The sequence below is a fragment of the Flavobacterium sp. NPDC079362 genome (assembly GCF_050267765.1).
Lineage (GTDB): Bacteria > Bacteroidota > Bacteroidia > Flavobacteriales > Flavobacteriaceae > Flavobacterium > Flavobacterium azizsancarii.
This window is the reverse complement of the sequence record NZ_JBNNFM010000015.1, coordinates 1-57,671: the sequence shown is the minus strand read 5'-3', so window position 1 is coordinate 57,671 and position 57,671 is coordinate 1. Positions and strand designations below refer to the sequence as shown.

Genomic DNA, 57,671 nt, shown 5'->3' with positions numbered 1-57,671 from the left:
GAACTACTCCAATTTTGCAGACAACATCTCCAAATGGAATTAGGGGAACCTGGAGTTCATCAACTACTAACAATAGTGGTAATTATACCTTTACTCCTATTCCTGGTCAATGCGCAACAACAGCTTCCGTAGAAGTAACTTTTACGTCGCCCGCGTATTCAATAACAAAAGAATGTGTAAACAATCGATATCTTATAAAGGTCGAAACCACATCTTCTTCTACTAATTATAGTTATTCCTGGGTTGACGACAAAGGGAATCCGGTAGGATCAGATAATGCGACTTTTGATTTTTCAGAATACAGCGAAAATTATAACGGATTATTACAGTTTCCGTTGCAATTTAAAGTTGCTGTCAATGATGGATCTTGCGAGGTTGAAGAAGTAATCGAAGTGTCAAATAATTTATGCGGTGTTCCCAATGCAGTTTCTCCTAATGGTGATGGAGTCAATGATACTTTCGATCTTACTGATTTTAATGTAACTAACATTGAAATATACAATCGATGGGGAAGAAAGGTATATGACTATGTTGGCAAATATGACAAACAATGGTACGGACAATGGAAAGAGGGAAATATGTTGCCAACCGGAACCTATTATTATATTATTTCATCTGAAAATGGAGATCAAAAAGCGGGATGGGTATTTTTAAGTTACTAACTCACTATAGTTCTCCCAATTTAAAACACAACAAATCAGTTGAATATATAATAAAAACACACTTTATAATAGCTTATTATTTTTTTCCGTTTTATTAAGATTCTATTCAAAAATTGATCATATGAGCATGTAAAATACTATCTAAAAATTGTGATGGTATCTGTTAGATTTTCTTTGCAGATAAATGCTTTAATGAATTCCTGAACTTCATTATTAGTTTCAGATGGTGTAGCAAAAGAATTAATATGAAACTCATCATCCTGATCAAGGATGTGTATAATTTCGGTATATCCTTTGGAAATTAAACTACCTTTTAATTTAATTATATTCAACTGTTGTTGACTATCCAACTCCTTACGAACCTTTAGTTTTATAGCTTTATCCATTGTACATATTTTTAAATTAACTGACTTAGTTTCATTCTCAAATATAAATATTAATTAGTTACGAATATTCATAAAATTGCTCCATAAAATATTATTTATCAACATACTAATAAACATTAGTTTAAGAAATTGTTATTAATTTACTAAAATATCAATTTGATTTTTCAGTAATTTTAACTAGATTAATAAACCAAAATTTCAATAACTTTGAACTCTGATTATGCGAGCAAACCTTAGAGAACATATTGAAAAAATAATACCGCTTACAGATGAGGAATTTTCCTTTGTCTCTGCTCATTTTATCCCAAAAAATTTTAAAAAACATCAATTCCTTATTCAGGAAGGTGATCCTGTAAAGTATTCTTACTTTGTAATTTCGGGACTTTTAAAATTAGTTCATACTGATGCGACAGGAAAAGAACACATTGTTTCTTTTGCTATGGAAGATTGGTGGGAAAGTGATTATTATGCTTTTTATACACAAACAGAAGCTACAATGTCACTACAATGTCTTGAAGATACTGAGGTTCTTTGCTGTTCATTTGATGATTATAAAAAACTACGGGATGGATTGCAAAAAATGGAACGTTTTTTTCTCGAAAAATCTACTTTTGGTTTCCTGGGATCACAACGCCGCATAATATCGTGGCAAACTTCTAACTCAAGAGAACGTTACGAACAGCTTTTAAAACAATATCCTTCACTATTTCAGCGCGTTCCCAAAAGTCTTATCGCATCTTATCTGGGAGTTTCGCGTGAAACCCTGAGCAGATTATCTTCTTAATGTGACATTTCTCACATCATATTCGTGAGAAATATCAAGACTCTATTCCTGATGTTATTCACAATTTTACAGTACAATTTTAAACTGTAATCGTGAAAAAAACATCAAAATTTTTAGCCTTACTATTATTAACTATTACGCCGGTATTGGCGCAAACAAAAAAAGCTAAACAAATGGAAATGAGAGTAATTAATCCGTGGAAATGGCAGAATGAACGTAGTTACGTGCAAGCTGTTGAAGTAAAAAATCCAGAAGGAACGTTGTATGTTTCCGGTCAGACGGCCATAAGTGCAGATGGAATTTCAAGTGATGAAAACATGGAATCCCAAATAATTCTGGCTCTAAAAAATCTGGAAGAAGTAATCACCAAAGCCGGTTATGAATGTAAAGGAATTGTGAGACTAAACATCTACACGACTTCTACATCTGAACTTTGGCCGCACTTTGCTATCGTTCAGGATTGGGTAGCCAAACACGGCATTAAGCAAGCCACTACTCTATTGGAGGTAAAAAGCCTTTTTGAAACACTGAAGGTTGAACTGGAGGCTACGGTTGTAAAATAACTGATCCAAATTAACAAGATAAGCCGTTTTTTCTTACTTAAGAAAAAACGGCTTATTTGTATAAAAAATATTTTTGATCTCCTTTTCTAATTAGTACACTACTAATATTGTTCTTCAAAAATCCGGAAGGATCTTATTTTACAGCTGTTTTTCAAAATAAAATAGAAAACAAAAGCTATTCTATTCTACCCTTAAACAAAAGAAATTCAAACTGTTAGGTCATTAAAAAATAAGTTTCACAGGAAAATATTTAACTTTTTTGAATTATATTTCAAACTAAAAAGTCAATTATAACGTAATTATCAGAAACGATAGTCTTGTAATGAGATAAATTCAATTCACTATTACGTTTTTGGAAAAATATTGAATTTTATCTTATTCCTGATTATCGTTATTTATTAAATTTAAGAAGATTTAACTGTGGACAAAATTAATGTACAAAGATTAAAAAAGACTTTGGCTTATCTGGAAAGCAAACAACGCGAATTAAAAAGAAATCATGAAAACGATACCAGAACTATTGAATCAATGATAAAATTTCTAAAAAAAGATATGCTCGAACAATTTAAACTATCGCATTATGACATCTACATTAAGAATGAAATACACAATACCGAAACTTTTATTCAAAGTGTGCAAAGCATTATAGATAGCAATTCTCATTAAAAATTAATGAGAATTACTTTTTTTAAAATTATGCATTTTGCGTTATTTTATTAAATTCTTCCAGAGATTTATTAGGATCTGCCGTTGCATATTCGTTTTCGGGTTCCGGAATTACATGAATTTTTGAATCACTTAAAGATACAATTGCAGAACAAACGTATACTCCTATTTTGCCTTCGCTATATTTAAAATCCAATAACGTTAACTTGACTATTTCGTTGATAGAAAGCTCATAATAATTTCCGTAGCGGATAATTTTAAAATAAATTTCTTTGTTTTCTACTATCTCAAATTGATTGGTTTGAATGTTTTCAAAAACAAAATTATTCTTTACATCCTTTTCATTAAATCCCCATGCCCTAAATTGCACAAAGCCATTTACAAAATCAATTGATATATAATAGGCTGTTCCCTGCTCATCACATTCGATAACAAAACCTGTTTTTCCCATTCCTTCAACAGCCAGTGTACCTTCCCAAACAAAGTTTTCCGAAGGTTTTTCAAAACAAAAAACTTCATAACCACTTCTGCAGCCAATTCGCCATTTATTTTCATTTTCCACAACAAAATTAGCCGATGGGTTTCCCAAAATTGGAACAGGAATTGGTAAGTTTCTCTGATAAATTGTTCTTTGATAAAGCGTTCTCCAATGGTGATATGTTTTTAATAATAATCTGCCGTTACTGTCAACATCTAATTGTTTTGGTGGCGGAATAACGCGAAGTGTGTTGACATTCCCGCCAACAAAGTAAAAGTTATAAATCAAATAATAATCTCCTTCTTTTACAATTCGTGCTGCATAATTGCCTTGTGGCATTAATACATTGTTATGAAAAGCGTGGTATTCTCCTTTAAAATCCGGAGAGAACCAATAACGAACTTTTATATCTTCGCGAATCGAACCTAATAAATAGTGCATTCCTTTTATTTCGACCACACAAGGACATTCAATATCATCATAAACATAGGCTACATGCAGCGGTTTTTGAAGAACAAAACCTTTCTCTCCTCTTTTTGCCACACCAATGCAACCTCTTCTGTATGTTGGTCCTACTGCGCTGCGGGCACAAATTAATAAATAGTCTTCTCCTTCAAACTGGTATTTAAAAGGATCTCTGAAGCTGAGCCATTCCCGCGGGTTATTATCCCTGCTTTCATAATAAGGCGCATTACTTCTAAGCGGCAAACCATATTGATTATCTTTTGTCCAGTGAATTAGATCTGGAGAAACTGCACGCCCTACCTTTTGCGTAATTCCTTTGTCCTGACGTTTTAAGCCTGTATAATACATTTCGTAACCTTCTCCTTCAGAGTTTTTACTAACATGCATTGTCCAAAGCATATCATCATCCCATTCTCCGGGATCTCCCACGAACAAAGCGTTTTTTACTCTTTTCCACGAAAGACCATCTTTTGATACTGCATGTGCAATATAATCGTGATTAGGAATAATTAAATGAAACAAATGATGCACGCCGCTATCATCTATAAATACATCGACATCTCCTATTTCCCAATTACTAAAACCTGAACCTGAATACATATTCTATACTTTTATTTAATTTGCCGAGTGCAGCTGCCATTGTCATTCTTGCGAAATAAGAATCGCCATAAAAAAATCTCCAATCTTTGTTGAATATCATGTGGACAGGGCGCAAACTCAACCATATTTTATTTAATTATTTTGTAATGTTTTAATCCTTCCAAAATACCTTCAGATGCGGAACTTTTTGCCACATAAATACTTTTGGTAGTTTCATATTTGGCTAATTCTAAACTTCTGTTTCCCACGATAATTCCTTTTACAGCGCCTCTGAACATGTCAATATCGTTTCCTGAATCTCCTGCAGCAATTACATTTGTGAGTGGAATCGACCATTTGCGACATAAAAATTTAATCGCATTTCCTTTCGAAGCTCTTTTAGGAATAAAATCAAGAAACTCGCCATGACTTGGGATAATATTTACTTTGTACCATCCTGTGCCTAAAACTTCGATTAGTTGATCGTGATTGTATTTTTCTTTATCATAATAATAAGAGATTTTGTATGGATTTTGGGCTTCTGGTTCTTGTAATCGCAACCACGGAATCTCTTTTAAACGGTTTACAATATCTTCTCTTTTCCAGCGACCGGCTAAAAATTTTGCCCATCCTTTGTCCAGAATATAATCTTTACCATTTGTGTAATAAATTTCGGTCCCAACAGAACAAATAATAAAATCCGGTAAAGGAAATTGTTCTTCTTCCATTACTTTTTTTACCAGCGCCAGGTTTCTTCCGGAGGCGAGTGCAAAAGCCATCTTTTCAGTCCGGTTAATCAAATGTTCCTTTAATTCTTTTAGACCGGGATTATTTAATTTTGGTTCAATAAGTGTTCCGTCTATATCTGAAACAAATAAATGTTCTACCTTTCTTTTAAGTCTTTCGATATTTATGTTAGGATAGTGCTGTTTTTTGATTCCTGAACCGGACGACAGTGATAAATTTTCATTGACCAGTTCAACATATTGGTTAACATGACTTAACCAGCTATAATGTTTTTGAATATTAATTGCTCCGTTATTAGAGTAATATTTCCATTGACTTTCATTGGTTAAGATATTTCGTAAAGCTTTTTTGATTTCATTTTCATTCAACGGATCTACCAATTCTCCGTTCTGGCAAGTAGGAATAATTTCTGATGGTCCACCATTTTTAGTTACCACAACCGGAAGACCGGAACTAGCGGATTCAATTACAGTTAATCCGAAGTTTTCATGTAAAGCTAAATTCACAAAAACACCTCTTTTTTCGGCAGCATAACGATAAATAATCGAAACCTCATTTTCTACGTCATGTTTCTTTGGAATTGCCATTTTTCCGTACAAATCGTACTTATCCATCAAAAGCAAAAGATCTGTCAAAACATCTTTTTCAGATTCCGGCATTTGCGAAATGTCTTTTCTAATTCCGGCAAAAATGACCAAATTAGCAATACTCTGCAGTTCTTTATCCTTACCGTAAACCTCGATTAAGGTGTGAAGATTTTTATGGCGATCAGGTCTTGACAGCGCTAAAATAAATGGTTTGTGTGGATTTATTAAAAACTTCGAAATCGTTTCAGCAACCCAGTATTTCCTTTGCTCCTCTTCCATTTGTTTATCAGAATCCTGTTCTCTGTGATAATAGGGTACAAATTTACTGGTATCAATTCCGGGAGAAATAGCATGGTATTTTCCTAATTCAAAATTTACGTAGGGTTTATAGGTTTCAATTTCCTGCTCTGTAGAAGTGACAATAAATTCAGATAATTCTAATGTTTTTTCTTCTGCGGCAATTCTCTGTGTGAACTTAAATTTCTTTTCGATTTCTTCTTCACTCAAACCGCTTTCAAGTAGTTTATTCTTTTTATGAAAACCTAATGAATGCCCGGTATGAGCAAAAGGGATATTTAAGATGGTCGATAATTCACTGGCGACATATCCGGCGTCTCCGTAATGAGAATGTATCCAATTTGGGAATATATCATGAAGTTTAATATGCTGGACAATTCCATTTACAAAAGTGTCCAAACCGTCCCATAATTGCTCTTTTGGTTTGTATTTTTTTCCTAAAAAAGGAATTCTTCTTATGTCTAATTTTTCATTAATGATTTCGATAGGTACTGCATATTCCGGCGATAGATTTTTGTCATCGATTAACCTTGTAAAAATATGAACATGCTCTACATCTTCATGTTGCGATAAAAACTCGGCAAGTTCATAAACGTATTTAGTTTGTCCTCCATTATCAGCATCTCTACCAATCTCCAGACCCGAACCTTTTAAGAGTCCGTGTATGTTGATTAATGAAATTCGTAATTTTGTCTTCATTGTTTTTATTTGTTAGAATTTTTAAGATACAAAAAATCGGGCAGTCTGACCCAAACTCACAAAAAAAATAACAAGATTCTTAACATTTAAATCCTAAATTGTAAGAAACATAGTCCTCAAAAACGCTAAATGTTGTTATATTTACATTCTTAAACAAATCGATTTTTTCATCCTTTATCAATAATAATGGATGTAAATAAAAAAACTAAAAGCGATGTATTTTGATAGGACGTTTTTATATTTGTGACGTGAACATTATCAAAATAAGCAGCTTTATCTAATGTTTTTTCTTCTGCTTAAATGTCCCAAAATCAAATATTTTTTTTGCTTTGCGACAATCACGAGAATGTGTTCTGCGTAAAATTTGTTTATAGCAATCGACAATCACAATTTAACGATATTGTATTATATGATTACCAACAATATCCTCTCTGAAAATTTGCAATTAATTATCTCATAACAAACATCTTTTGTTATTAACTTTTATTATATCAAACTAAATAAACATGGAACAGGATTTATTACTAATGGGTGCTAGTGCTTTACGAAAAGCCGCCCTAAATGAGAAAGCAAAAGAGTATATTCTTTCAAATGAAATCTTATTCAAAACAATTAAAAAAGCTGCTGATCGATATATTGGCGGCGAAACATTAGAAGAAACTATTGTCAAGGTCAAGGAACAAAATAAGCAAGGTTTTAAAACTTCTATAGAGTTCATGGGCGAAAATACGCTAACTGAAAAAGAAGCGACCGAGGCATCTAATGAATTTATCAGGATAGCGCAAGAGATAAAACAACAACAATTAAACTCGACTTTTTCTCTTGATCTTTCGCATATTGGTTTAGCATTATCAAAAGATTTATGCTTAAACAATTTAGACTTAATATGCCAGGAGGCTGAAAAAGATAATATTGAAGTAACAATCAGTGCAGAAAATATTGAAATAACCGATGCTGTAATTGATGTCTACAAAACAGCTTCTCAAAAATATAAAAATGTTTCCATTACGCTTCAGGCTTATTTACATCGATCAAAAGATGATTTTGAAGATTTAATCCAGCAAAACGGAAGGATAAGAATGGTCAAAGGGGCTTTTGAAACTCCCGAGGGCTTTTCTATTCCAAGAGGAGCAGCACTTGATGAACGCTATTTATATTATGTAGATCAATTATTGTCAAGAAATTATAAATGTGCCATAGCAACGCATCATGATTTAATTCAGAAAGAAGTAGTTGCGATGCTTGAAAAATACAAACCGAGCAAAGAATTATATGAATTTGAAAGTTTATACGGCATTCAGAATGAGCAATTAGCCCAATTAAAAGAGCAAGGTCATCCAACAAAATTATACTTTGTTTATGGTAAAGAATGGTATTTGTATTTGTGCAATAGAATTGCCGAATATCCTTTGAATATTTTTCAGGCTTTGAATGACATTGTCAGTTAATATTTTGTTTCTGAAATAGTTGTATATAAAAAAACCAGTAAAGTTGGCTTTACTGGTTTTTTTATGTTTTAATGAGAATTTCTTCTCCCTGATTATATTAAAAAAAATACCGTTTTAAAAAAACTATGAAATTGTATCTGGTTTTTATACGAATCAGATGTTAATACTTTATTTGATTGGTTTTTAGAATCATAACTTTCTTTAAGATGTGATTTTAAATCCTTAATAATTGTTTTTTTCGTTTTGTAACCGCCCAATACAATCAAATCATTAATTTCTTCTATAAATGGTGTATTGCTATATAAGCGTTTATTAAATAAACATACCAGAATATTTGATCCTTTTTTTTCTAATGCCAAAAAATCGATTAATTCCAATTTATTGTAAACAACAGATATAAAACGATCAAAAGACAAAGTCTCAACTTGACTGTCAACTGCAAAAGAGTTTGTCATAAACTCAAATTCATCCGTCAGTTCTTTACTGAACATTTTTAAGAAATGTCCTTTATCATCATCTACTAAAACTTTTATCTTTTCTATTGCCATATTTTACTCCTTTATGTTATTTTTCAAAAAACCTGCTATTGAAAAACAAGCACAAAAGTATTTTTAAATAAACGCAATTAATGTCATAATAGGACATAAAAACCCCATAATAAGACTTTTATGCTTTAGTTGTTAAAGACCAGAAAAATGAAATTGTATAAATTCAGGACTCTTTCCAGCTGAATTAAAGTTTTGGACTTATTTATTAAATCGTCATTTCAACTGCTGCCCTTCTGTAAATTTTTGGCTCTTTTCTGCTATTTGATCTGTCTTCTATTAAAGTATTTGGCGCTTTTGTTCTAAATGATTCCATTTCTAAATCGCATAAGTTCTTGTCATCGAACATTTTACTGATGGCAATAATTTTTCCGTTGAATGCTTTTATATTGAAATATCTTTTATTGGTTTGAGATGTTTTTCTGTTAAATTTTGTATTGTCCTGCGAATTGTTTTTTACAGATTCAATCCCTTTTATGCACATAAATTTTCTGGTGTATTCTCCACTACTCAGAATAACTTCGTTATTATTGTTTATAAAATCAAATTGATATTCTCCATTTGCATTTATAGTAATTACAAATTTTTCCATTTTAAAAATTATTTTTTGTGTAACCTTATATTAAATTTCGATTCTAAATCGTAAAAACACTTAATCATTAAAAATGATTTTAAACGTTGTCCCTTTTCCAACCTTGCTTTCTACTGTAACGCTCCCGTTCATGGACTCAATCTGGTTTTTTGTAATGTATAAACCTATACCGTTCGATTTTTCATGATTATGAAATGTCTTGTACATCCCAAATAGCAAATGCCCGTATTTTTCGAGATCAATTCCCAGTCCGTTGTCTTTTATGGTCAATACCTTCTTTTCATTTTCCAGAAAAAAATTGAATTCAATTATCAAAAATTTTTCCGGATGCGCATATTTTATTGCATTTGTACATAAATTTTGCAAGACACTTTCGAGATAAGCCGGATTAAAATTAATAGTTGCTTCTGCAGGAATATTGTTTATAATTGTAGCATTATTTCTATGGCTATAAGCACTAACGATATTGAGAACCCTGCCTAAATAAGCATTTAGGTTCAGCGGTTCAACAATAATTTTATCATTATTCTGAATATTCACTATTTGCGATAAATCTTCTATTGTCTTGTTAAGATCATTAGAAACCGTTCTCAGGTATTTCATCGTTTCGCGCTTATCAGCGAAATTTTCTTCGAGGTCAATCATGTCCAGAAGCAATTTAAAATTTCCAGCATGCGAGTTTAAATTATGAGATACAATGTGAGAAAAATTCAAAAGCCTGTTACTTTTTTCACTGTAAAACTCCATTTTTTTCATTAGCTCCAACTCTTTCTCTTTTTGAGATGAAACCTCAGTATGAGTTCCTATTATCTTTGATGGTTTGCCATCGATATCGCGTTCTATTACTTTCCCTCTGTTTAAAATCCATTTGTATTTATTACCAGATGTAAGTATGCGATGAAAATTTTCGTAGAAAGGTGTTTTATTTTCAAAATGATTATCAAGAGCCTCGCAGTATTTTTTCAGATCATCAGGGTGAACAATTTCCTTCCATTGTTCAGGAGAATTAAAAACTTCGGCAGTATCTGATTCTAATATTTTAAAAGATTGTGGTGAATAATAAATAGTATTCGTTTTCATATTCCAATCCCAAATACCTGACACTGAAGTTTCCATAACGAACTTAAAACGTTCTTCTGAAATTTGAAACTTTAATTCCTGTTCCTTTAACTCTGTAATATCAGTTACTCTTCCGTACAGTTCAATACTTCCATCATTATTTACTTTTCTTTTTGATGTAATTTTGAACCAGCAAGAACCTTTTTCAGGCAATAATACCCTGAAAATAGTATTCCAGCTTTTCCTTTTTTTAATCGAATCAATCAATGATTGCTTGACTAAGGTCTTATCTTCATGATGAATTTGATTGCAGGCAGAAAGTATTGTATTGGTAAACATATCCTCATGCTGGATTTCAAACATATCATAAGCCGAATTGCTTATAAATGGCATATCGTAATCATTGTGCGCTGAAATCGTTAAAACAAAAAAAGCGTCCTGAATTTCGTCCAATAGTATAGATTTCAATTTATCTACTGTCTTATTTTTTTTGGTTTTATAAAAATCGAATTCCATATCCTCATCTTTTAAAAATAACATTCCTTAATTTCTAAGTATTACAGAATAAGTAAAGGAGAGATTTCTTTATTTTTTTATTAAACCTACTTTTAATAAAATCTCAATCTGGCATATATTCTCTCTCCTTTAAATCATTCTTATAATTCTATCTTTTTCTAAGCTCTAAAAATGATTATTTGTTGATCAGACGGCCACCCTCAAAAAATAAAATTGACCTGCATTGTATAAAGTCCAAAAACACAAACAAAAGCCGTCTGCGACAACAAAAAGATTATTCTTATATCAGGAAAATTTGGCATTAACAGGTAATTAAATATATCTCTTTCTTTAAATTCTTAATTGCTTATTCTTCCTGACGTTACAAAAATACTCTCAATAAAATCAATACTTTATAGAACAATGCACGGAGTTGTGTAGAATTATTTCTACAGAAAATAACTTACAATTCTAAAAATTTATGGCATAAAAAAACAGGAACCTGGCAGATTCCTGTTTTTGATAAATATTCGATAACAAACTGTGCGATAACAGTTAATGCGATAATCAGAGAGAACTATTCGTCATAATACAGCTGAAAGAACTTTATTAAATCAGCCAGATTGTCAATCTCTAACTTTTCGAAAATCCTGTTTTTATAAGTACTAACGGTTGTTTTTTTTATGTTTAAAAGTTCTAATATTTCCAGATTACCATATCCTTTAATTAATAGCTGTGCTACTTCAATTTCTCTGTTCGATAAAAGATCCAGCGGATTTGTGGGCTTTTTTGAAATATAAGAATCTAAAATTTTGTCTTTTATATTCTGGGTAATATATTTTCCTGATGCAATCATGGTATTGATTGCATTTTTCATTTCATCTTCTGTCGTTTCTTTGTTCAAATATCCCGAAGCGCCAGCATTTAAATAGCGCATCGCATAAATATTTTCATCATAGGCCGAAAATATTAATATTTTGACATCGGGCTGAATTGCTTTAATTTCTGAAATGACATTTATGCTATTACCATCAGGAAAATTCACATCCAAAATTAATAAGTTGACTTTTACCTCTTTTAGAATATCAAATGTTTCTTTAAAATTTCCTGCTTTATAAATTGTGGCATTCAAAAATAACTCTTTTATGATCAGAGAAACGCCTTGTCTTACCACGCTGTGGTCATCAGCAACTAAAAAACTATAGTTGTTGGATGTTGATTTCATTTTCATTTGCATAAATTAAAATTGTTGCGGCGCTCTTCTCTTCTTATTACTATTTGATATTGTAAAGTACAAAAATATAAACGTTCTGTTTTGAATTTTAAACCAAACTTATTATAAGATTGAACTTAATCGTTGTGCCTTTACCCTGCTGACTTTGAACACTAATTTCTCCACCAAATAACTCGACTATTTCTTTACATAAATTAAGTCCTAAACCAACTCCAAGATCATTCACTTTTCCTGAAACAGTTCCTTGATAATAGAGTTCGAATATATTCTTTAAATCATTTTCCGCAATACCAATTCCGTTGTCCTGAATTTCAACATTTAGATTAATTTTTTTACCTGAAATCTTATCAGGATCAATCGTAATTGCTATCAATCCGTCTTTTGTAAACTTATTGGCATTACCAATAATATTATAAAAAAGCTGGTGTATTTTTGTAGGATCTGAATAAACTTCAAGATCTGAAACCAAATTAGAACGAAACTCAATTTTATTGCCTTTACTTTCTACCAATGAAGTCATCGCGTAAATGATCTGATTGATTTCTTCGTTTAAATGGAAGTTTTTGTTGTTTAATTTTGGTAAATAATTTTCATCTTTAGAATATTCCAATATCTGATTTGCCAAAAGAAGCAACGAGTTTGTGGTAAACTGAATCGATTTAAAAGTATCTTTTATCTCAGGATCTTTTATCGATGAACTTATCATTTTGCTGTAAATAGAGATGATACTAAGCGGCGATCTAATTTCATGACTGACCATTCCCATAATCCTATTTTTAAAATTTAAGCTTTCGCGTATTTTAATTTGTGCAATGGTTAGTCTTTTCTCATATTGAAAAGCCATTCTGGTAAAACTAAAAAGTACAATCGATATAATAAACATCAATATTATCAGGACTGCAATAGTGTAACTTCTCACTATTTTATTAGAATTGTATTGATTCTGCAACTGTTTTTGGGTGTCGTCTTGCAGCGTGTTTAACGATTTATTATAATGAGGCATTATCTCTGCTTCTAAATTCAGCAGTTTATTATTAAGCTCCGTTAATTTTGAATCCTGATCCTTTAAACTTGCAAATGACTTTTTTAAATTCTGAAATTGATTTTCGTAGTAATTATTGGTAGTTTTAAACAAATTTGCAAATTGATCTTCGATGCTTCCGGATACCATTTTATCATTGTATTTCATGGTAACCGTAATCTTAAGCTGTTCTTTTTGCACATCCATTTTTCCGGCCAAAGCATTACCTAATCTTGTAAATAATCCTTTTTTTGACACACTGTCAACTTGTATATAAGAATCCGTTTTAATACTATCCAAAATCTTTTTATATTCAAATTTATTGAGTTTGAAAGATTTCGAAGTGTTATTTTTAGACGGATTAATCTGGGTTTCGATAATAGAATCAATATCTGCTTTTAAGGATTCAATGGTATATGCTGATCGATTCTTTTCCATCAGAATCTTCATAAATGCCTTATTATCTGTAGTAATCAAACTCAGGCTGTCTACCAAACGGCTTATTTCGTTTAATGAAACATTGTATTTGTCTAGTGAAGCCTGATCTTTTTGACTTTTATAAGCATTAAAATTCTTTTGAGAATCAATAAATGAATGATTTATTCTACCCGTATATTGCGATATTTTATTCAAAGAAGTCATAGAATCCAAAGCCTTAGACATTTCAGATTCATTTGATGTTTCATTGTACCAAATAATTACAACTATTAACTGCAACAAAATAACAAAAGCTATTAGCGAGTAATGAATTATTTTTCTGTGTTTGAATTTTAGTTTCAATAAACTAAATGTATCATTCAATAAATGCTTTCTAATCAAAATTTATATTTTTAAAATGATAAAAAAATAATGAGTAAAGAAGAAAATCAATAACTCATTCAATTGTTTTAATTAGGTATCTGAAGTATTATCATGAATGATGTACTACATTTTGAATAAATATTATTTATTGGATTTCAATCAGTATTACTGATTAAAATCTAATGCCGGTAAAAGTTGTTGTTCGCTTAAAAATAAACCTGGCTTAAATAAAAACAGCAAAGCTTATCCGGCAGCAAAATCAGCACTAATTATAACGGCAACAAATATTTAAAAGAGACTTGGGGATTCTTTTAATTCATTAAATATGCTATAAACAATTTACATATTTTCAATTATATTTTGAATATATATTTATTTTTATGCTTTTAATTAGTTGCAAAAGTAGCTTGCTCAGGATTAACATTGTGTAGAACAATATAAAACCGCATGTAGAACTTGTTCTACAAATAAAATACTCTTTTTACGATTAAAATTTTCTAAAATATAAATACAATTCAAGTGCAAAAATAGCTAAGTTCCTTTACAAAACAACCAGATAACAATTTAATATAATGATACTGCACAACGGGGCAGCATATTAATTTTGCTCTATTATTTATTTTCTCTAAATTCGGCTGTATTTACAAAAGAAAATCCTGCTCTACATTTCAGCAAAAACTAAAAAAGAACTCAAATCATTTACCTTAATACTATTATAGTTAATGTCTACTTTATATCAAAGCCCAAGAATAATTATTCGAGAATTTTTACCACACGAACAACAGACATTTTTAAATCTTTTTAAAGATGATCAGGTTACACAATACCTTCCTGAGGCTTCGCCAGAAAGATATGCTGAGATGTTTAATGAGTTGCTGGAGAATTATGAAAAGAAAAAACTTAGTCGATGGGCGATTTTCGATACTACAAATAATAATTTTATAGGAATGTGCGTTGCCCGTGTTTTTGTACCCAATACAAGCCAAATAGAAATTGGATATGTACTCAGCAGGCAATATTGGGGAAAAGGTATTGCGACAGAGGTTTGTAAAGCTCTAACTCAATATAGTTTTGCCCATACAAATACGAATGAAGTCGTAGCGATAACTGATCTCAACAATAGTGGATCACAAAATGTATTGCAAAAAGCAGGATTTGAACGATTGAATAATTTAATAAGAGATGAGGAAGAAATAGCTTATTTTAAGATAGAAAGATTGTTGTAGGTTATTCTTTTAATTTAAAATTAAGTGATTTATCTTTCCTATTAACCATTTATGATAATTTATAAAAAGTCAGGAGACTTTTATCAAGTTTACAACTGACAAGAAAACAAAAAAATTGCGCAAAGTCAGAGACATTTGCGCAGCTTTTTTATTAAAATCTTCAGGACTGGGAATTCTACCCATCTAAAGACCCCACATTTCCGGTTCTCTTTAGTACTCCCCAACTCTGGCTTTCTCCTTTTATCGCTCTTCTGATTGCTCTGAATAATATCACATACATTAACTGACGGTAGACAAATCGTTGCGGAATCAACCAAAAAAGTTTACTTAATTTTTCCTTTTCAAAAATAAAGGCAATTACGCTTACCAGCATATCTACCAACATAAATACAAGGTAATAGATTCCAATTTTATGAAGACTGTCTGTATTGTTATGATTCCAAATTAAACTGATTATTAGAATTAAATCTGCCAATGGAGCAAAAATGGGAAGCACGATCTGAAAAATTAATACGTTAGGCAATGACACCATTCCGAGTCCTTTATACTTTGGATTAAAACAGGCGTCACGATTTTTCCAGAATGCCTGCATAATACCATAACTCCAACGGAAACGCTGTTTCATGAATTCATTCAAAGTTTCAGGTGCTTCTGTAACGGCAACGGCTTCGACACAATTAACGATTCGGTAGTTGTTTCGTAGAATTCTTATCGTCAAATCACAATCTTCGGCAAGAGTATCAGTTGTAAAACCTCCTGCTGTTTCGATCGCTTCTTTTCTGAAAGCGCCAATAGCTCCCGGCACCACCGTGATTCCGTTAATCAAATCAAAAGCCCTTCTGTCAAAATTTTGAGCTGTAGTATATTCGATACTTTGCCATTTGGCAAGCATGGTATTTTCGTTTCCTACTTTTACATTTCCGGCAACGGCACCTACTACCTGATTGTTTTTAAACTGTAGGGTAAAACACTTCATTAATTGCGAAAGTGCATCTGTTTTTAATTGGGTGTCTGCATCAATACAAACTACAAAATCATTCTGAGTTATCGCAATTCCGTGGTTAAGTGCTGAGGCTTTACCTCCATTTACTTTGGTATGCACTTTTACAATATCATGATTTTTAAACGCTGTATCTACCTGACTGAATGTAGTGTCTTTTGAGCCATCATCGACAAAAATAATATCAAAGTTAGGATAATCCTGTCGTAGCAAGTTATGAAGTGTTTTTACGGCATTTACCTCTTCATTATAAGCAGGTACAATGATACTTACTTTTGGGTAACGTTCTCCTGCTATAGTATAACTTAACGGATATTTGTAATCTTTCCATTTTTTCAGGAAAACCATAATTGCCATTAATAAAATACGGATGAATCCTAAAAAAATAGCAATCCAGAAAAGGGCTGTAATAAAATTACCAAACCAATATCCAAGATCAAAAATGATGTTATCAAGGGTTACCAAATTTCCTTTTGCCTTTGGCATAATTTCATCTTTAGTCTTTCCTAATAACTTAGAAACGGTTGTAAACTGAATTCCTTTGTCTTTAAAATATTTTATGATTCTGGGCAAAGCTTCTACAGTTGCCTGTCTGTTGCCACCGGCATCATGAAGCAGAATAATTCCTTTAGTCGGATCAGCTTCATATCCTCTAATTACCCTGTTATAAATACTGTCAGCAACAACGCCTTTTTCCCAATCGTTAGGGTCGATACTTTCTCCTACAGTATAATAGTTTTGCAATTTACTTAATGCAACAGGTCGCAGCTCTGCTTCTGTTGTTGGCTCAGCATCAGCATTATAAGGCGCTCTAAAAAGTACGGTACTTCTTCCCGTAACCGCTTCGATTAATAATCGGGTCGTTTCCATTTCGGCAGAAGCTCTTTCTTTACTTACCACTGCGATATTAGGATGTGTAAAAGTATGATTTCCTATCTCATGCCCTTCTGTATAAATTCTCTGCAGAAGCGGGATATTGTTTTCTCCCTGAAGTCCGACTACAAAAAATGCGGCATGAATTTTTTCACGCTTTAATATATCTAAAATTTGTGGCGTATAAGTAGGATCAGGACCATCATCAAAAGTTAGAATAACCTCTTTATGTACATTCCCAAATTTGCTTATAACATATTTTGTAGGCAGTTCTACATATTTTTGTTCTGTAATAATTGATTCATTTGGATCTGTCTGCAGATTAATTTTTCCCGGCTGAGGATCCGTAAGCACATTCAGAATTTCTCCTTCACCGATATAATCAGGCGTCGAGAAACTCATATGCACTTTCTCTAATGTTTTAAAATCAAATGGGGTTTTGGCTATGCTTTTATTCGTCAGGCTTCTGTTATAATAATGCCATAACCTGCTGTCTTCACTACCTAATCGCCATAATGCGGTTCCGGCAGTACCATATTCATCTGCAAACCTGATGGTATTAAAATTAGTTGCGGCATCAGTAAAATAAACCTGATGTTTATTCCCTCTTCCGTCAGTATAATTAAACGAGTTATTATAACTGTTATCATTAAAGGTAATTTTCGCACCATATTGTTTGGCCAGCGATAATGCCTCGTCGTATGTAACGGTTACAGCTTCTTTATTTTTTTCCCAATCATAACCATAACCCGCAAAACAGAGAATAATTTTATTAGACGGAATCTCTTTTGCAACCTGATCCAGAATTCTTTCTGTCCATTTTTGACTGCTTATTGCTCCCGGCACACTACCGCTATAATGTTCGTCATATGCCATTAAAAACATATAATCATTATATTGAGATAATGCCTTTATATTAAAATCATCATCATTGGCCATGATATCCTGGGTAACAAGAAATCCCATGGGATGCAATTTTTCATAAAGTTCTTTTTGAAAAGCAATTATAGGCTCGTCGCTATTTTCTTTAAATTCCTCAAAATCAATATTAATTCCCTGAAGATTATATTTTTTAAGATTTTTAACGATATCGTTAATCAGCCTTTCTTTCTTTACGTTGTCATGCAATATTCTATGAACCATATCGCCGTCAAACTCTCCTTCGCCTTTAGATTCATTGATATTATTTATAAGAGGAACTATTTTTATTCCTGCTTTTTTCATGACTTTCAAAGCTGCCGTATCAATTTCTACCCGCAGTAAATCTGTTTTTGGATCTAAAAAAAACCATTCCGGAATTACCATATTGAGTTTACCAATATTCTTTTGAAGTGAAAAGAAACTTTGCGGATCCCAATCAACATAAAAAGCAGCACGAATTTCCGGAAAATCAATTCCTACGCTTTGCTTTTTTAGCTTTTCCATTTTTGATTTTGATCTCAAAAAACTATTAAAACCTTTGTATTTTATCAGTTCCTTCGCAGTAAGTTCTACTGGTGTACTTGGATTTACCAGTTTTTGTGTCGAAGTATCGTTCCCTAATATTGGCAATGAAGGTTTTAATCCTCTCTGGAGCGTAATAATAAAAACCGGAATCAACATTAAGAGGAGAAAAAAAATCAATCTGGTTGACCATTGAAAAGTTCTCCAACGCAATTTAGTTTGCGTTTGAAATACTTGTTTTTTATTGTCCATAATTTTAATTAAATACTGTATAAATTTAAGTCAAAAATCTGATTTAATTCAATTTAGACTTCTATAATGATCTGTTTATTAATCGTAGAAAAATCGCTCCTTTTTCAATTCATTGTTATTATCTTTTATAATTTGAGGTATAAACGAAATACAAGATCGTCTTCAAAAAAGTCTGAAGCTTCAATTAATCCGGTAAATATCTTACTTTTTTTTAATCTTTAATCAATAAAATTACTTTCTCTATTAATTTATATAGTATTTTTATATCAAAGCAAATAAGTGATATTACGATGACAGAAACAAAAAACACCAATAGCACTTTAAGTTTACTCAAAAAAAAAGCGCTGACTTTTTTCTCTAAAAACGGAAAATTATCAGGCCAGGTTATTTTGACATTTTTTTTTATTTTTGTCGGTATTTGGTTCATCAAAGAAGAACATAACGAGCTTTATCAAATAAAAAACAGTATTACCGAAGCCCAGCCACAATGGGTCATTATCGCTTTTCTGGTAACCTTTATATATATTTTTCTTCAAGGATTAATGTACGTCGTTTCATTTGATGCTATTGGTGCAAAAATCACCTGGAAAGATGCAAATATCTTATTCTTAAAGCGCAATTTTATAAGTGTATTTATTCCTGCCGGCGGCATTACCTCACTGTTCTTTTTTACGGATACGCTGTTAAAAAAAGGAACTACAAAAACAGATGTTCATTTAGCATCAGCGATTTACGGCTTTGTGGGTATCGTATCGGTAATCCTGCTGGCAATACCACTTTTTCTTTTTTCATTATTAGAAGGAAGTGTTAGTGCCAATGAATGGATTGTTTTGGGTCTTGTAATCGTTATTATTCCTTTACTGGTACTTTCGTTTAATTCTTTAATTCAGAAAGGAAAACTGTATAGATTACTCTTAAAAAGTTTCCCTAAAATTGAACCTTTTATAATTGATTTACAAGAACATAAAATAAACAGAACTAAATTTTTAAAGATCGTATTATGCTCTTTGATTATTGATATTATTGGTATTGTACATATTTATATTGCCATGAAAGCGCTTCAATTCGAACCATCACTTTTTGCTGCGGCAATGGCGTATGTTGTTGCTGTTATTTTTTTAATAATCTCTCCATTTTTGAGAGGTTTAGGCGCTGTCGAAGTTTCTATGGGATACCTGTTAATACAATATGGTTTTAGTAATATGGAAGCCGTTGCCATAACACTTTTTTATCGTGTTTTCGAATTTTGGCTTCCTCTGTTTGCCGGCGTTATTATATTTATTTCAAAGATTCAAAAACTGCTTCTTCGTGTTGTGCCTGCTTTGCTTCTACTGGTTCTTGGTATTATTAATATCATATCTGTTTTGACGCCTGCAATAAATAGCCGACTTATTCTCCTTAAAGATTTCCTGCCTCTTGAAGCAATACATGCATCAAATTATCTTGTATTGACCACCGGATTATTTTTATTGGTAACAGCAGCTTTTATGCTAAAAGGACTTCGAATGACTTGGTGGTTTGCCCTGATTTTATCTGTGATTTCTATAATAGGTAATCTTACCAAAGCCATAGATTTTGAAGAATCGACCGTTGCTTTTCTGGTTCTTTGTGTTCTAATCGCAACCAGAAAAGAATATTACGTCAAGACCAATCCAAGGCTTGGTATTATAGGTTTGCAAACCTCATTGTTAAGTATTCTGGCGGTTTTGATTTATGGTGTATTAGGGTTTTATTTCTTTGATAAAAAGCACTTTAATATCGATTTTAGTTTAAGTGAATCTATCCGTTATACGTTTCAGAATTATTTTCTGTTTGGGAGTGACAATCTTCATCCAACGGGAACTTTTGCCGAGCACTTTTTACTCTCTCTCAAAATTAGCGGATTCCTTTCTTTCGGTTTTCTAATTTATACACTGGTAAAGCCTTCCATAATAAAGAATACGGTTAGTCCGCAAGAAAAAGAAATTGCGACTGAATTGGTTAACAGCTACGGAAACTCAAGCCTGGATTATTTTAAAACGTATTTCGATAAATTGATTTTTATTTCTAAAAGTAAAAATGCCTTTATTTCTTATCGATTGTCCGGAAATTTTGCAGTTGTTTTAGAAAATCCTGTTGGCAGTAATACTCAGGAAACCTCCCTTTGCATCACAGAATTTGACCAGTTTTGCTATGAATTTGGATTAAGAAGCATTTATTATCGTATACCTGAAGCAAATTTAAAAACGTATACTGAATTGGGTAAAAAATATTTTTTCCTCGGGCAGGCAGCTGTTGTTGATCTGCGGGAATTTCATCTCGAGGGTCAGAATAGAAAATCACTCCGCAATTCCCTGAAAAAAATTAGTGATCTTGGTTTACAGCCCATTATTAACCAGCCCCCTATAAAGGATGGTTTACTGCAGCAAATTAAAGCTGTAAGCGACCAATGGCTTGAAGAAACTTCGAGAAAAGAGTTGCTTTTTTCTCAGGGTATTTTTTTATGGGAAGAACTAAAAAATCAAACCATTATTACTGTTCAAAATAGTGAAGGTAAAATTCTTGCTTTCTTAAATATAATTCCGGATTATGCAAAAAATGAAGGCACGTATGATTTGATCCGCAAAACAAATGATGCTCCTAATGGAATTATCGATTTTATGATGGTGGCACTTTTTGATTATCTTAAATCGAAAGATATTATTTATGCAGATCTTGGTCTGGCACCAATGAGCGGAATCGAAAACCCGCAAACCATACAGGAAAAATCAATGAAATATGCATATGAAAAAGTCAAATCATTTTCGCATTATAAGGGTCTTCGGGATTTTAAGGATAAATTCTCTACTTCCTGGCACAATCAATATATTGTTTTTACTGATGATTATGACCTAATCCAGATTCCGCGAATTTTGACAAAAGTGATAAAGCCTTAGGTTACAAAATTAGCTACTCCTATACCCTATAGCGAATAGCAAAAGTGTTTTACCCGGTTTGTCAATTTCGACAGAGGAGAAATCACACAAGAGACTCCGTCATAAAAGTCGCTAATCTTTGTCGATTATCGAGTGTGATTTCTCCCTTCGGTCGAAATGAAACTTTGCGGATAAACTTTGTTATAGACCTTTGTTGTAAACCTTTGTGACAATCTTTAGTGATATACTTTGGCGACATCCTTTGTACTATTCCGGAAGTAGATCATCTAAATCAGATGTTTTATAGAATTTAAGATCATTAAGTTTCATGTATTTACAGATGAACTCTAAGGTTTCTATTTTTGTCTGATAATTTTCGGTTACGTTTTTAACGGGTTTGTGTCCACATAAAAGCAAAATTTTATTGTGCTTTTTGGCGTAATCCAATAATTCTAAAACATACGGAATACTAAAATGAATGTGGCTGTTATCGATATCAAAGGCAAATACAATTTTTGAATTATTAAAAAAACTGTCTTGTTTCTCCGGAGCTTCACCACCAAAAGCTCTTCCTCTTATTATTTTATAATCATCAGATAAAGCTTTATCAAGGGCATCAGATCTTTCTCCGTAAGGATATGCAAAAGTACTTACATTAAATCCCAACCTTTTCATTGAAATGATCATAGGATCAATTTCCTGCTTCATATATTCGTCTATGCCATTTTTCTGAACGAACTTAACAGCATTGTAATGATGATATCCATGTGCAGCAATTTCATGGCCTTCTTTTTGCATTTCGAGCAGTTTTTTAATCTGTGGCGCTCCAATAGAATCTATTCTGCAAACATTAAAGGTAGCTTTCCATCCGTATTTTTTCAAAGCCTGATCAGCTTCATACCATTCATCGACATAAGCATCATCAAAAGATAAAATCACACCTGCTTTATATGGTTTAGGATCAGCCTTTTGCTTTTTGGTTTCACAGGAAAAAATAGTAAAGAACATTAAAAGTAATAGTACTTTAGTAAAAAATAGCTTCATAAATGTAATTAAAATAAATGTTCTCTTAAAAATTAAAATGAAAGATACATATTTCTTCATTACTACAAAGAATGAAATCGTAAATTAATTCTAATATATTTACTTACTTTTAAAAAATTCAATTAATCTGTTCGTAAACCATTTCGGATTATCCTCTCCCAAAGCGTGTCCGCTGTCCGGAACTAAATCAGTTGTTACATTATTGGCTACTTCTCTAATACAATCAAATGTTTGCTTGTAGGGTATGCCTTTTTCTCCATTAATAGCAAGAACAGGAATATTTAATTTTCCTTTAAAATTAGCTCGATTTGTTTTTCCGTCTCCAAGAATCGTTGCGTATCGCATAAATCCTGCTTTCATTGCACCTTGTCTGCTGCAGGCCCAGACCCGCAAGTAACATAATGCAATTTAATTCCGTTTACCTGCGTATACTGATCTGCGAATAAAGTATCAGTAGCAATTTTATTAGAAGCTTTATCTTTTGATTGATAATGCGTTTTGTTATTTGGTTTTTGAGCTTTTGTAATATTAAATGATAGCAGTACTATCAACAAAAACAGTATTTTGTATTTCATTTTGTTTAATTGTAAAGTTTATTATTTTAAAAAAGGATAATCTGTATAGCCTTTTTCGTCGCCGCCAGCGTACATTTTTTCAGGATCAGGTTTATTCAAATCTGCGTTTACACGAAATCTTTCCGGCAAATCAGGATTAGCCAAAAACAAAGCCCCAAACGAAACCAGTTGGGCTTTACCATCTTTAACTATTTGCTCTGCAGTATCACGCGTATAACCTGCATTTATGATCAGTGGCTTATGAATTAAATCTCCAAAAGCTTCGACGACATCTTTAGGATATTGAGCAAATTCATCTATCGGAAACATGGGCTGCATTAAATGCACATAAGCTATTGGTAATTTATTGAGTTCTTTCAGCAAATAAGCATATAATTCTACAGGATTTTCATCAAACATACCATGATAGAGAATACTTGGCGATAATTTTATGCCTGCACGATCTGGTCCTGTGATCGCAATTAATTCTTTCATTACTTCAAGTATAAAACGACTACGGTCTTCTATGCTTCCTCCATACTCATCTGTTCTTTTATTGGATGATTCTGATAAAAACTGATTGGGGAGATAACCAAAGGCTGCGTGCAATTCTACCCCATCAAAACCGGCTTCGAGTGCATTAATTGCTGATTGTTTATAATCTGCTATAACTTGTTTTACTTCTGCATGTGTTAATTCATCAGGCGTTTCAAATTCTGACCATCCAAAACCGGTATAAGCTTTCTGATTTTCTATACGAATTGCAGAAGGTGCTACAGGTCTTTCGCCATTCTTATTCGCAGAATGTGCTGCACGACCGTTATGCCATAATTGCGCGATTATTTTTCCGCCGGCTTCATGAACCGTTTTGGTAATTTCTGTCCAGCCTTTTATATGTTCATTGGTATACAATCCCGGTGTAAAAGGCATCCCAATGGCCTGTTTTGAAATATTCAGACCTTCAGATATAATTAATCCTGCCGAAGCTCTTTGTTGATAATAGAGCGACATTAATGGTACAACATTACCCTCATTATCTGCCCTGCTTCTGGTCATTGGAGCCATGACCATACGGTTTTTTAAGTATATTGCCCCTAATGTAATTGGTTCTAAAAGTTTCATTTTTTTTATAAATATTTAATTGTACGTATTTAAAAACAGCTTTTTAAAATGCTGAAAAATCTCTTTTTATTAAAAAGATCTTGCTAAATTACCTCCATTACTTTACTTTTGCAAGTAGGTACACTTTTGTACACTATAGACATAATATAAAGCAATACGATGGACACAAGGGAGACGAAGAAAAAAGAAATTGAAAAAATTTGCGATATACAAACTGCTCTTGCAATTTTGGGAGGAAAATGGACTTTTTTGATCATTTATACTTTACTCGACGGAAAAAAACGTTTTAAAGAACTCGAACGTTCTGTTACAGGAATCAATACCCGAATGTTGGTTAAGGAACTAAAAAGTCTCGAAGAACATAAAATTCTTATTCGCGAAGCTTTTGCAACAGTTCCTCCCACTGTTGAATATTCATTAACCGAAAAAGGAAAAGATTTAAAAACTACAATAAAGAATTTACATCAATGGACTGAAGATTGGCTGGCAATAGACGGGTCGAAATAATTAATATCTCTTTTCATTCTATTCTTTACTGATTTTTTGCAGGAGGTTCTACTTTTTAATTACTTTTATAGCAACAAATCTAGTCACTGCCAATGATTATCAAGAAAAAGAATACCTGGTTTAAAATGCTTTTTGAATGGAAAGGGTCTGTTTTGCCACAATTGCTTCCCAGGCTTTTGTTGTTATTGCTGTTTTCTCTTTTGGTAGTTTATTTTAAACCTTATTTAATAAAATACAATCTGCATATTAATCCGGCTATTTTTACGCTTTTTGGGATTGCTCTTGCTATTTTCCTTGGTTTTAGAAACAGTGTAAGTTATGACCGGTTCTGGGAAGGGAGAAAACTTTGGGGAGCATTACTAAATGATACCAGATCGCTTGCCAGACAAAGTATCACTTTTATTAATGATCCCGCATATGAAGCTAAACGTGATAATTTTACTAATTTATTAATTGCATTTGTATATAGCCTGAAGCATCAGCTTAGGGAAACTGATCCGGAGGAGGACCTGAACCGATTGCTGCCGAAAAATTTTATTGAACAGCTCAAAACGGTACAATATAAACCAATTATTATTTTGAGGCAGTTGGGAATTTGGGTGAAAACTGCTAAATCAGAAAACAAAATAGACAGTGTTACGCAATTGGCTTTTGAAGAAAACCTGAATAAACTCTCCGATATTGTAGGCGGATGCGAAAGAATTGCCAGCACTCCAATTCCTTATACCTATAGTGTCTTGCTGCATAGAACAGTTTATATTTATTGTTTTTTATTATCATTTGGTTTTGTAGAAACAATGGGTTGGATTACTCCTTTTATAATTGTTTTTATTGCATATACTTTTGTTGCGCTTGAGGCAATTGCCGATGAATTAGAAAATCCGTTTGGATTACAGCCTAACGATCTCGCACTGGATACAATGGCTCAAATGATAGAGAACACGCTGTTAGAATTAAACGACAAAAAAGTAAGACCAATACAAAATCAAAATCTCTATTGTATTACTTAATTTATACTATTACACACGCCAATTATTTCAAGTTATGAATAAAGTATTATTAGTCGAAGACGATCCAAGAGTTGCCTCCTTTATAACAAGAGGACTTGAGGAACATCTCTATGAGGTAAAAACAATTACAAAAGGTTTTGATGCCATAAAAGAGGTAATGGAGAATACTTATAATATTATTATTCTCGACATTATGTTGCCTGATATTACGGGATTTGAAGTTTGCGAAGTTTTAAGAAGCCGAAAAATTATTGTGCCAATACTTATTTTAAGTGCGCTTGATACGCCACACGAAAAAGTAAAAGGTTTACAAGCCGGAGCTGATGATTATCTGGCAAAACCTTTTTTGTTCGAGGAATTGCTGGCAAGAATAAATGCGCAGCTTCGCCGTGCTGAATTCAGCACCGGAATTTTAGATTTTCAGTCCTATGCCGGAGTTGAAATTAATATGAAAGAACAAAGTGCTTCCAGGGACGGGAAAGAACTGAATTTGTCTTCGAGGGAATTGAAGCTTTTGATTTTTTTTATGAAAAACCGTGAGAAAGCATTGTCCAGAATTGCAATTGCACAAGCGGTCTGGAATATTGATTTTGATACTACATCAAATACTGTCGATGTTTATATTAATTATTTGCGCAATAAAATAGACAAGAACTTCCCTACCCCTTTAATTCATACTATAAAAGGAACAGGATATATGCTCAAACAAAAGAGTCATGAATCTTAAAAATAAATTAGCGGTCAATTCTACTTTGCTTTTTGCTTTTATAGTCGGGCTTCTTATGGCCGGATCTTTCCTCTTGTTTAGAAGTCATATGAAAGATCTTTATTTTGATAATCTTGAAGATCATGCGATGACTGCCGCACTTTTTTATTTTGAAAAAGATGAAATAAAAGAGATGAACAGCGCCCGTTATCAACAAATTGAACTTCAGTACAAACGAATAAACAATGAGTCTATTCGTATTTACGATGCTAAGACCAACAAAATTTATATAAAAGATACAATTGACTTTCAATTAAGCGATAAGGACTTAGAGAATATCAAAAAAGAAAAACTGTTTACTTTTACGAGAGGTAAAAGACAATTTGTAGCTCTTTTTTATACTGACAATCAGGGAGATTTTATCATTGTAGTTTCAGGAATTGATCGTGCAGGTAATAAACAAGTAGAGATACTGGGCTTAATGTTTATTTTATTTTATCTGGTGGGAATCCCTTTAAATTATCTTTTGGGAACATTTCTGGCAAGACAAACTTTTCGTCCCTTTACGGAAGTTATAGCCAAAGTAAATACGATAACAACAGAAAATCTTCATTCGAGATTAGAAATACCACAAACTAACGGTAAAAATGAAATTAAAGAATTGGCTACCACTTTTAATTATCTTCTGGAAAGACTGGAGAGTGGCATAATGATTCAGAATAATTTCCTGAAAAATGCTTCACACGAATTAAAAACTCCTCTTACTATTATTATTGGTGATATTGATGTCTCACTGCAACAACCCAGAACTAACAAGCAATATGAGGAAATACTAAAATCTTTAAGAAAAGATACTCTGCACCTTAAAGCTACTCTGGAGGGACTTCTTGTATTATCAGGACTTGAATTGTCTGAACCTCAACAAATGGAAACTGTACGAATAGACGAGATATTATGGAATGTTCTGGAAAAGAAAGCCATTGAATATCCTGAATCTAAGGTTTCTGTAGATGTAAATGCTATTGCTGATCATGAACATTTACTTTCTGTTCACGCCAATAAACACATGCTTTTTATTGCCTTATACAATATATTGGATAATGCTGTTAAATTCTCCTCTCCTGCTCCGGTAGAAGTGTTTGCCCTTTTAAACGAAGGAAAACTTATGATAAAAATTACAGATCAGGGTCCGGGAATTTCAGAAGAGGATAAACAATCTATTTTTGATCTTTTTTTCAGAAGTGATAATACACGCCATATTCAGGGTCAGGGTTTGGGTCTTTACATTACCATGCAAATTCTTAAACTTCATAATATAAATTTGACAGTAGATTCTGAACTCGGAAAAGGCACTTCGTTTTCGTTGGTATTTCCTTAAAGAATTATTTTTTTTTCTCGCAGATTGTGCAGAACCAAAGTAACCATAATTATTGTCATCCCGAGGAACGAGGGATCTCCGCAAGAAACTCCGCAAGCAAAATCGCTAATCTCTGTCGAGCTGCTTGTGTGATCCCTCGTTGCCATAAGTTTGCGCAATGGCATGCGGATGACACGGATTCGCTAATGCGAAAGCACGGATTGATGCGGATTTTTAATAGTAAATTTTGATTACGCACAATCTTGTCATCCCGAGAAACGAGGGTTCACACTATCCCGAAGCCCAATGTCATTAAGTTAAGCTTTTAAAAATAAAATTATTGCAAACCAAATCCGTTTTTATCCGCGTATTTACGAAGTAAATCTATTATATCCGCGTCAAAATTAGACGCTGATTTTACTGATTCGCTAAAGCGAAAACGCTGATAAAAACGGATTTTTCCAATTACTTTCTTGATTAAACTGTAAAGTAATTTTATAGATTTCCCCTGAACTTAATGACATCCCGCTAAAGCTGGACGCTATTCAATTTTATGCTCATTTGAAATTATCATTGTCTTAATATATCAAAATATTTACATTTTTACATTAGAATAGTAATATCTAAAGTTATCAATTTTACCGATCGCTAACATTTGCTTAACACTCTAATCTTTTTCTAATCTACTTTAAACTCAAATCTAATCTACTTATTTTTAGATTTTTACACAAAGCGTTGATTCTAAGTAGTTAAAGCGATTTTAAAAAAATAACACGTTCATAATCCTTAGTTAACAATGAATTGTTTTATGATTTTAAGTTAACAAAAAGCTTAAATCAGATCGAAACAAACAGAGTTTCTTTGTCAAATAAAAACTAAAAAACAATGACAAAACTAAAACTCTTTTTTTCGGCTTTAATGCTTCTCGTTATGGGAAACATTTTTGCCCAAATTACAACCTCATCCTTATCTGCAAAAGTTAGCGATGGAACAAGTCCACTTACTGGTGCTGAGGTTACATTAACACATTTACCTACTAATGCAGTTTACAGAGCTGTAACGGATAAACAAGGTAGATTTAGTTTCGAAAATTTAAATGCCGGCGGACCTTACGAATTAGAAATTAAAAGTTCAGGTACCAAAGATTATTCTAATGCACAAATAAATTTAGCATTAGGCGATAATGATTTACCTGCTATTGTGGTTGGTAAAACAGATAATAATGTATTAGAAGAAGTGGTTATTACAGGTTCAAAACCTTCTTCAAAAAATAATGGGACAAGTATTAATGAGAAAAAAATTAATGGTTTACCGTTAATCAACAGAGGAATTCAGGACGTTACAAAATTAGTTCCTCAGAGTTCTAACAACTCTTTTGCCGGAACCAATTTTAGATACAACAACGTTACGATCGATGGTTCTATAAACAATGATGCAATTGGTTTTAGCCCGTCTTTGGGTGGTCAGTCAGGAACATCAGGAATGCCTGGAAGCAGTACACGATCAAATTCTATAAGTCTTGATGCAATACAGGACATTCAGGTTTATATTGCTCCTTATGACATTAAATTAGGAAACTTTTTAGGCGGAAGCGTCAATGCCGTTACGCGCAGCGGTACAAACGAAGTGACCGGATCTATTTATAGCTATGGCAGAAATTCAGCTATGACAGGTCCTAATAATGCAGGTGACGGTTCTAAAATGCCAAAATCTTTTGGTGATTATCAAATTGGTTTCAGATTAGGCCTGCCAATTATTAAGGATAAATTATTCTTCTTTACTAATATGGAATATGCAGAGAGAACGGATCCTTTATTTTACAATGCCGGACAAACAAACTCTGACGGAAAATTAACTTCATTGGTTGATAATACTACAGCAGAACAAATTTCGAATTTCGTTAAGTCAAACTACGGATTTGATCCTGGAAGTTATGGTGCCTACAACAACTTTGCAAAAAGCCAAAAATTCTTCAACAAATTAGATTGGAAAATTAATGACAAACACTCTCTTTCGTTAAGAAACAATACAGTAATTTCTCAGGCATCAAATTTAGAGCGTGACGCAGCAAACTTTAGATTTTCAAGCATGGATTTTACACAAAAAAACCAATCCAGCAGTACTGTCTTAGAATTAAAAAGTCATTTTAACAGTCAATGGTCTAACTCATTCCTTGCAAGTTATTCAGCTATTAAAGATTATCGTGATCCAAAATCAGGAAATGCTATGTTTCCTCAGGCAGAAATTGGATATAACGGAGGAACAATTTTCTTAGGAAATGATCGTGAAGCAACTGTTTTTAATATGAAACAAAATACAGCCGAAATCACAGACAACCTTACTTATAAAACAGGAAACCATACTTTATTATTTGGTACTCACAACGAATTTTACGACATTAATTACGGTTTTGTAAATGCTCTTAATGGAAGGGTTTCATACAAATCACTGGCAGATTTCTACAGCAAAACTCCAACTCGTGTTCGCGGAACGTATCCTTTTGACGGTTCTACAAGAGATGAGATTTTTAATAATCCATACGCTAAATTTAAAGTAAACCTTTACAGTTTTTATGTACAGGATGAGATTAGAATTGGCAACAAACTAAAAGTTACGCCTGGTGTGAGAGTTGATTATACTGATTTGCCAAATAAGCCAAAATTAAGTCCACAAGTACAAAACTCGCCGGCTGACCCTAATTATGGCACAACATATAGTTATACGCCATTAAGCCAGATTAGTAACAACTTTTTTAGCACAGCACTAATTTCGCCAAGAATAGGATTTACTTATAATGTAGACGAAGATAAAACTCTTGTTATAAGAGGTGGTTCAGGAGTATTTACAGGCAGAATTCCGTTTGCATGGTTAGGATATGCGTATTATAATGACGGTGTAGGTTACGGAAGTTACGATAAAAACAACCTTACTCCTGCTCAGGTTGCAGCAGCTGGTGATCCTTTGGCCAACAACGGATTAAACGGATATCATGATGCAACACCAAAGGTACAGGCAGATTTAGTTGACAATAAATTTAAAATGCCGGCTGTTTTAAGAAATTCTCTTGCAATTGATAAAATCATTAACGGATATAAATTTACAACAGAAGGTATTTATACTAAAGTGATTCGTGATCTTGAATTTCAACAAGTAAATAAGACTGATAACCCTACTTATTTTTCTTATGATACGAATCACCAAATGCCAATTTACGCCGCTAATATCAATCCTGCTTTTTCTAATGCTTATTTATTGTCAAATACAAACAAAGGATACAGATATAGTATTACGGAGATGGTTTCTAAAACATATGATTTTGGTCTTAGCTTTATGGCGGCTTATACGTACGGAGATTCAAGAGATGTTACAAACGGAATTCGTAACTCTATGGAAAGTAACTTCCAGATGAATCAGTCATTGACTCCTAATGATCCTCAATTGGCAACTTCTAACTTTAATATCAAACACAGAATCGTTTCTAATGTAGGATATGCTGTAAAACTGGCTGAAAACAATACTTTCTCTGCAAACGTGTATTTTAATGCGCAATCAGGAAATCCGTTTTCATGGGGATTTGTAAACTCAACCATTGCAGGAACAGGACAAGCAGCAGGATTGGCTTATATCTTTAAAGATGCAGCAGAAGCGGCTAAATATATTGGGGTAAGTTCTACTGGTGTTCGATCTGCAACAGCAGCGCAACAAGTAGCAGATTACGAAGCTTTTATTAATGGAAATGATTATTTGAAAACAAGAAGAGGAACATTCACTCAAAGAAATGGTGATACTACGCCTTGGAACATTCAGGCAGATTTGAAATTAATGGATGAAATAAAAGTTTCAAAAGTGGGTACATTCCAAATCTCATTTAGCATGGCTAATGTTGGAAATCTTATCAATAAAGACTGGGGAAGAAGTTATTTCGTTCCAAACACTTACAATTCAACAGCCAACTTAGGATTAACAAAATCAGGAAATTTAGGCGGAGTTGCTACTGGCGATCCAACATATACTTTCCAGAAACCTACGGCTACACCTTATACTGTAGATCAATTAGCCTCAAGATTCCAAGGGCAGCTTGGATTGAGATATTCGTTCTAGAAGATTGTGTTTTATTTTTTTTATTGTCCCCCAGTTTCAACCCTTATGAAACTGGGGGACTTTTTTTATACCTGTATTTTATATTTCGATATATTTTCCGTTCGATTTACATTCTGAGATTTAGTGCTAACTAAAATTAGTCTTCAAAACGTTTTACAAAATTTAGAATCATTCTATTGCTCTTCTTTTGATAACCAAAGCTATTTTGAAGTAAATTTCATTAGGAGAATTCAGAGTCGAATACATTAAAAAATAAAACTATGCAGGCAGAAAATCATTATATCAATAGAAGTGGTTGGCTACGGGCAGCTGTTTTGGGTGCCAATGACGGAATTTTATCAACAACCAGTCTGGTTATTGGTGTTGCCGCTGCCAGTGCTTCCAGAGAGCCTATTTTACTTGCAGCAGTAGCCGGTTTGGTTGCAGGTGCACTTTCTATGGCTGCGGGCGAATATGTATCCGTAAGTTCACAATCTGATGTTGAAACAGCCGATTTAAAAAGAGAAAGAATAGCACTGGAGACTATGCCGAAAGAGGAGCTTGAGGAACTAAGGGATATTTATATTCAAAGAGGATTAAATACAGTATTAGCAAAACAGGTTGCTGAAGCACTAATGGCACACGATGCGCTTGAAGCTCATGCAAGAGATGAACTGGGAATAAACGAAATCACACAGGCTAATCCTCTAATGGCCGCTTTTGCATCGGCGACGTCTTTTATTACCGGAGGATTGCTACCGGTTCTGGTAGCCTTTTTTGCTCCTATCAAAGATATGGTGTTCTATCAATATGGTTTTTCGATACTTTTTCTGGCACTATCCGGAATTTTGGCCGCTAAAGCAGGAGGATCAAAAACGATAAAAGCGGTATTGCGTATTTGTATCTGGGGTACTTTTGCAATGGCAACATCGGCATTGGTAGGTTATATTTTTGGAGTTCAGACTGCTTAAACAAGACCATAAGAATTCTCGTTCTGAATAAGACTAAGGTTTAATTCGAGTTTATCTTTTTATACGCGCCAACGGCAAGATAAACTTGAAAGTACTGCCTTTTCCAAATTCGCTTTCAGCCCAAATTTCGCCCTCATGTTTTTTTATAAATTCACTGCAAAGCAATAATCCCAATCCATTTCCGCTTTCATTTTCTGTTCCTTTTTGAATCACTTTTGCATTAATCTTAAACAGTTTTTCTTTTATGTTATCCGGAATTCCAATTCCATTGTCCGTGATAGATACCTCTACTTTTTGATTTTTCTTTTGTATCGTTACTCTAATTTCGCCTTGTTGTTCTGTAAATTTAATTGCATTGGTCAGTAAATTTCGCAACACCGTATCAATCATATATTTATCCAGTTCAACTTCAATTATTTCATTCCAGTCGAACTTAATAGTTATATTTTTATTTAATGCCGTGTTTCTATTAAGTGCCACATTTTCTTCGATCAATTTATTCAATATCACTTTTTCCGGGCTATACTCAATCATTCCCGTTTGTACGCGTGACCAGTCTAAAAGATTTTCAAGTAACTTATAAATATTTTTGTTCGACTCATGGAGCATTCTGGTAATTTCCTTGATTTCTTCACGGCTGTATACTTCAATTTCTTCAGCCAATATTTCTGACAATGCAACTGATGATCCTAATGGACCTTTAAGATCATGGGCAATAATAGAAAAGAATAAATTTTTATCGTTTAAAAGTTTTTTGATTTTAAGGTCCTGTTTTTCTTTTACCAACAATAAAAATCCTACTGTTCCTATTAATGTAAGCAAGAACAAGCCAATACTATACAAACTATCAAAAAAGCGATACGAAAAAAAATATTCCTGTGGGTTGATATAAGTGTAAACTCCGCGTAGAAAAAGTAAAACTTCGAACGCGGCGTAGCAAAGCAAATAAAACATTCGGAAAAGATTATTTCCTTTTTCTCTAAAATAACTGATTGTTGGGGGTAAAAAAATCGTAAATATTCCCATCGACATAATCAAGATGCGAGTATTTATCGGGCTGTCTAAGAATGTTGCAATATTAAAAACTGCAATAGCCGCAATTGTTAACCCTATTTGCAAACGAGTACGTCTCTTTGATCTCGTTTTGAGCATCGATATCATCGCCATGGTTTCATAGCAGCATCCGCACAAAATAATAGAATTAGCAAGACTGATAGAAATGAAATCAGGAATTATATTTCTTAAAAAAATTAGTACCCAACCTATCGTAAGTGCTATTTTTCCATATCCAAAAATGTTTAACTTCTTTTTATTCTCAATCGTAGCATACGAAAACGAATAACTAAATATAAGTACACAAATAAACAGGTTTCCCCAAAAATAAAGCAAGAAAACTGTTTTTGGATCCAGTGGCAAAAAATTGAACATTATAATGTATTAATAACTGATTTCAGCTTGAGTTAGGGATTCTAGATTTTTATACTTTTCAGGCAATAAAAGGAATATCCAATTCTTCTTCTTCTTCTTAAAACTTTCCATTTTATAATTGACTAAACTTATATTTTAAGGATCAATAATTACGCCGTCTATGCTTAAAATAACGAACTTCATAGATTTACGTGAATGCGAATTTTAATATGATGTTGGTCTAAGCACAAAAATAAATCTTTTAGTTCTGGAAAACTACACCTTTTCATTGTCAATCAATAATTTACCCCAGTCATTTAACAACCATAAAACATTTACTAATTTTTTTCCAATATCCGTAAGAGAATACTCTACCCTTGGCGGAAGTTCGTTGAAAGATTCTTTAGTCAAAATCCCGTCTTGCTCCATTTCCTTCAGTTGTTGGTTCAAAACACGCCTGTCTACTTTGCCAATACCGCGCAAAAATTCGCTGGGGCGTTTTTTTCCTTCGTTTATTTGCCAGACAATAGGAATTTTCCATTTTCCGCTGATAGAATTTACTGCAATCTCTAATGGACAAACTTTATTTTCGGCTGCTTTCTCCTGTGTTTTCATAATAGTGACTTTTTTATCCCTATGAGACAAAATTGTGCGGTATTGCTCATGTTGAATCTATTTTAAACCTTTACAAAAATAAACAAATTAAAAAGACATGAATACTCTGGCAAAGCAAATAGAAAGCCTTAATAATGAATTGGCCCAACAGGTACCTGTAGCGGTATTAGAAATATTCGAAAGATCAATTGCAGCTTTAAAAACTCAAAATATTAAAAATAAAATGGCGCAAATTGGCGATAAAATAATTCCTTTTTCGTTGCCAAACGCATCTAATCATTTGATTCATTCTAAAGACATTCTTGAAAATGGCAAAATGATCCTTGCTTTCTATCGCGGAAGCTGGTGTCCGTATTGCAATTTAGAACTTAGGGCACTGCAAGAAAACCTTTCAAAAATCACCAATAAAAACGTCACTCTTTTAGCTGTTTCACCACAAAGTACAGATGAAAGTATGAAGATTATTGAAAAACATCTTTTGACTTTTGATGTTCTAACGGATAAAAATAACATGCTGGCCAAACAACTGGGAATAAGTTTTGAATTGCAGGAATTTGCTTTGCCAACGTATCAGGCAATGGGAATAAACCTGGAAGATTTCAATAAAAACAAAGAAAATACCTTACCCGTTCCTGCCGTTTTTGTAATAGATTGTGATGGGTCGATATGCTATAAATATGCTGATGCAGATTATAGAAACAGACTTGATATTGATGAATTATTACAATCATTATGAGTGAAACAAAACGTAAAGGATCGCGCTCTGCAAAGGATATTCCGGCAGTCATTCTAAATCAATTGAACAAAGGAGAAATTGAAACTGCTAATCTAACAGAATGGTTATCTGTTGATCAGAAATTATTGCTTGAAAACCTGCTTCGGCAATGTAAACGAACTGTTTATTTAAAACCTATTCTGGAAAGCATTGACTCATTAAAAAAACAAACTGTCAATACCATAAATGAAACTATAGGAAACGGTCTTCTGGAATTGGCAATACTAGAAAATGATGCTGAAATTTTAATCTTAATACAATCACATCCATCAGATCTGGTGCGTTGTTGGGCCACTTATACTATTGGCAGAAATACCAAGTTATCGATTGAAGAAATACTGATTCAGATTCAGCCTTTTGCTGCCGACAAACATTTTGGGGTGAGAGAAATATGCTGGCTCGCCATTCGATCTGCCTTAATCAAAAATCTGGATAAAAGCTTAGTAATCCTAGCAAAGTGGACCAGTCATTCAGACGAAAACATCAGACGTTTTGCAAGTGAAGCAACACGCCCAAGAGGAGTTTGGAGTGAACATATCGAGAAATTAAAACAATATCCGGAATTAGGTTTGCCTATTTTGGAACCATTAAAATCTGACAGCTCAAAGTATGTACAAAACAGTGTAGCCAACTGGCTTAATGATGCCAGCAAAACCAAACCTCAATTTGTTTTGGATATTTGTGCTGAATGGCAAGGAAAAAGTCCTACGAAGGAAACCGCTTATATTCTAAAAAAAGCGTTGAGAACGATTCAAAAATAAAGAGATACAAAAAAGGGAATAGCATTAAAACTATTCCCCCTTTCACAATTAACTAAACTAAACTTTTATTGATCTCCACCGTTCATAAAAGTCATCAAAAGTGTGTAAGCATTTTTTGTTACAATTTTTGATGATGCATTTATCAATGAAGATTTTATCTGACGGTACCCTTCGCTTGCCGTTCCGGGTTCTACTGCCACCATTTTATAATTATTATTCCCGGTCGCAGCAAAAACAAAAAACTTGCCTTGCCATCTTACCACTGCATCTTCCGGAACTGTAATGGCTTTTTCATTTTCAATTTCTGCTTCAGCATTGATAAAAAGCCCCGGAATTAATGAGCTGTCGTATTTATTTACCCTACAAATAACTTCTGCCGCACGATCATCGTTAAGGCTCTTGTTGATATAAGAAATCTTTGCGCTATATCTCTTTTTGGGATTGGCATTAGAAAAAGCAGTTACAGTTTGTCCAACCGAAAGCAAATGAATGTCTTTCTCGAAAGCATTCATTACAAGAACAATGTCGCTCATATCCATCAATTCAAAAAGCATATCTGTTGGTGCCATATATTTACCAACGTTTACATTTACTTTAGAAACCAACCCATTTATAGGCGAAACGATAGCAACCGTTTTACTAATGTTCGAAGCTGTAAGCGTTTTTACATTAATATTCAGTAAGGCTAATTTCTGTGCCAATGATGACATATAAATACGTTGAGTCTGCATTTCTGTTGCTGTCTGCTCAAACAATTTGTCACTGCTTGCTTTTTTTGCATTCAGTTCTTTTTGCCTGTCGTATTCGCTTTTAGCCAATTGAAATTTCTCTTTCGCCGTAAGATAATCCTGTTGCAGTTGTATGTACTGCATGTCCTCAAGTACAGCCAATAACTGACCTTTTTTAACATGCATTCCAGCCATTAAATCAGTTTTTCTGATATAGCCGCCAAGCGGAATACTAACTGTAACTACGCTTTTTGGCGGTACCGTTACCGTTCCCTGAAGCTGCAATATTCCTTTTACATTTCGTTCTTCGGGATTCCCAACAATCAGTCCCGCATTCCTGACCTGCTCAGCGCTTAACTGGATACTTTCTTGTTGTTTTGTTTCTGTTTTACTTTCTTGTTCTTTTTTATCTGCTTTACAGGAAACCAGAAGTAAAAGACCTAAAATTGTGATGATATATGTTTTCATTATATTATAAATTATTAAGGGTTTGCAGACTTATGATTGCTTTGTTGTAATCATTAACCCTGTCCAGATATTCATTTTTGATGGTAATGGCCTGATTGACTACCAACACCCATTGCAGATAATCTATATCTCCGTTTTCTAATTGACTGTTGGCGGCATCGATAATAACCGATGCGTTTTTGAGTCCCTCGTTTTCATAATAATTCAGGCTTTCTTTATATTTTTCGACTTCGCTTACAGCATTTATAATTTCTGTTGTCATTTCGATTTTCGTCGTTTCTGCCATCATTTTATAATTCTCATATTCAATTTTGGCGGCTTTGTTACGGGATGACTGACTCAAAAAAAACAACGGAACTGATACTCCAAGATTTACATAACTAAATCTGTGGCTGCTGCCATAATAAACTTCTTGTCCGGTCGAACTGGTTTGCGCTCCAATAATACTCAGGTTGTTATATCCTACAGTAATGTCCGGCATCATTTTGGCCTGTTCAGTTTTCCACTTCCATTTGGCAGCTTCGGCTTCATGATTAGAAAGTTGTATCTGAGGAAGCTCAGCAGTATTTGCCTTTTCGTTTAACGAAAGAGTAAAATCGTTCTTGATATTGCTCGCTGACGGAACGTGAATTATACTATCCTGAAGAATGGTATTAAAGGACTTCAGCGTAATAGCAATGTCTTTATTGACCATTGTAAGCTGATTGGTATAAAATTGCCTTGCTGATTGCGAAGCGCTTTTCTCTAATACATTGGTTTCTCCTGCCTTGTAACGCAAATCTGATTTTTGCTCCATTAATCTGTAGATAGAATCGGCGTAAGCCAACAATTCTTTTTTGCTGTTGAGCCAGATATAATAATAAAACAGGTTTCTTACATTTGACTTGATCTGTTGTGCTGTTAATTGCGATACTGCTTTTGCGGCATTATAGTTTTCCTGCAACGCTTTCTTCTGATTGCTATACAAGGTTGGAAAAGCAAAAGTCTGGCTCACGCCAAAACGGGTATCATTGACACCGCTGTTAAACTGACCATAATCAGCATCTATAGCTAATTTGGGAATGTCATAAGCTGATTTTTGCAATTGTTCTTTTGATTGTTCGTTCAGTCGGGCAGATTTTACCCTTTTATTATTCTGAATGGCTATCGATAAGGATTCATCAAGAGATATCGACGTTTGTTGTGCCTGGGCTGAAGCAGTGATAAATAAAGCAACAAGCAATAAAGTCAGTTTATCCATTTTATGTTTTTTAATTTTTTTCGAAAATACTTTAGTATGGTACGTCATTAAATAAATCGCCGGAAGTACAAATAAGGTTAGCAAAGTTGCTGTTATCAATCCGCCAATCACTACTGTTGCCAGTGGGCGCTGTACCTCTGCTCCTGCTCCGTTACTCAAAGCCATTGGCAAAAATCCTAACGAGGCTACGGCAGCAGTCATTAATACAGGACGAAGCCTGTTTTTTGTTCCTGTAATAATAATTTGCAGTGGATCTGTAATTTCTCCGTGTTTCTGTATTCGGTTGAATTCAGATATTAAAACAATTCCGTTTAAAACCGCTACACCAAACAGTGCAATAAAACCAACTCCGGCAGAAATACTAAAAGGCATATCACGTAAGGCAAGTCCAAAAACACCACCAATTGCTGATAACGGAATTGCGGTAAAAATGATAATTCCTTCCTTAAGAGACCTGAAAGCAAAGTACAATAATGCCAGAATCATGAATAAAGCTGCGGGAACGGCAACACCAAGACGTGCTTTTGCTTGTTGAAGATTTTCGAAAGTACCGCCATACGTAATATAATAACCCGGATCGAACTTGATCTGGCTGTTGACTTTTTTCTGTAATTCTTCTACAATCGATTCTACATCGCGTCCTCTGACATTAAAACCAACAATAATTCTTCGTTTGGCATCTTCACGCTGAATTTGGTTGGGGCCTTCTATTTCTTTTACGGAGGCAACCTGATAAAGCGGAATCTGCATTCCGGAACGGGTTGAGATTAAGAGATTACGAACATCAGAAATATCTTTTCGTCCGCTTGCTTCTACCCTTACCACCATATCAAAGCGTTTTTCGCCTTCGTAAATACTTCCTGCCACAGCTCCGGCAAAAGCAGCATTTACGGTTTGGTTGATATCAGAGACATAAATACCGTATTTCGCCATTTCGGCCCAATCATAATCAATTACGATTTGTGGCATTCCGGTTACTTTTTCTACATACAGATCGGTTGCACCTTCGACAGTTTTACTTATTGCGCCTAATTGCTCTGCATATTGGGCTAATTTATCAAGATCTTCTCCGTAAATTTTACAAACTAAATCCTGTTTTGCTCCCGTCATCAATTCATTAAAACGCATTTGCACCGGAAACTGAAAACCGGTTGTAACTCCCGGAGCCACCTCTTTTACCGTTTCAGTCATTTTATCCGCCAGTTCCGGAAAAGATGAAGCACTTGTCCATTCAGATTTATCCTTTAGAACAATAATCATATCACCGCCTTCAATAGGCATTGGATCAGTAGGAATCTCGGCACTACCAATTCTCGAAACTATTTTTTCGACTTCAGGATATTTACTCTTAAGGGCTGATGAAATTTTCTGAATTGTTTCTGTTGTAGTCGAAAGATTGGTTCCTAACAACAAACGGGTTTCTACTGCAAAATCTCCTTCTTCGAGTTGTGGAATAAACTCACCTCCCATTTGACTGAATAATAAAGAGGCAATTCCGAATAAAACAAATGCCGAAATAACAATCCCTTTTCTGACTTTTAATGCTTTAGACAACCAGATTTCATAATAGAATTCTAATTTGGCCATAATTCTGTCCGAAATATTCGGCTTATGGTTCACTTTTTTACTAATGAATAAAGAACTTACCATTGGCACATAAGTAAGCGATAAAATGAAAGCTCCTAAAATGGCAAAGGCAACAGTTTGCGCCATTGGTTTGAACATTTTACCTTCGATTCCTTCTAATGATAATATCGGAAGATACACGATCAGGATAATGATTTGTCCAAAAACAGCAGCGTTCATCATTCGGCCAGCTGAACCTGTAACTTCTTTATCCATTTCGTCTTGCGAAATAGTATCAATTCCTTTGTATTTTTTGGCACTGTGAAGATGGTGCAATATGGCTTCGACAATAATGACGGCGCCATCGACTATCAACCCAAAATCAAGGGCTCCAAGACTCATCAGGTTTCCGCTTACGCCAAAAGTGTTCATCATAATAATAGCAAACAACATCGCTAACGGAATGACAGAAGCCACGATAAATCCGGCTCTTAAATTACCAAGAAAAAGCACTAATACCAAAACCACAATCAAGGCACCTTCGATCAGGTTTTTCTGTACGGTGCCAATGGCATTATCAACCATTTTGGTACGATCCAGAAATGGTTCTATTTTTAGACCTTTTGGTAAGATCTTTTCTATTTCGGCAACACGTTTTTTGACATTTACAATAACATTATTGGCATTTTCACCCTTCAGCATCATTACGATTCCACCAACAGATTCGCCAATATCATCCGTCGTTAAAGCTCCGTAACGTATAGCCGAAGACATTTTTACCTCAGCGATATCTTTGATCAGGATTGGTGTTCCTGCCTGGGTATTTTTTACGATAATATTCTGGATGTCCTTAATGTTTCGGGTCAATCCTACACTTCGGATATAAAGTACGGTTGGTCCTTTTTCTATATAAGCACCTCCGGTATTTTCGTTATTACTGCTTAATGCTGTAAAAACCTCTTTTATGGTAAGGTTTTGCGCTTTTAATCGTGACGGATTTACGGCAATTTCATATTGTTTTAGCTTTCCGCCAAAAGTGGCTACATCAGCAATTCCGGGAGTTCCCAAAAGCTGTCTTCGAATCGTCCAGTCCTGAATCGTACGAAGATCTTCCAGAGAGTATTTGGTTTCATAGCCCGGCTGTGGCTTTAGCACATATTGGTAAATTTCGCCTAATCCTGTAGTTGCCGGCGCCATTTCAGGAATACTGGCATTTTCTGCGATTTCTACTTTTTGCAAACGTTCTGATACTTGCTGACGTGCCCAATACACATCTGTATCATCTGCAAAAACAATAGTGACAAGCGAAAGTCCAAAACGAGAAATGCTGCGGCTTTCCTTAAGTTGTGGGATATTGCTAATCGCCTGTTCTATGGGGAAAGTGATTAAACGTTCTACATCTTCTGCTCCCAGAGACGGAGCCGTTGTAATAATCTGAACCTGATTGTTGGTGATGTCAGGAACGGCATCAATTGGTAAACGGGTAACTTCAAACACGCCATAGATGATCCAAAGCAAGGTGAAGACGCCAATTACCAGTTTATTTTTAACTGAGAACTGAATGATCTTATTAAGCATAATATGATTTAATTTTTTTGAAATTATAATGTTATGATCAAAACATACAAATGCCATGATCACAATAAAAATTTTAGAAAATTAAATTATGCTATAGGAGGTCTGAATACCGAAAATAATGCGGGATTTGAATACAAATTAGATGTATAGGGAATAATCCTAAACTCAGAAAATCCGATATTGAAAGGGATATAAAATGCAGGTTTGTCTGCAGGTACAAAAACAAGTTGAAACGAGGCACTTGAAATATGCTTAAAAGGAAGCTGCATATCGCGATCTGTATCATTATCATTTAAATCTTCTCCCCAATAATGCATCTCCAGAAAATCGATAAAACTCACGTTTTGCCTTTGCTGATGTTCATTATAATGCTCAATTAATATTGGCAATTTATAAAACTGCTGAAAGAACCCAATATTGGATACGATTAGAAAAATGAATATGTAGATAATACCTTTTCGCACTTCACAAATTTAGTCGATGTCATAAAATAATCCCTTATCCTAAGCAATATCTAAGGAAGTTTTGTCATTTTGCAGCAATAAACAAATAGAAATTTAATTTAAACCATTAATTATTATAAAATACTGAAGTCTTGTCAATTTTGAAGTTATTTTTAACAGTATTTTAATTACATTAAAGTAGTTTGTGCTTTTTTTATGCTGTTTGTATTTTTAGTGATTATTAAATAATATAGTCGTAAAGCGAATTTAAACCCATTTGCCCTATTTATTATTAAATAAGATTTTACTTAAAAAAAAGCCTGTGCTTCTGATAGTTACGTTATTTTTTTTTGTAAATTTATTCGCTCAAACAAATAAAACTCCATCTCTACAAGCCTTAAAAAAGACATTACCAATATTAAATCTTCTATAAAATTTACTTTTTTAATTGATAAAGGAATCTGTTTATTCAGTAAAATTCATCTGACACTAAAAAGTAGATTTCATGACAAAAAAAAACTGTTCTGTAACATCTTTTTCTTGTGATAGGTAATAGATCTCTAATTTTAAAATCGAATTAAACAAACTAAGTAATTAAACGAAAATATTGAATTAACATCACTGTTGTTTTCAATTATTCAAAAACAGGCATAGACACCTGTAAATAAAAACTTTACACAAAGTAACTTAGCCATATAAACGCATACAACGTTGTACTATTAAAATCATATTACCCTTTTATAAATCTAACATTAACCAATTAAAAACTTAAAATTATGAGCGACATTTTTCTAGGAACAATTCTAGCTTTTGGATTTAACTTTAACCCACAAGGCTGGCTTCTTTGTAACGGACAACTTTTGTCCGTATCACAAAACAGTGCTCTTTATGCCTTAATAGGAACATACTATGGAGGTGATGGAATAAATACATTTGCTATACCTGACTTAAGAGGAAGAACTCTTATAGGTCAGGGACAAGGACCCGGTTTAAGTAACTACGTTATAGGAGAAAGAAACGGAAATGAAAACATTACATTAACAATAAATAATGTCCCGGGACACGTACACAATCTTGTGTCAGGAACAAATGCTGGCCAAGCTACTATAACTACCGGAGCTAATGCATTAAGCGGAGGAACAATAACTAATGAAACTGATAACGGTAAAAATACTTTTGCTGCAGCTGGTGATGTTCCTAGCATATATAGTGAACCAGGAGGAACATCAAATAAAATTGCCGGTCTAACCTCTACAATTAGTGGTACTACCGCTATAGCTGGAGGCAATCAACCATTTCCGATACTAAATCCTTATCTGGTTGTAAATTATTCCATAGCTACATCAGGTGTTTTTCCTTCTAGAAATTAATAAATTCAAAATGAAACAGAGGCAATAGTGCCTCTGTTTTTTTAATCTCCTTTTATGGCCAACACTATTAAAATAGGAATTCTAATTCCAAAATCACGGCAATATCCAACATTAGACAGAGACTTTATGAGAGGTTTAAAACTTAATAATCTCAATGTTAAATTTTTTGTTGAAAGTATTGGAATTGGTGCAGATGAGAAAATGATAATTGAGAAAATACAAAAATTAAATTTTCAGGAAGATGTATCTATTATCATTGGCTTTTTTGGCCATCATAACATAGCCGAAGTTTATAATTATGCTTCGAATAATGATATTTTATTGCTTGCCGCAGAAATTGGAGCAACGATGCCTTACGAAACGCAAACTTATAAAGGAGTTTACATTAATTCTTTTGGTTTAGCAGAATCGTGCTATCATTTGGGCAATTATCTAAAAACTAAAAACTATCAAAAAATTGTAAGCTCTACCTCATTCTATGATTCCGGCTATGGTATGTTATCTGCAATTGAATATGGTTTTAAAGAAAAAAATCTTTTTTCAGGACATTATATTACTCCTTTTGTACCCAGAGAAAATGAGTCTGCACATATGGATCAATTTATTAATACTCATGAACCGGATGCTGTTTTTGCTTTCTATAGTGGTTTGTATTCTGAGGAAAATGCCAATTTTGTAAACCAAAATAAAATTACTCAAAAGTATCCCTTTTATGTAACTCCATTTTTTATTAATGATACAATTTTACAAGAATATAAAAATACCCAGTACGAACTTTACGTAGTAAGTTCCTGGATGCAAAATGATACTGATACAACGAACTTTACTAATGAGTATAAAGACAAATACTCCGAGAATCCATCCTTATTTTCTATTTTAGGCTATGAAAACGGGCTAATATTAAAAAACATCCTTCTTAATACCGACAACAACCTTCAGATAAATTCTTTAATTGAAGAAATTAAAAAATTAGAAATTGCAGGTCCCAGAGGAAATATTGAATTTGATAAGGATACAAACACAACACTATTTAACCACCATATCTATCAATTAAATTTTGATTCCGCTAATAGCAATATAAACTTTAAAAAGATCCAAACATTTGTAAATGATGGGCATTTTACTAAAGCTATTACTTCATTTACAAAACCTGATCAAGTGGGTGGTTGGCAGAATGCTTATTTATGTCACTAAACTAAATTTTATGTTATGAAAAGAAAATTACTCACATTTATCGTCATTTTATGTACATTCTTTGTACAACAAAATGCAAATGCCCAAACTATTCTGGCTCCAGGTGATATAGCCTTTATTGGCTATCAAACCGGAACTGCGAATGATGGTTTTTCTTTTATTACCCTCAAAGATATGACTTTAGGAACAGTCTTATTCTTAACCGAAAAAGGATGGGGTAACGGAACTTGGGCTGGCAGTACTACTGAACCACATTTACGGTGGACAGTACCTGCTTTTACTCCTGCAGGTACAATAATATCTATTATTGAAACGGCTACAGACGATGTTTTCACGATAACAGGAACTGCTCAGTCTTCTGTCGTAATAGTACAAAGCGTTAATTTTAATTTATCTGGTGGTGACCAAATACTCGCATATCAGTCTGTTACAGGACCGGAGCCTGCATCGCCGACATTTATTGCAGCTATTCATGGAGATTATAATCTTAATGATTACGACCCATTAACCACATGGAATACTGCAGTTGGAGCAAGTGGAGGAAACGAAAGTTCCTTACCACCTGGCTTAGTTAATGGTGAAACTTGTATTTCTTTATTTCCGGCACCTGGTCCTGAATTGGCTAACAGTAAATACAATGGTACTTTAACCGGTACTGTTGCTAATTTATTACTTAGCATTAATAATCCAGCGAATTGGTTGCACAATCCAGCTGCTACTCCAACTCTTGATTTAGGAATAATTCCTACAAATTACCCTGTACCTGCAGTATCTACTGTTATTGTTGCAACAGTTACAACTACTACAGCTACAAGTGTTAAGGCTGTTTCAGCACTTATGGGTGGAAATGTAAGTCTAAATGGTGGTGACGCAATGGTACAAAAAGGAATCGTTTGGGCTACAACTGCATCTCCAACCATTGCAGATCACAAAATTCAAAATGGAACCGGAACGGGATCATTTAGTGCTACTATTACCGGACTTCCTTCTGGAACGACTATTCATTACAGAGCTTATGCTACTAACAGTGCAGGTACCAGTTATGGTGCTGAATTAACATTTAATACAGGCGCAGGTTTAAGTACAACAGCAACCCCACAAGTTAATGTCCTTTGTAACGGAGCTCCAACTGGTTCAGCCTCTGTAACTGTAACTGGTGGTACGCTAAATTATAGCTATTCCTGGTTACCGTCTGGAGGTACAGGAGCAACAGCCTCTAATCTTACAGCCGGGAATTACACGGTTACAATTACTGATGGTGAAGGAACACAAATCACCAGACCATTCTTAATAACTCAGCCACCAGTACTTGATGGAACTCCTTCAACATCTGCAGTAGCTTGTTTTGGACTACCTACTGGTGTTGCTTCCATTACTGCAAACGGAGGTGCTGGCGGATATACATATCTATGGTCTAACGGAGCAACAACATCTGGCATAAGCGGACTTGCATCCGGAACTTACAGTGTTACTATTACAGATGGTAATTTATGTACAAAAACTATTTCAAATATTAATGTAGGAGGTCCTACAACCGCTCTGACCGCAACGTCTTCTACAACTCCGGTTTCTTGTTTTAATGGTTCTAATGGTACTGCAACTGTTACTGCAGTAGGAGGAACAGGAACAAAAACCTATCTATGGTCTAACGGAGCTACAAGTACCACAGCTACAGGACTTTTGGCTGGAACTTATAATGTTACGGTTAGAGATGCTAATTTATGTAGTACAATTGTAACGGGAATAGTTGTAGAAGGACCTACAGCCGCAGTTAGCGGAACTGTTGCTACTACACCGGTTTCTTGTTTTGGAGGAAGTAATGGTAGTGCTACAGTTACTCCATCAGGAGGTGTCGGAGGATATACTTATTCATGGGCTCCTTCTGGAGGAACCGGTGCAACTGCAAGCGGACTTACAGCAGGAACTTACAGCGTTACTATCACAGATAATAATGGCTGCCCATCTACTATTACCGGAATTACAGTAGACGGACCAGTAGCAGGACTATCAGGAATCGCAAGTACAACAGCTGTTAGTTGTTTTGGAGCATCTAATGGTAGTGCAACTATTACTGTATCAGGAGGAACAGGGACAAAAACCTATTTATGGTCAAATGGAGCTACTGGCGCAACAGCCTCAGGGCTTGCCACAGGAATTTACAGTGTTACAGTTACTGATGCTAATGCATGTAGCCGAACTTTCAATAATATTTCAGTAGGATCAGTAACAGCTATAAATCCTACTCCAACACAAGTAAATGTAAGTTGTAACGGTGGTGCTAATGGTTCGGCAGCGGTTACTCCTATAGGAGGATCCGGAACCTATTCTTATCTTTGGACGAATGGCGCAACTACACCTACAATATCGAATTTAACGCAAGGGAATTACTCTGTAACTATTACCGATTCTTTTTCTTGTTCAGTAACACAAGCCTTTACAATTACAGAACCACCAGCATTAGTAGCTTCTCAGGACGCAGTTATTAATCCTAGTTGTAATATTGGCGGTAACGGATCTGCAACTGTTGCAGTTACAGGAGGAACTTTACCTTATACTTACTCATGGTCACCATCTGGAGGAACAGGAATTACAGCTTCCGGACTTTCAGACGGTACCTATACTGTTACAGTTACAGACGGAAAAGGCTGTACTGCAACACAATCTTTTACACTTGTAAAACCGACTCCATTAGCGGTAACTACATCTCAAAATGATATATTGTGTAATGGAGACGCGACAGGCAGTGCTAGTGTAATTGTAACGGGCGGAACGCCTGGTTACACCTATTCATGGACACCATCTGGAGGAACTGCAGCTACTGCTTCAAATTTGATAGCAGGAACTTATACTGTAACAATTACAGATAAAAATAATTGTTTTACTACAAGAATATTTATAATAACACAACCTTTAACTCCATTAACTGCTTTTCAAGGAACAACTGTCAATGTAAATTGTCATGGAGATACAACCGGATCAGCTACCGTAAATGTAACGGGCGGAACCGGTTCTTACTCGTACTCTTGGGCTCCTTCTGGTGGGACAGGAACCACAGCTTCAGGCTTATCCGCTGGAAATTACACTGCAACGATATTCGATGATAATGGATGTATGACATCTCAAAACTTTAGCATCAGTCAGCCTGCAGCAGCACTTTCTGCAACTACAGCTTCAACAGGAGTTAGCTGTTTTGGCGGATCAAATGGTACTGCAAGCGTAACGGTATCTGGAGGAACTCCTAATTATTCTTATTCATGGACACCTTCTGGAGGAACTGCAGCTTTTGCTACAGGACTTTCTGCCGGAAATTATACTTGTACAATTACAGACTCAAAAGGATGTATATTGATTCAACCTGTCACTGTTGGTAGTCCTTCTGCATTATCTCCTACAATAGCAAAAACCGATGTTTCTTGTAATGGAGGAACAAACGGAACTGCAACTGTTACTGTAAGCGGAGGAGTTGGTTCATATACCTATTTATGGTTACCTACCGGAGGTAACGCTGCAACTGCATCAGGACTTTCCCAGGGAACGTATACTGTAACTATTCAAGATGGAAATACATGTACTACTACGGCAAGTATTACAATATATGAACCTACACCTTTAATGTCGTCAATTACTAAAACAGATGTATTATGTAATGGTGGAGCAACCGGAACAGCAACTGTAGCTCCTTTGGGCGGAAATGGTAACTATACTTATGAATGGTCACCTTCGGGAGGTACTGCACCAACAGCAACCGGTCTTACAATTGGAACTTACACCTGTAAAATTACTGATGCTAAAGGTTGTTTTGTATCGAATTCAATTACTATTGGTCAACCTGCAACCTTAAGTGCTACAACAAGCCAAATAGATGCAACCTGTTTATTACCTGGACAGGCAAGTGTAACTGTTAGTGGCGGTGTAAGCCCTTATTTTTATTCATGGTCTTCGGGTCAAACAACTGCAATAATAACAGGAATAGCAGCAGGAAACTATAGTGTTATAATTACGGATGCTAATGGTTGTACAATCACTAAAAACTTTACTATTAATACAACCAATACACTCGTTGCTACCACATCACAAACAGATGTTTTTTGTAACGGTTCAGATACCGGTTCAGCTACGGTAGTGCCATCAGGTGCTCCAGGTCCTTTTACTTATGTGTGGTCGCCTTCAGGAGGTTCTGCAGATACTGCAAGCAATCTTACAGCTGGTAATTATAGTGTAACAATAACATCTGCTAATGGTTGTTCAACTGTAAAAAACTTTACTATTACTGAACCAACTGTTATTGTAGTTACTCCATCTCAAATTAATCTAACTTGCAATGGCGGAACAAACGGATCAGCTTCTGTAATTGTAACTGGCGGAACCGGAGCTTATACTTACTCTTGGTTCCCAACAGGCGGAACTGCTGCAACAGCAACGGGACTTACCGCAGGAACTTACACCGTAACTGTAAAAGATGCCAACTTATGTCAAACGACACAAACTTTTACCATAACAGAACCTGCTGCATTTACTGCTACTACTACAACAACAAACGTAAATTGTAACGGAGCAAATAATGGTGCTGCAACCGTAACTGCAACCGGAGGAACCGGAGCTTATACTTATTTATGGTCGCCTACAGGAGGATCTGCAGATACAGCAACAGGATTGTCTCCCGGTAATTATACCGTAACAATTACAGATGCAAATAACTGTAGTACAACTGAAAACGTTTCTATAACTGAACCAGCTCAATTAACTGCTGCGGTTACGCAAACGAATGTAACTTGTATTGGCTCAGCTGACGGATCTGCAACTGTTACTGCAACAGGCGGAACTGGTACTTATTCTTACGCATGGTCACCATCCGGAGGAACTGCAGCTACAGCAACAGGACTTGCTGCAGGGAATTATACGGCAACAATTACTGACGCTAACGGATGTCAAATAACAAATTCTGTTACTATAATAACAACCCCGGATGTTACGGCACCCGTTTCTGATGTAACAAATCTACCAGACATTACGAGTACTTGTTCGATTTTATCTTCTCAGATTCCAGTGCCAACAGCTACTGATAACTGTGCAGGAATTATAAATGGTACAACCACTGCCCCTTTAAACTACAATGCTGTAGGAAGCTACATCATTAAATGGAGTTATGATGACGGTCAGGGAAACATTTCGACTCAGAATCAAACAATTAATGTAATAGCATCTCCATTAAGCCAGGTAACTTTTAGTGATTCAGCCTTTACTTATGATGGAAATATTCATGAATTAAAAGTCGCAAATCTTCCTGTTGGAGCTAACGTAACATATTCTGTTACACCAACTGCAAGTAGTCAAAACGGAGCAACTAATGCTGGTGTTTATACTGTTACTGCAATCGTATCTCCCCTAGCAAGTACGCCTAATTGTTCTGCGGTTACACTTACTGCTCAACTTACGATCAATAAGGCTGCACAACAAATTACTTTTGACGCAATACCTGCAAAAATTCTTGGAGCGATCAAAGACTTCAATTTAGAAGCTACGGCCAATTCAGGCTTGCCAGTTCGTTACTCTTTTACATACACTTCTGCCCTGCCGCCTGCTAATGTTTCAGCAATTGGGTTAGTTAATATGTTAAGATCTGGTGACTTATTAATTACAGCACATCAGGATGGTAATGACAATTTTTTAGCTGCTCAGGCTGTCGATCAGCTTCTTGTTATCAAGAATAATGACATAACTATTGCGAAAATTATTATTGGAAACAAGGATTACCAAAATCCTGCCAAGGAAATCACGTATGTTATGAGTTGTGATGAAAACAACGTAAATGTTGCCATTCTAAACGAAACAAGTGCAATTATCACGCCTTCTGCCAATTTCACCATTACTACACCAAAACCGGGAATATACACTCAAAATGTAGTAGTTACTTCTCAGGATGGTACTGCAACGGCCAATTATACTTTAACTGTAGAAAAGCCATTTGGTTTTTATGACATCGTTCGTCAAAAATTCAATAACGTTCTTATTGTCAACAACAATCCGCAAACCAACGGTGGGTACGAATTTGTTTCTTACCAATGGTTTAAAAATGGACAACAAATAGGAACCGGTCAATATTATACAGCAGGAGATTCTGAGGGAAATACATTAGATCCATCAGCTGATTATAGCGCGAAAATGACGACTAAAGACGGAAAAGTCCTTGCTACATGCAGCGCTAAAATCACTACACAAAAATCAGTAGCAGCTAAGCTTTATCCTAACCCAATTCAGGCAGGAAAAGTGATTACTGTTGAGGCTGATTTTCCTAAAGAGGAACTGGCAAACATGCAAATAAGCCTGTATTCTGTTTCCGGACAATTGATAAAAACGCTGAAATCTTCATCAGTATTAACTGAAGTTCAGCTGCCAGATGCAGAAAGTAATATGTACGTAGTTGTTATTGAAACTGCCAATATCAAGAAAACACTAAAAGTAATTGTAAATAAATAAAATCTGCCAGTGCTATTTAAAAACAGCACTGGCATAAAAAAAAATAAGATGAAAAAATATATACGAAACTATATAACATCCATATCAATTGTTACTCTACTTTTAGGTTGCGGTCTAAATAGTTATGGACAGGATAAAAAACAGGAATTATCAATTGCCGTTGGAGGACCATTTTCATTTCTCAAAAGCAATACTGGAGATGTAGTGCCTGGAAATGGTATAAATGCAGGAATACGATATTCCTATTATCTAAGTGAAGGTCTTAGTATTGGCATTGGTGCGGAATATCAAACCTATAAATCTGATGCAAAATATCAGTTTATTGGCGGACAATATAATGCTGTTGATGCTGAAAATGAAGCTTTCCAATTTAGATATAAAGCAACTGGTCTAAGAGAAACACAAAAATTAGGATACGTTAATATTCCAATTGGAATTCAATTTGAAACGCCCGGAACAACAAAATTATATCTTGCAGCAGGAGCCAAAATCGGGTTTGCAACCAGTGGAACGTACGAAACCACCATGCAAAACCTTACAACAAGTGGTTATTATCCGCAATATAATGTTGAGTTATTTAATCCGGCATTTGCAGGTTTCGAAAATGTAAACAATCTAAAAACAAGTAAACAGGATTTGAACACAGACGTTTCTTATTCTGCTACTTTCGAAACCGGATTAAAACAAAATCTTGGTGACAGAAGCGCAATTTATATAGGCATTTATTTAGATTACGGATTAAATAATATCTATAAAGACAAAGAAAACAAAAATCTGGTACAATATGCGCCTGAATTACCTGTGCAACTGCAATACAACAGCATACTTGATTCTTCAGATTCAAATATAAGATTGGTTTCTTATGGATTAAAACTAAGATATGCGATTCGGTAAACATCATTAATCCTGGAACTTAAAAAACATTCTTGAATATATAAAAAGATCCATTTGCTGCGGCGAATGGATCTTTTTTTTATAACTATTTAATCTGACTCGTTGTTTTAGTCTCCTTCTTATTGTATTGGGCAATCGATTTTGATTTACGCCAATATTCGATTATCGTCTTTATAACCTGTTTAAATTTTTCGTAATTATAAGGCTTAACAAAATAACTGTGAGTAGGCAAAGAATACGGATCAATGATGAAACTCTGCTCAAACAAAGTCGTAAAAAATAAATACGGACAATTAAATATAGTCCCTACCCCATTATTATCAGGATTTGTTTCCATCACCTTATAATTCATGACATTCAATAACACAATATCAGAGAAAACCATAAAAGGTTTAATTTGATGACGAAGCATATAATTGCAAGCCGTTTCGGCAGTATTAAAATATATAATTTGGTTGGCGTAGTTAAGTTCGCTAAAAACCTCTATAAATAATTTACGGTCTTCCTGTTTATTCTCTATTACTACAATGGGTCCTTTTTTATTCATAATCAAAACCTTTAGATTCTTATTTAGTAATGTGCTCCTGTTTATGCACAAAATTCTATGTAAATATTTTAAAAATAAGAATAAATAACTTACAAAATATTCATTTCTCCTTATATAATTTTCATTTAGAGCACTTTTAACGAAGAACATTTTTCATGAAACATAAAGTGCTGAAAATTATATAATTACTAGTTTAAATTTTATAAGTATATAAAATCACTACCGCCTAATTTTGACTTAACTTTTTAGAATTCAATCAAATGAATAAAGGTTTTTTATTTATCTATTAATTTAATATTAAATATCATGAACACTTCAAATCACAAAAACAGCAGCACTACGAGTGCAAAATCAACAGATAAAAAAATGGGCACTTCAAAAAGTACAACAAAATCTGCCGATTCAAAAAAGTCTCCAACGACAAAAAAATAACTCTTTAAAATCACTGACAATATGATAACAGGAAACAACGAGAATTACGGTCGGGATGACCGTAATTTTTATCATCCGGAAGACGATATGCGTATCGAATCTGAAAAAATAGAAAATAATCTCTATGCTATTAGCCATAACAATGATGAAAGCTATGTCGATGAATATCAAAAAAACAACGACGAAGAATTTTCAGATCAGGACCAAATGCTAAATCAGGAAGAAGATCAGGAAGATTTAGATGACGATTTCTCCAACGCACTTGACAGAGACGATGACGACGAAGATTATTTTGAAGAAGAAGAAGATCTTGACGAAAGCGATTTAGACGATGATCTAACAGAAGATTATGACGAAAATGATCGTGAAATAGACAATTTTTCCACAAATAATTTAAAACAAGATGAACTCGATCAGGAATACGACATTGATCAGGATCTTGAAGAAAAAGATCCTGTAAATAGTCCACGAGAATTTTAGTTTCATACATTATTTAGAAACAAATATCCTGATCCTAAAAGTGATCCGTATAAAAATGTTTAATTATAAAATCGAAATCATGGAAAATATTTTTAATCCAAAAACCCGTGAAAATATTGGTTATGGCATAAAAGAAAAACCTGATGGAATATCAGCCAATAAAATATTATACGCAGCCGCAGGTTCTTTAGTTCTGGGCTTAACGCTAAAAATAGCGGGGAAACGAAAAACAGCTTCTTCAATAGGAAAATGGGCATTACCGCTTTTGGCCTTGGGAGGTTATAAAAAATTCTCAGGTTCTAATGCTTCAAAAACAGAAGAGAATGCTGAAAATGATCTTAAAGGAAATAGCTAACAAGTCATGTACTTCAAATTGCTGATTTAAAAAGAAACCAATTTGAAGTACATGATTTTTTTATTTGAACTCCTGACGAACAACTAAAAAACGCATTATGGATATCTATATTTTTTTTCAATTAATAATAGTTTCAATCGCGGCAACATCAGCCATGACATTATTTAGTTATGCAGCATCTGCAAGCTTTCGCGAACTGTACAAAGAACCTGTTTTACTCACATTTATGTTAACCAGGTTAAATATCGAATTACCAGCGAAATCAAAAGCTACACTAGCCTGGTTGCTGCACTATTTTATTGGTTTTCTGTTTGTACTGGCGTATCATTTATTATGGATAAAAAATATTTTGCCTGTTTCGTTTTTGAGTGCCTTCCTACTCGGTTTTATTAGCGGTATTATTGGTATTCTGGGCTGGATGATTATGTTTAAAATGAGCAATCATCAACCTCCTATCGATTTTAAAGGATATTATTTTCAGCTCCTTCTTGCCCATATTATTTTCGGATTAGTTGCAACCGCTACATACTCCCTTTCCTCCACTTTTTTAATCCTAACAAAAGCTTATGTCACTGTCTAAATACAATCAAAAAAGAGATTTTAAACAAACTCAGGAACCAAAAGGCAAAAGAGAAAAATCAGCTAAGGAATTGGTTTTTGTTGTGCAAAAACACGCTGCATCGCACTTGCATTATGATTTTAGATTAGAAATGGATGGCGTGCTAAAAAGTTGGGCGGTTCCTAAAGGTCCCTCTATGAATCCTGACGATAAACGCCTGGCAATGATGGTCGAAGATCATCCGTACAGCTATAAAGATTTTGAAGGAACAATTCCTGAAGGAAATTATGGTGCAGGAAATGTTATTGTTTGGGATAATGGCACGTACACCCCTGATGAACCTTCATCAAATCCAGAAAAGACATTATTGGCAAATCTTCATAAAGGGCATTTAAGTTTTATTCTAAAAGGAAAAAAACTAAAAGGGGAATTCTCCTTGATAAAACTAAAAGGGAAACAGGAAAATGCCTGGTTACTGATAAAAAAACAAGATCCGCATGCAACGGAAAGCGATATTCTGAATAAAAATAAATCAGTGATTTCTCAGAGAGCCCTCGAAGAACTGGAAAAAAATTCAAAAAAAACAGCTGAAGCCAATAATCAAAAGAAAAGTTCAAAAAAAAGTAATCATTCAGCCCAAACACCCGCCGTTTTTATCAAACCAATGCTTGCCAATACAAAAGAAAAAGCTTTTGATGATGCTGACTGGGTTTTTGAAAATAAATATGACGGTTACAGAGCTATTTCTGTAATTAATCCTTCTGATGTACAATTATTTAGCAGAAATAGACTATCTTTTAATTCCAGTTTTAAACCCATCGCAAATGAATTACAAAAAATAGATCATATTGCAGTTTTAGATGGTGAAATTGTTGTTGAGGACGAAAATGGAAAGGCAAATTTTCAACTCCTACAAAACTACCTTAAAACCGGTTTAGGCACTTTAAAATATTACGTTTTTGATCTTCTTAATCTGGATGGAAACAGCATCACAGAACTGTCTTTGCTCGAAAGAAAAGAACTGCTGAAGATTTTATTTAATAAGTACGATTTTACCAATGTTTTTTATTCAGAACATACCATAGAAAAAGGTCTTGACCAGTTTAACCTTTCGATAAAAAATAAAGGAGAAGGTATTATTGCAAAAAAAGCCGATAGTACCTATACTCCCGATAAACGAAGCAATTACTGGCTCAAAATTAAAATCTCAAATGAAGAAGAAGCAATTATTATTGGAATCACGCAACCAAAGAAATCGAGAAAATATTTTGGAGCCATTTTACTTGGTCAATATTATGGAAAAAGACTGGAGTTCATAGGCAAATGCGGAACGGGTTTTACAGACTCTTCGCTAAAGGAATTGTATGCAAAGCTAGAACCCTATTTTGTTGATGAATCTCCGCTGAGCGAAAAAATTGGAATTAGAGATGAAATTCAATGGGTAAAACCAAAATTGGTCTGCCAGGTAAAATTCTCAGAATGGACAAATGACAAACACTTAAGACATCCTGTTTATCTGGGTTTAAGAATTGACAAGAAACCAGCAGAAGTTTTTGTACCCTCTAATATTAAATCAAATGCTACAACCAAAACGAAAGTAAAAGAAGATACAATGAAAGAAAAACCAACTCACACCACAGAAAATGATTATGACTTAAAAATTGGCAAAACGACTTTGCACCTTACCAACCAAAACAAAATATATTTTCCTGATGATGGCATAACAAAAGGCGAAATTGTACAGTATTATAATGAAGTTGCCGACTTAATATTACCTTATCTGAAAGATCGTCCGCAATCTATGAATCGTTTTCCTAACGGAATTAACGCGCCGGGATTTTATCAAAAAGATGTCGATGTGGACAAAATTCCATCTTGGCTTAAAACAAAAAAAGTATTCTCAGAATCGAATGAGGAATATTTAAATTATCTGATTTGCAACGACAAGGCAACTTTGCTATATATGGCAAACTTAGGCTGCATTGACATGAATCCGTGGAATTCTACCATAAAACATATCGAAAATCCGGATTGGCTCGTAATTGATATTGATCCTGAAAAAGACAATTTTGAAGAAGTTGTAAAAACAGCTTTAATAGTAAAAGAGGTTCTTGATGAACTTGAAACCGATTGTTATTGCAAAACATCAGGAGCTACGGGATTACATGTTTACATTTCGCTTGGAGCACAATACGATTATGATTCAATCAAAATCCTGAGCGAATTACTGGCCAGGGAAATACATTCACGTTCGCCTGAAACAACCTCGCTGGAAAGAAGTATCAAGAAAAGAAACCATAAAATTTATGTCGATTACTTGCAAAACCGACGCGGGCAAACATTGGCAGCGCCATATTCCGTAAGACCTAAACCGGGCGCAACAGTTTCGACCCCATTAGAATGGAGCGAAGTAAATTCGAAACTAAGTCCATCACAATTTACCATTAAAAATGTTCTGAACCGTTTCGAGAAAAAAGGAGATTTGTGGAAGCCTGTATTAGGAAAAGGCGCAAATATCAAAAAGATATTGCATAAACTGGAAATCGGATAGGAGCCTAGGGATTAATTCCCTAGGCGACCTTCCACACCACCCGGCATACGGATCCGTACCAAGGCGGTTCTTAATTTACGATAC

General features: G+C 34.2%; 43 protein-coding genes (1 of these 43 running past the window's edge). 24 read left to right on the top strand and 19 right to left on the bottom strand.

The features are described 5' to 3' along the window. Positions 1-662: the 3' end of a gliding motility-associated C-terminal domain-containing protein gene (locus ACQKCJ_RS14080; RefSeq protein WP_427402242.1), read on the top strand. 3,562 nt of this gene lie to the left of the window's left edge; the window shows 662 of its 4,224 coding nt (coding positions 3,563-4,224); its start codon lies beyond the left edge, outside the window; the stop codon is at positions 660-662. Between the two features lie 137 nt (positions 663-799). Here the strand turns inward: ACQKCJ_RS14080 and ACQKCJ_RS14075 are convergent, their stop codons facing one another. After that, entirely contained in the window at positions 800-1,048 is a 249-nt protein-coding gene (locus tag ACQKCJ_RS14075; protein ID WP_271336096.1) for a hypothetical protein, read from the bottom strand. A 220-nt stretch (positions 1,049-1,268) separates the two neighbouring features. On the opposite strand from ACQKCJ_RS14075, the gene ACQKCJ_RS14070 reads away from it, so the two are divergent. The 3 genes from ACQKCJ_RS14070 to ACQKCJ_RS14060 all read left to right on the top strand — a co-directional run bounded on the left by ACQKCJ_RS14070 (position 1,269) and on the right by ACQKCJ_RS14060 (position 3,061). After that, positions 1,269-1,832, top strand: coding sequence for a Crp/Fnr family transcriptional regulator (locus ACQKCJ_RS14070; RefSeq protein WP_427402241.1), 564 nt, complete (start codon positions 1,269-1,271; stop codon positions 1,830-1,832). A 173-nt stretch (positions 1,833-2,005) separates the two neighbouring features. Continuing rightward, entirely contained in the window at positions 2,006-2,395 is a 390-nt protein-coding gene (locus ACQKCJ_RS14065) for a RidA family protein (RefSeq protein WP_427402260.1), read from the top strand. A gap of 420 nt (positions 2,396-2,815) precedes the next feature. After that, the gene (locus ACQKCJ_RS14060) at positions 2,816-3,061 is read left to right on the top strand and encodes a hypothetical protein (protein ID WP_271336094.1); all 246 of its coding nucleotides are present in this window, start codon (positions 2,816-2,818) and stop codon (positions 3,059-3,061) included. A gap of 28 nt (positions 3,062-3,089) precedes the next feature. On the opposite strand, the gene ACQKCJ_RS14055 is transcribed toward ACQKCJ_RS14060, so the two are convergent. Both ACQKCJ_RS14055 and ACQKCJ_RS14050 read right to left on the bottom strand, forming a co-directional pair. Then, positions 3,090-4,604, bottom strand: coding sequence for a glycosyl hydrolase family 32 (locus ACQKCJ_RS14055; RefSeq protein ID WP_271336093.1), 1,515 nt, complete (start codon positions 4,602-4,604; stop codon positions 3,090-3,092). A 128-nt stretch (positions 4,605-4,732) separates the two neighbouring features. Next, on the bottom strand, positions 4,733-6,913 hold the full coding sequence (locus ACQKCJ_RS14050; RefSeq protein ID WP_271336092.1) for an HAD-IIB family hydrolase: 2,181 nt from the start codon (positions 6,911-6,913) through the stop codon (positions 4,733-4,735). Between the two features lie 506 nt (positions 6,914-7,419). On the opposite strand from ACQKCJ_RS14050, the gene ACQKCJ_RS14045 reads away from it, so the two are divergent. After that, entirely contained in the window at positions 7,420-8,361 is a 942-nt protein-coding gene (locus tag ACQKCJ_RS14045) for a proline dehydrogenase family protein (protein WP_427402240.1), read from the top strand. Positions 8,362-8,453: 92 nt separating this feature from the next. Here ACQKCJ_RS14045 and ACQKCJ_RS14040 read toward each other — a convergent pair whose 3' ends face one another. From ACQKCJ_RS14040 to ACQKCJ_RS14020, 5 genes are all read right to left on the bottom strand, one after another. Then, the gene (locus ACQKCJ_RS14040) at positions 8,454-8,909 is read right to left on the bottom strand and encodes a hypothetical protein (RefSeq protein ID WP_271336090.1); all 456 of its coding nucleotides are present in this window, start codon (positions 8,907-8,909) and stop codon (positions 8,454-8,456) included. 205 nt (positions 8,910-9,114) lie between these two features. Beyond that, positions 9,115-9,498, bottom strand: coding sequence for a YegP family protein (locus ACQKCJ_RS14035; RefSeq protein ID WP_427402239.1), 384 nt, complete (start codon positions 9,496-9,498; stop codon positions 9,115-9,117). A 60-nt stretch (positions 9,499-9,558) separates the two neighbouring features. Continuing rightward, positions 9,559-11,073 carry a PAS domain-containing sensor histidine kinase gene (locus ACQKCJ_RS14030; RefSeq protein WP_427402238.1) on the bottom strand — a complete coding sequence of 505 codons (1,515 nt, stop codon included), beginning with the start codon at positions 11,071-11,073 and terminating at the stop codon, positions 9,559-9,561. Positions 11,074-11,629: 556 nt separating this feature from the next. Further along, entirely contained in the window at positions 11,630-12,283 is a 654-nt protein-coding gene (locus tag ACQKCJ_RS14025) for a response regulator transcription factor (protein WP_271336087.1), read from the bottom strand. Positions 12,284-12,374: 91 nt separating this feature from the next. Next, positions 12,375-14,126 (bottom strand): sensor histidine kinase, encoded by a 1,752-nt coding sequence (locus ACQKCJ_RS14020; RefSeq protein WP_271336086.1) that lies wholly within the window; start codon positions 14,124-14,126, stop codon positions 12,375-12,377. 704 nt (positions 14,127-14,830) lie between these two features. Here ACQKCJ_RS14020 and ACQKCJ_RS14015 point away from each other — a divergent pair. Next, positions 14,831-15,334 carry a GNAT family N-acetyltransferase gene (locus tag ACQKCJ_RS14015; RefSeq protein WP_271336085.1) on the top strand — a complete coding sequence of 168 codons (504 nt, stop codon included), beginning with the start codon at positions 14,831-14,833 and terminating at the stop codon, positions 15,332-15,334. Positions 15,335-15,509: 175 nt separating this feature from the next. On the opposite strand, the gene ACQKCJ_RS14010 is transcribed toward ACQKCJ_RS14015, so the two are convergent. Continuing rightward, positions 15,510-18,902: a glycosyltransferase gene (locus tag ACQKCJ_RS14010; protein ID WP_427402237.1), complete on the bottom strand. Its 3,393-nt coding sequence runs from the start codon at positions 18,900-18,902 to the stop codon at positions 15,510-15,512. Positions 18,903-19,192: 290 nt separating this feature from the next. Here ACQKCJ_RS14010 and ACQKCJ_RS14005 point away from each other — a divergent pair, with 290 nt between their 5' ends. Further along, complete coding sequence (locus ACQKCJ_RS14005; protein WP_427402236.1) at positions 19,193-21,817, top strand: phosphatidylglycerol lysyltransferase domain-containing protein; 2,625 nt, start codon at positions 19,193-19,195, stop codon at positions 21,815-21,817. Between the two features lie 246 nt (positions 21,818-22,063). Here ACQKCJ_RS14005 and ACQKCJ_RS14000 read toward each other — a convergent pair whose 3' ends face one another. The 4 genes from ACQKCJ_RS14000 to ACQKCJ_RS13985 all read right to left on the bottom strand — a co-directional run bounded on the left by ACQKCJ_RS14000 (position 22,064) and on the right by ACQKCJ_RS13985 (position 24,516). Beyond that, complete coding sequence (locus ACQKCJ_RS14000) at positions 22,064-22,840, bottom strand: polysaccharide deacetylase family protein (protein WP_427402235.1); 777 nt, start codon at positions 22,838-22,840, stop codon at positions 22,064-22,066. Between the two features lie 99 nt (positions 22,841-22,939). Further along, positions 22,940-23,200 carry an alpha/beta fold hydrolase gene (locus tag ACQKCJ_RS13995; RefSeq protein WP_427402234.1) on the bottom strand — a complete coding sequence of 87 codons (261 nt, stop codon included), beginning with the start codon at positions 23,198-23,200 and terminating at the stop codon, positions 22,940-22,942. Then, positions 23,197-23,415 (bottom strand): hypothetical protein, encoded by a 219-nt coding sequence (locus ACQKCJ_RS13990; protein ID WP_271336080.1) that lies wholly within the window; start codon positions 23,413-23,415, stop codon positions 23,197-23,199. Before ACQKCJ_RS13990 ends, ACQKCJ_RS13995 begins: the two co-directional genes overlap by 4 nt. Positions 23,416-23,436: 21 nt before the next feature. Next, positions 23,437-24,516 (bottom strand): alkene reductase, encoded by a 1,080-nt coding sequence (locus ACQKCJ_RS13985; protein ID WP_271336079.1) that lies wholly within the window; start codon positions 24,514-24,516, stop codon positions 23,437-23,439. A gap of 159 nt (positions 24,517-24,675) precedes the next feature. Here ACQKCJ_RS13985 and ACQKCJ_RS13980 point away from each other — a divergent pair, with 159 nt between their 5' ends. The 6 genes from ACQKCJ_RS13980 to ACQKCJ_RS13955 all read left to right on the top strand — a co-directional run bounded on the left by ACQKCJ_RS13980 (position 24,676) and on the right by ACQKCJ_RS13955 (position 33,147). Continuing rightward, complete coding sequence (locus tag ACQKCJ_RS13980) at positions 24,676-25,023, top strand: winged helix-turn-helix transcriptional regulator (RefSeq protein WP_271336078.1); 348 nt, start codon at positions 24,676-24,678, stop codon at positions 25,021-25,023. A 92-nt stretch (positions 25,024-25,115) separates the two neighbouring features. Next, a complete protein-coding gene (locus ACQKCJ_RS13975) occupies positions 25,116-26,033 on the top strand; it encodes a bestrophin family protein (RefSeq protein ID WP_427402233.1) in 918 nt (305 codons plus the stop codon). 34 nt (positions 26,034-26,067) lie between these two features. Beyond that, positions 26,068-26,760, top strand: a complete 693-nt coding sequence (locus ACQKCJ_RS13970) for a response regulator transcription factor (protein ID WP_072953911.1) — start codon at positions 26,068-26,070, stop codon at positions 26,758-26,760. Continuing rightward, a complete protein-coding gene (locus ACQKCJ_RS13965; protein ID WP_427402232.1) occupies positions 26,750-28,117 on the top strand; it encodes a HAMP domain-containing sensor histidine kinase in 1,368 nt (455 codons plus the stop codon). The genes ACQKCJ_RS13970 and ACQKCJ_RS13965 overlap by 11 nt, the downstream gene beginning before the upstream one ends. An 864-nt stretch (positions 28,118-28,981) precedes the next feature. Further along, positions 28,982-32,197 carry a TonB-dependent receptor domain-containing protein gene (locus ACQKCJ_RS13960; protein WP_427402231.1) on the top strand — a complete coding sequence of 1,072 codons (3,216 nt, stop codon included), beginning with the start codon at positions 28,982-28,984 and terminating at the stop codon, positions 32,195-32,197. Positions 32,198-32,457: 260 nt separating this feature from the next. Then, on the top strand, positions 32,458-33,147 hold the full coding sequence (locus ACQKCJ_RS13955) for a VIT1/CCC1 transporter family protein (protein WP_271336074.1): 690 nt from the start codon (positions 32,458-32,460) through the stop codon (positions 33,145-33,147). 51 nt (positions 33,148-33,198) lie between these two features. Here ACQKCJ_RS13955 and ACQKCJ_RS13950 read toward each other — a convergent pair whose 3' ends face one another. Next, entirely contained in the window at positions 33,199-34,575 is a 1,377-nt protein-coding gene (locus ACQKCJ_RS13950) for a sensor histidine kinase (RefSeq protein WP_427402230.1), read from the bottom strand. 255 nt (positions 34,576-34,830) lie between these two features. Then, entirely contained in the window at positions 34,831-35,169 is a 339-nt protein-coding gene (locus tag ACQKCJ_RS13945; RefSeq protein ID WP_427402229.1) for a winged helix-turn-helix transcriptional regulator, read from the bottom strand. Positions 35,170-35,266: 97 nt separating this feature from the next. On the opposite strand from ACQKCJ_RS13945, the gene ACQKCJ_RS13940 reads away from it, so the two are divergent. Next, on the top strand, positions 35,267-35,905 hold the full coding sequence (locus ACQKCJ_RS13940) for a peroxiredoxin-like family protein (protein ID WP_427402228.1): 639 nt from the start codon (positions 35,267-35,269) through the stop codon (positions 35,903-35,905). Next, a complete protein-coding gene (locus ACQKCJ_RS13935; RefSeq protein ID WP_427402227.1) occupies positions 35,902-36,705 on the top strand; it encodes a DNA alkylation repair protein in 804 nt (267 codons plus the stop codon). The genes ACQKCJ_RS13940 and ACQKCJ_RS13935 overlap by 4 nt, the downstream gene beginning before the upstream one ends. Positions 36,706-36,770: 65 nt before the next feature. Here the strand turns inward: ACQKCJ_RS13935 and ACQKCJ_RS13930 are convergent, their stop codons facing one another. From ACQKCJ_RS13930 to ACQKCJ_RS13920, 3 genes are all read right to left on the bottom strand, one after another. After that, positions 36,771-37,901, bottom strand: coding sequence for an efflux RND transporter periplasmic adaptor subunit (locus tag ACQKCJ_RS13930; RefSeq protein WP_427402226.1), 1,131 nt, complete (start codon positions 37,899-37,901; stop codon positions 36,771-36,773). 4 nt (positions 37,902-37,905) lie between these two features. Further along, positions 37,906-42,285 carry a CusA/CzcA family heavy metal efflux RND transporter gene (locus ACQKCJ_RS13925; protein WP_427402225.1) on the bottom strand — a complete coding sequence of 1,460 codons (4,380 nt, stop codon included), beginning with the start codon at positions 42,283-42,285 and terminating at the stop codon, positions 37,906-37,908. Between the two features lie 86 nt (positions 42,286-42,371). After that, complete coding sequence (locus ACQKCJ_RS13920) at positions 42,372-42,674, bottom strand: hypothetical protein (protein ID WP_271336067.1); 303 nt, start codon at positions 42,672-42,674, stop codon at positions 42,372-42,374. 830 nt (positions 42,675-43,504) lie between these two features. Here ACQKCJ_RS13920 and ACQKCJ_RS13915 point away from each other — a divergent pair. Genes ACQKCJ_RS13915 through ACQKCJ_RS13900 form a run of 4 tightly spaced genes read left to right on the top strand, consistent with a single transcriptional unit; the run spans position 43,505 to position 52,663 of the window. Then, on the top strand, positions 43,505-44,098 hold the full coding sequence (locus tag ACQKCJ_RS13915) for a phage tail protein (RefSeq protein ID WP_271336066.1): 594 nt from the start codon (positions 43,505-43,507) through the stop codon (positions 44,096-44,098). Positions 44,099-44,152: 54 nt separating this feature from the next. Then, positions 44,153-45,292 (top strand): ABC transporter substrate-binding protein, encoded by a 1,140-nt coding sequence (locus tag ACQKCJ_RS13910; protein WP_271336065.1) that lies wholly within the window; start codon positions 44,153-44,155, stop codon positions 45,290-45,292. A 15-nt stretch (positions 45,293-45,307) separates the two neighbouring features. Next, entirely contained in the window at positions 45,308-51,769 is a 6,462-nt protein-coding gene (locus tag ACQKCJ_RS13905) for a T9SS type A sorting domain-containing protein (protein WP_427402224.1), read from the top strand. A gap of 48 nt (positions 51,770-51,817) precedes the next feature. Further along, on the top strand, positions 51,818-52,663 hold the full coding sequence (locus ACQKCJ_RS13900) for a hypothetical protein (RefSeq protein WP_271336063.1): 846 nt from the start codon (positions 51,818-51,820) through the stop codon (positions 52,661-52,663). 85 nt (positions 52,664-52,748) lie between these two features. Here the strand turns inward: ACQKCJ_RS13900 and ACQKCJ_RS13895 are convergent, their stop codons facing one another. Then, positions 52,749-53,210, bottom strand: coding sequence for a response regulator (locus ACQKCJ_RS13895; RefSeq protein ID WP_427402223.1), 462 nt, complete (start codon positions 53,208-53,210; stop codon positions 52,749-52,751). A 306-nt stretch (positions 53,211-53,516) separates the two neighbouring features. Here ACQKCJ_RS13895 and ACQKCJ_RS13890 point away from each other — a divergent pair, with 306 nt between their 5' ends. From ACQKCJ_RS13890 to ligD, 5 genes are all read left to right on the top strand, one after another. Beyond that, positions 53,517-53,642, top strand: coding sequence for a hypothetical protein (locus ACQKCJ_RS13890; RefSeq protein ID WP_271336061.1), 126 nt, complete (start codon positions 53,517-53,519; stop codon positions 53,640-53,642). A 21-nt stretch (positions 53,643-53,663) separates the two neighbouring features. Then, entirely contained in the window at positions 53,664-54,122 is a 459-nt protein-coding gene (locus ACQKCJ_RS13885; protein WP_271336060.1) for a hypothetical protein, read from the top strand. A gap of 79 nt (positions 54,123-54,201) precedes the next feature. Next, positions 54,202-54,477, top strand: coding sequence for a hypothetical protein (locus tag ACQKCJ_RS13880; protein ID WP_427402222.1), 276 nt, complete (start codon positions 54,202-54,204; stop codon positions 54,475-54,477). Positions 54,478-54,574: 97 nt separating this feature from the next. After that, positions 54,575-55,057, top strand: a complete 483-nt coding sequence (locus tag ACQKCJ_RS13875) for a hypothetical protein (RefSeq protein WP_271336058.1) — start codon at positions 54,575-54,577, stop codon at positions 55,055-55,057. Then, entirely contained in the window at positions 55,044-57,587 is a 2,544-nt protein-coding gene (ligD, locus tag ACQKCJ_RS13870) for a DNA ligase D (protein WP_427402221.1), read from the top strand. Before ACQKCJ_RS13875 ends, ligD begins: the two co-directional genes overlap by 14 nt. The last annotated feature ends 84 nt before the right edge of the window (positions 57,588-57,671 follow it).

Excerpts from the sequence above, each read along its gene's own strand:
- ACQKCJ_RS13900 (WP_271336063.1), top strand. The coding sequence starts at position 51,818 with ATGAAAAAATATATACGAAACTATATAACATCCATATCAATTGTTACT.
- ACQKCJ_RS14025 (WP_271336087.1), bottom strand. The coding sequence starts at position 12,283 with ATGAAAATGAAATCAACATCCAACAACTATAGTTTTTTAGTTGCTGAT.
- ACQKCJ_RS13970 (WP_072953911.1), top strand. The coding sequence starts at position 26,068 with ATGAATAAAGTATTATTAGTCGAAGACGATCCAAGAGTTGCCTCCTTT.
- ACQKCJ_RS14075 (WP_271336096.1), bottom strand. The coding sequence starts at position 1,048 with ATGGATAAAGCTATAAAACTAAAGGTTCGTAAGGAGTTGGATAGTCAA.
- ACQKCJ_RS13975 (WP_427402233.1), top strand. The coding sequence starts at position 25,116 with ATGATTATCAAGAAAAAGAATACCTGGTTTAAAATGCTTTTTGAATGG.
- ACQKCJ_RS14010 (WP_427402237.1), bottom strand. The coding sequence starts at position 18,902 with ATGGACAATAAAAAACAAGTATTTCAAACGCAAACTAAATTGCGTTGG.
- ACQKCJ_RS13890 (WP_271336061.1), top strand. The coding sequence starts at position 53,517 with ATGAACACTTCAAATCACAAAAACAGCAGCACTACGAGTGCAAAATCA.
- ACQKCJ_RS14065 (WP_427402260.1), top strand. The coding sequence starts at position 2,006 with ATGGAAATGAGAGTAATTAATCCGTGGAAATGGCAGAATGAACGTAGT.
- ACQKCJ_RS14055 (WP_271336093.1), bottom strand. The coding sequence starts at position 4,604 with ATGTATTCAGGTTCAGGTTTTAGTAATTGGGAAATAGGAGATGTCGAT.
- ACQKCJ_RS13945 (WP_427402229.1), bottom strand. The coding sequence starts at position 35,169 with ATGAAAACACAGGAGAAAGCAGCCGAAAATAAAGTTTGTCCATTAGAG.
- ACQKCJ_RS13985 (WP_271336079.1), bottom strand. The coding sequence starts at position 24,516 with ATGAAACTTTTAGAACCAATTACATTAGGGGCAATATACTTAAAAAAC.
- ACQKCJ_RS13950 (WP_427402230.1), bottom strand. The coding sequence starts at position 34,575 with ATGTTCAATTTTTTGCCACTGGATCCAAAAACAGTTTTCTTGCTTTAT.
- ligD (WP_427402221.1), top strand. The coding sequence starts at position 55,044 with ATGTCACTGTCTAAATACAATCAAAAAAGAGATTTTAAACAAACTCAG.
- ACQKCJ_RS13940 (WP_427402228.1), top strand. The coding sequence starts at position 35,267 with ATGAATACTCTGGCAAAGCAAATAGAAAGCCTTAATAATGAATTGGCC.
- ACQKCJ_RS13930 (WP_427402226.1), bottom strand. The coding sequence starts at position 37,901 with ATGAAAACATATATCATCACAATTTTAGGTCTTTTACTTCTGGTTTCC.
- ACQKCJ_RS13885 (WP_271336060.1), top strand. The coding sequence starts at position 53,664 with ATGATAACAGGAAACAACGAGAATTACGGTCGGGATGACCGTAATTTT.
- ACQKCJ_RS13980 (WP_271336078.1), top strand. The coding sequence starts at position 24,676 with ATGGACACAAGGGAGACGAAGAAAAAAGAAATTGAAAAAATTTGCGAT.
- ACQKCJ_RS14040 (WP_271336090.1), bottom strand. The coding sequence starts at position 8,909 with ATGGCAATAGAAAAGATAAAAGTTTTAGTAGATGATGATAAAGGACAT.
- ACQKCJ_RS14070 (WP_427402241.1), top strand. The coding sequence starts at position 1,269 with ATGCGAGCAAACCTTAGAGAACATATTGAAAAAATAATACCGCTTACA.
- ACQKCJ_RS13995 (WP_427402234.1), bottom strand. The coding sequence starts at position 23,200 with ATGAAAGCAGGATTTATGCGATACGCAACGATTCTTGGAGACGGAAAA.
- ACQKCJ_RS13875 (WP_271336058.1), top strand. The coding sequence starts at position 54,575 with ATGGATATCTATATTTTTTTTCAATTAATAATAGTTTCAATCGCGGCA.
- ACQKCJ_RS13905 (WP_427402224.1), top strand. The coding sequence starts at position 45,308 with ATGAAAAGAAAATTACTCACATTTATCGTCATTTTATGTACATTCTTT.
- ACQKCJ_RS13990 (WP_271336080.1), bottom strand. The coding sequence starts at position 23,415 with ATGAAATACAAAATACTGTTTTTGTTGATAGTACTGCTATCATTTAAT.
- ACQKCJ_RS13935 (WP_427402227.1), top strand. The coding sequence starts at position 35,902 with ATGAGTGAAACAAAACGTAAAGGATCGCGCTCTGCAAAGGATATTCCG.
- ACQKCJ_RS14030 (WP_427402238.1), bottom strand. The coding sequence starts at position 11,073 with ATGGAATTCGATTTTTATAAAACCAAAAAAAATAAGACAGTAGATAAA.
- ACQKCJ_RS13895 (WP_427402223.1), bottom strand. The coding sequence starts at position 53,210 with ATGAATAAAAAAGGACCCATTGTAGTAATAGAGAATAAACAGGAAGAC.
- ACQKCJ_RS13910 (WP_271336065.1), top strand. The coding sequence starts at position 44,153 with ATGGCCAACACTATTAAAATAGGAATTCTAATTCCAAAATCACGGCAA.
- ACQKCJ_RS13960 (WP_427402231.1), top strand. The coding sequence starts at position 28,982 with ATGACAAAACTAAAACTCTTTTTTTCGGCTTTAATGCTTCTCGTTATG.
- ACQKCJ_RS13955 (WP_271336074.1), top strand. The coding sequence starts at position 32,458 with ATGCAGGCAGAAAATCATTATATCAATAGAAGTGGTTGGCTACGGGCA.
- ACQKCJ_RS14015 (WP_271336085.1), top strand. The coding sequence starts at position 14,831 with ATGTCTACTTTATATCAAAGCCCAAGAATAATTATTCGAGAATTTTTA.
- ACQKCJ_RS14035 (WP_427402239.1), bottom strand. The coding sequence starts at position 9,498 with ATGGAAAAATTTGTAATTACTATAAATGCAAATGGAGAATATCAATTT.
- ACQKCJ_RS14005 (WP_427402236.1), top strand. The coding sequence starts at position 19,193 with ATGACAGAAACAAAAAACACCAATAGCACTTTAAGTTTACTCAAAAAA.
- ACQKCJ_RS13925 (WP_427402225.1), bottom strand. The coding sequence starts at position 42,285 with ATGCTTAATAAGATCATTCAGTTCTCAGTTAAAAATAAACTGGTAATT.
- ACQKCJ_RS13880 (WP_427402222.1), top strand. The coding sequence starts at position 54,202 with ATGGAAAATATTTTTAATCCAAAAACCCGTGAAAATATTGGTTATGGC.
- ACQKCJ_RS13915 (WP_271336066.1), top strand. The coding sequence starts at position 43,505 with ATGAGCGACATTTTTCTAGGAACAATTCTAGCTTTTGGATTTAACTTT.
- ACQKCJ_RS14045 (WP_427402240.1), top strand. The coding sequence starts at position 7,420 with ATGGAACAGGATTTATTACTAATGGGTGCTAGTGCTTTACGAAAAGCC.
- ACQKCJ_RS14000 (WP_427402235.1), bottom strand. The coding sequence starts at position 22,840 with ATGAAGCTATTTTTTACTAAAGTACTATTACTTTTAATGTTCTTTACT.
- ACQKCJ_RS14050 (WP_271336092.1), bottom strand. The coding sequence starts at position 6,913 with ATGAAGACAAAATTACGAATTTCATTAATCAACATACACGGACTCTTA.
- ACQKCJ_RS13965 (WP_427402232.1), top strand. The coding sequence starts at position 26,750 with ATGAATCTTAAAAATAAATTAGCGGTCAATTCTACTTTGCTTTTTGCT.